Origin of the sequence: Shewanella sp. BC20, from assembly GCF_003129585.1 — a bacterium.
GTDB classification, from domain to species: Bacteria; Pseudomonadota; Gammaproteobacteria; order Enterobacterales; family Shewanellaceae; genus Shewanella; species Shewanella seohaensis.
Genome location: NZ_NHRI01000006.1, coordinates 115,344 through 173,014 on the forward strand (window position 1 = coordinate 115,344; position 57,671 = coordinate 173,014).

Here is a 57,671-nt window from a genome sequence, read left to right on the forward strand (position 1 = left end):
CCGGCGGGTGATCGATCTAGTGATGGAAGTTGAAAGTAATCTGGTGTCTATGCTGACAGTATTTGGTGAGCAACCCGTGATTGAGAGTCAGATTACTCAGAAAAATAATATTGAAGCTGAAGGACCGATAATGAATGCCGAGCTTCGTCAAGACGTCGTTACCGGTCAAGATGAAGTCGATGATCTGCTGTCGAGTCTGGGTTTCTAACTGGGAGTCAATTTGATGGCCTTTGATGTAGATGAAGAGATACTCCAGGACTTTTTAATTGAAGCGGGCGAAATTCTTGAGTTGCTGCAAGAGCAACTGGTCGCGCTTGAAAACAATCCTGATGATACTAACTTGCTAAATGCCATTTTCAGGGGGTTTCATACTGTAAAGGGTGGTGCGGGTTTCCTTAGTCTCACTCCCATGGTGGATGTCTGTCACGAAGCAGAAAACACCTTCGATTTATTACGTACAGGCAAACGCAGTGTCTCCGCCGAGTTAATGGACATCATTCTTCAGGCTGTCGATGCGATTAATACTATGTTTGCTCAAACCCAACAAGGCGAGCAACAAGACCCCGCAGATCCTGCATTATTGGCTAAATTGAAAATGCTCAGCTCCGGTGAGCCGCTTCCTTCGGAATCGGGTCAAAGCAGTGCCGAAGTTGAACCATTGCCTGAGCCAGAACCTGAGCCCGAACCTGTCATAGAAACAGTGGTTGAAGTCGCCGCCGTTGAAGAAATGCCGATTGAGAAATCAGAGCTTTCAGATTCCAGTATCGATGAAATCGATGAAGCGGAGTTTGAAGCATTACTCGATGCGTTGCACGGCGCCGGAAAAGGCCCAGGAATTTCTGCTCCACAAGCCGATGCTGCCCCTGCTGTGCAAAATAAGCCTCAAGCGACATCCGCAAGCGCAAGCGATGATATCACCGATGACGAGTTTGAAGCGCTGCTCGATGAGCTGCACGGTTCTGGCAAGTTTAAAGGTAAAGTGGAAGAGCCTGCCAAGCCAAAAGTTGAAGCAGTTGTCGCTGCACCAAAGCCTGCCGCTCCGGCTGTTGATTCGGACGAAATCACTGAAGATGAGTTTGAGCGTCTCCTCGATGAGTTACACGGTAAAGGCGGTGCACCTGCAAAAGTGACTGCGAAAGCAGAATCTGCTCCAGCTAAAACCGAGCCCGCTAAAGCGCCTCCAAGTGCCGCCGCGCCTTCTACGCCAGCCGCTCCCAAAGCCAGTGTTGCTGCACCAGCAACCCCTCCTGCGGTAAAAGCCAAAACTGATGTGGCGGTTGCTGAAAAAGCCCCTGCTAAAGCAGCGGCAGCAGCGTCTGCTAACGTACCTCAGGGCGAGACAACTGTTCGCGTCGATACCGCGAGACTCGACCAAATCATGAACATGGTCGGTGAGTTAGTGTTAGTGCGTAACCGCTTATTGAGTTTAGGCATTAGTCGTGATGACGAGGAAATGTCTAAGGCGCTAGCGAATTTAGACTTGGTGACAGCGGATTTGCAGGGTGCGGTGATGAAAACGCGCATGCAACCCATCAAGAAAGTTTTTGGTCGTTTCCCTCGGGTTGTACGCGATTTGGCCCGTACTCTGAATAAAGAAATCGATTTAGTCCTCGTGGGCGAAGAGACCGACCTCGATAAAAACTTAGTTGAGGCGCTCGCTGATCCGTTAGTGCACTTAGTGCGAAACTCGGTAGATCACGGTATTGAGATGCCCAATGACCGTGAGGCCAGCGGCAAACCTAGAACAGGCACCATCACTCTGTCTGCAAGCCAAGAGGGTGACCATATCCTGCTAAAAATCGAAGACGATGGCGCGGGCATGGATCCTGAAAAGTTAAAGCAAATTGCCATCAAGCGTGGGGTACTCGATGAGGATACCGCTGCGCGGATGACTGACAGCGAAGCTTATAACCTGATTTTTGCGCCTGGCTTCTCGACTAAGGTGGAGATTTCAGATATTTCCGGCCGTGGTGTTGGGATGGACGTGGTGAAAACCCGTATTACCCAACTTAACGGAACCGTGCATATCGACTCGATGAAAGGCAAGGGCACCATACTTGAGATTAAAGTGCCGCTGACCTTGGCGATTATGCCGACCTTAATGGTGGACGTTGCCAAGCAGGTGTTTGCATTGCCTTTATCCAGTGTGAATGAGATTTTCCATCTCGATCTCACCAAGACCAATATTGTCGATGGACAACTGACTGTGATTGTCCGCAACAAGGCCGTACCGCTTTTCTATCTGGAGCAGTGGTTACATCGCAATAGAACCAGCTTTAAACATGGTGACAAGAAACACGGCCATGTGGTGATTGTACAGTTGGGAATGATGCAAATTGGTTTTGTTGTTGATGCTTTAATTGGACAAGAAGAAGTGGTGATTAAACCCTTGGGAGCATTGTTGCATGGCACGCCGGGTATGGCGGGGGCGACAATCACATCCGACGGTGGCATTGCCCTCATCTTGGATGTCCCAGGATTATTAAAGCATTATGCGAAAAATAAAAGTTAGTTTCCAATAAGGAATGGAATGGCCATTAAAGTATTAGTCGTTGATGACTCAAGTTTTTTTAGACGACGTGTTAGTGAAATAGTCAATCAAGATCCTGAACTGGAAGTGATCGCGACGGCCTCTAACGGGGCCGAAGCGGTGAAGATGGCTGCCGAGCTAAATCCTCAAGTCATTACAATGGATATTGAAATGCCTGTCATGGACGGTATTACTGCCGTGCGTGAGATCATGGCGAAATGTCCAACACCAATTTTGATGTTTTCTTCATTGACCCACGATGGCGCCAAAGCCACGCTAGATGCCCTCGATGCGGGGGCGCTCGATTTCTTACCTAAGCGCTTTGAAGATATTGCGACCAATAAAGACGAAGCGATTCTATTATTGCAACAAAGGGTTAAAGCCTTAGGTCGTCGCCGGATTTTCCGCCCTACGGTGCGTCCAACGGCGCCTACGCCGCCACCTCGTCAGAGTGCGAGTGCCGTATTAGGCGGCGCTGCTACCCATGCGCAACCTGCGCCAGCGCCTGTGCGTTCTTCACCTGCAACCTCGATTCGTCCAAGTGGTAAGCAATATAAATTATTGCTGATTGGCACATCGACTGGCGGGCCTGTCGCCTTGCAGAAGATTTTGACTCAGTTCCCAGCAAATTATCCTCATCCTATTTTGCTTATCCAGCATATGCCTGCGGCTTTCACCCCCGCTTTTGCGAACCGTTTAAACGGTTTGTGTAAGATCGAAGTGAAAGAAGCGGCTAATGGTGATGTATTGCGTCCAGGTTGCGCTTATCTTGCGCCAGGTGGAATGCAAATGATGGTTGAGCGCGCTGGTGTTACTGGCCGTGTCAAAGTCTTGGCGGGTAGCGCTGAGATGAATTACAAACCCTGCGTCGACATTACCTTTGCCTCAGCATCTAAAGCCTATGGCGGGGATGTGCTGGCGGTCGTGCTGACGGGCATGGGAGCTGACGGCCGCGAAGGTGCGCGTATGCTGAAATCGGTGGGCGCGACTATTTGGGCTCAGGATGAGGCCAGCTGCGTGGTTTATGGTATGCCGCAGGCGGTGGCCAGTGCGGGTATCGCCACTCAGTCAATTTCTCTGGATAACATGGCGGAGTCGATTTTAAAAGAGTCTGCGCGTGGCTAAGTCGAAAACACCGATAAGCACAAATATTGTGCTTATCATAGTGTTAATGGCGATCGCTATATTGTGCCTCGGCGCGTTAAGTCTCGACTATCATCGAAAAATCACTGTATTACGCGATGATGTAAAGCGATTGGAGTCGACACAGATTTTGCTCATGGTGCCGGATGAACAGGCACAGGCGATTGCGTCTTGGCTCGCTTCCCATCCGGATCAAACCAAAGCAATGTTAAAGTTGGCTTCACCGGGAGAGCAAAAGGCGGTGACGCTGGGCCCTGAGGCGTTCTCGGCATCCGATGCAAAAATTCCGCCGACGCTTGAGAAACCGGTAGAGGATAAACCGTCGCAGCAGCAAACTGCTGTCGATCCCGTGCCTGAGTCTCTGCGTACAGAAGCTTCATCGGCTGCTGCTACGGAAGCACAACCTCAGTCGAGTAATGTTCCCGTGGTGATTTCAGAAAATGCCGATGGGGTCAAAGTCATTAGTTTGCCTAACGGCGGCATAAGAGTGACCACAAGGGAAGGCGAGTAGTGCTTGTCTTTGCTCAAACGGGCATGATAAATAGCCGAGAATCAACATTAAAGAGGTCAGTTCTTTGAAAGTCTGGACCATTGCGAATCAAAAAGGTGGGGTTGGAAAAACCACTTCAGTAGCCAGTTTAGCGGGCGCGCTCGCTAAACGGGGTAAACGTGTACTGATGATTGATACCGATCCCCATGCATCGCTTGGTTATTACCTTGGTATTGACTCTGAAGAGGTTCCTGGTTCGCTATTTGACGTGTTTGTGGCACATAAGAGTTTGACGACTGACTTAGTCAAATCCCATATAGTGCCCACCTTAGTCGATGGCTTAGATTTACTGCCCGCTACGATGGCGTTAGCCACGCTAGACCGAGCGCTAGGACATCAAGAGGGCATGGGGTTAGTGCTGCGTAATTTATTGGCACTGGTAGCGGATGAATACGATGTGGCGATTGTGGACTGTCCACCCGTGTTAGGAGTATTAATGGTGAACGCGCTGGCGGCCAGTCAACACATAGTGATCCCCGTGCAAACCGAGTTTTTGGCTATTAAAGGGCTCGAGCGCATGGTGAAAACCATGGAAATCATGGGGCGGTCAAAGAAAACCCGTTATAGCTATACCGTCGTACCGACTATGTACGATAAACGTACCAAGGCATCACCTGCTGCCTTGCAGGTGCTGAGTGAACAATATGGCGATAGCCTTTGGCGAGATGTGATCCCAGTAGATACTAAGTTTAGAGACGCCAGTTTGGCACATTTACCCGCTTCCCATTATGCAAGCGGCAGTCGTGGCGTAAAAGCTTATGAGCGATTATTAGATTTTCTTTTAGCTGGGGAGTTTGGCCATGTCAAAATCGGTTGATGAAACTGTTTTTGATTTTTTTGAATTATTGCTACATGAAGAAGACAGCAAAGCTGTGACTTCCCCGAATGCGCCTCAACATGAGGTGGCGACGCCACTGGTTAGCCAAAAAAATGAAGCACAATTACTTGATGACGCCATTTTAGCCGAGCACAGTCAGGCTAAAGTGCACGCGAGCGTGACCATTGCTGCTGAAGTGCAGCCGCAGAAGGCAAAGTCTGTCAGCAATGTGCCTCATCTTGATGAGCCAGCGCCGTTAGTTAATAAGCAGGCTTTGGAGAAACTCCTCGCGCCGGTATTAAAAACGGTGGTGATTGAGGATAAGCCTGCGGAAGTGTTGAGCGAAGTCGCGCCCGAGATGGATAAGGTGCCTGAGGAGATCCAAGAGAGTATCTCTTCGCTACCCGAAAGCGACGCTAGCGTCACCATTGAGCAGCCATCCACAGTCGTAGATGACGAGATAATCATTGAGACAACACCCGAGACTCAGGTGGGGTTTGCCCCTCCAAGTATCACAAAAGACCTGCAAGAAGTACTCGATGATGAGTTTCAAGTACTATTCTTTAAAGTGGCTGGGTTAACCTTAGCTGTGCCTTTAGTGAGTCTTGGTGGGATCGTTAAGGTTGAGCGGATTAATCATATTATCGGTCGCCCTTCTTGGTTTTTAGGGGTGCAAACCCATAGGGAAGAACAGTTAAATCTGGTTGATACCTGTGCATGGGTGATGCCAGAAAAATACACGGATAAACTGGCGCAATCGGTAAATTATCAATATCTTGTATTATTAGAAGGCAGTAATTGGGGATTAGCTTGTGAGTCTCTCGTTAATGCAGTAAAAATTAATAAATCGCAAGTAAACTGGCGCAGCAAAGCCGGGAAACGTCCTTGGTTAGCTGGTGTAGTGAAAGAACAAATGTGTGGCATTTTGCACGTACAAGCCTTAGTTGAAATGCTTGATGCGGGTTTAGGCTGTCAGGACTCCATTGGTTGAGGTAAACATGAAAGATACAAGAAATGTCGCGGCCGTGGCTGCAAGTAAAGATGATGCAGTATTGCAATGGGTTACCTTTAAGTTAGACAACGAAACTTATGGTATCAATGTGATGCAGGTGCAAGAGGTGCTACGTTACACCGAGATTGCCCCTGTGCCTGGCGCACCCCATTACGTATTAGGTATCATTAACCTGCGCGGCAATGTGGTGACTGTTATCGATACTCGCTCACGTTTTGGCCTGCAATCGGCGGAAGTGGATGATTCGACTCGTATCGTGATCATCGAAGCAGAGAAGCAAGTGATCGGTATTTTGGTGGATAGTGTGGCCGAAGTGGTTTATCTGCGCCGCTCTGAAATTGATAATGCGCCGAATGTCGGCACTGAAGAAAGTGCCAAGTTTATCCAAGGCGTGAGCAATCGCGATAATGAGCTACTGATCCTCGTCGACTTAGACAAGTTATTATCCGATGAAGAATGGGCAGAGTTAAATCAGCTCTAAGCTTCCATGATGAGACGACAGATTAGTTAATCTGTCGTCCTTACTTTTCACGATACAAACGGTTTATTTCGCCATCGTTTAACCGTTTTGATCGCCGTTTGGTGAACCCGTTGTATTGTTGATTTCAGTTTATAGTGATGCGTAAGGATGATTAATGGGCGATGAATTTTTAATCGCAGCCTTAGTTTATGTGATTGCGTGTTTAGGGTTAGTCCTTTATCTCCAAAAACAATTGAGTAAGTTGCGCAGTAAAGTTGAAGCGTTAACCGTGCTGGTCAAAGAAGGCGATCGCCAACGCGAGTCCTTTAAACGGGAGTTGCAGGAGCTTCGCAGCGGTACTATCGGTATGGGGCGACGTGTTATTGAGCTTGAGAAGCGCTTACATCAACAATCCGAGCGTATCGAAGAGTCGACGCAGCAGGATCCTCAAGCCAAACTCTATACCCGAGCGATGAAAATGGTCGCGTTAGGGGCTGGCGTGGACGAACTGATTAAAGAGTGTGAGTTACCTAAAGCTGAGGCTGAGCTGTTAATTCGCCTTCATCGAAAATAGGCTGTCAAAGTCGCATCATTCTTATTCTTAGGCTTTCTCTACAATTTTCTTGTGCATGTTATTCCACTGCTCGGGAAATTTGCCATCCAACATGTACACAAAAGCAATCAGTTCTGCGATCAGCAGGTACAGTTCTTTCGGAATTTCCTCACCTAATTCGAGTAATCGCAAAAAATTGCTCAGGTGGGGATCTTGATGAATATAAACGCCTGATGCTTTTGCGAGCGCAATAATTTCATCTGCAACCAATCCTTCCCCTGATGCCACGACTTTAGGGGCATGTTTCCCATCGTAACTTAAGGCGACGGCTTGCTGGGTTTTGGGTTCTTCATTCATCATTCGTTCTCGATTTTAAGCACGTGTTTTCACTAAAAAATGATCGCCCGGGAGCAGTGTCGCCGGCACTTGGGCAATTTGCGTTGAAAGCTCCCCTGGCGTAAAGCCTAGCTGGGATAATTTTTTGCCTAGGGGAGCTAAAAAATTATCGACACGATTGAGCAGTTGTTGGCTATTACCTTTAAATTGAATATCTAACACTTGCTGATGGAAGCGTGCCGAAATCAGCAGCGGCCCCTGTGCAAGATTAAACTTCAATTGCAGATGCCAACCTTTGTGCTTTTGTTGTTCGTCATCATTGGCATCTCGTTCAAATTTTCCTTCGAGCTGTTCATGCCGTTGATTGATCCCATAGGGCAGGGCAAAAAACCATACCAGATTGCCGTTGTTTTCGCCGCTTGCCTGCTGATAAAGATGTAAGCTCGAGGCCAGTTGGCCCATGCTTTCAAGCCCTCCGGCTTTACTCAATTGTCCAAGCTGATTGGTCGATAAACCCGTTTTAGCCTGTAATTGCTCTAGGTAATCTGCCAGCTTCTGGCTGACCGTATTGTTGCCATTATTGGCCCTAAACCCCAACAATAGTTGAAATAGCGAGGTAATCGCATTGGCATTCATAAACACGGCGGGTTGACTAAGCTGTGGCGCGGCAAGGTTTAAGGCTGAAAGCCCAAGCATAGCGTCCTTTAATTCGCTCAGTTCACTTAATTGGCCCAATGTCGGTGGGCTTAAATGGGGCAAATGTTTTAATAACTCCGCCGCGAGATTTGCTCCGCCGCGCGCGAGCATTTGTTCTAATGGTAAGGCGCCGGCTTTGGTAAAGGCTTTCTGTAGCACCTCATTGACACTGATTTGTGCCTCGGTGGACTTATTTGTTTTTTCGCCTAATTGAGCCTCCATCGCCTGTGGTTTGAGACTCAGTGGCAACTCGTTACCGACTAAGCCAGTTTTAGTGGAACTTGTAGGGGGGAGTTCCTGTTGAGCCTTTGCAGCTAAAAGCGAATTTCGATTGCTATCGAGATTGCTCGCACCCGATGCCATTGTTTTAGCTTCTAAAGGCTTTGATTCAAAGGCCTTGGTTTCTAACGTCTTAGCATCCAGTACTTGTGCTTTTTGCTGATTTTGGGAAGTTTCTTGCGATTGCGCCGTGGTATTTAACGTTTGATTTACAGCAGTCAGCTTAGGTTCAGTATTGGCTTGTAGACTGGTTTTAGGATTAGTGGCCGATACACTGATTTTGCTGCTTGGCATATCTGTTGCGGAAGAAGGAGCTAGCATATTGGCAGCTTTATTCTCCGAGGACACAAGTGCTTGAGTACTAGGCTTCGCTGTATTTGATGGCTCGGCCTGTGGTGCAATTCCTTCAAGTTTACGTAAAAATGCAGCAATTATCTGAGCAGGCTCAGTTTTAGTGATGACCACATTGGCAGCTTGTTTATCAATAATGGGAAGTTGAGTTTCATTTATTGGCGCGCCAATGTGGATTTCAAGTTTGCTCAGTATTGGGGTCAGGACTAAAATAGGCCTTCCTTGCGAGAGGCTTATTTTAGCTTGATATTCTCCAGTGCTGAGTCGAGTACCTGGATCCTGTGGCACCACAGTCCCGTTAGCAAATTGAAATTCTTTCGTTGTAACAGTGACATTGGGTAGCGGATATCCCTGCGGCCTTGCCGCCAGGGTATAGAGCTTATCAAGTGAGATGCCATTTTGCTGCGCAAGTTGTGCTATCGCCTCGGGTAATTTTAGGGTCAGTGTCGCCCCTAGCGTCAGTAATTGTGCGTTAGCGACTGTGCTATTGGCACTCGTGCTGGCTGTGGCTTCTGGGGTAATTGGATTCACTAAGAAACTACTCGCCACAATCAAGGCTTGTCTTTGCTGTGCATTAACAAGCTTTAAATTATATTCTGTACCGTTTAGAATAATACTATCGCCTTCGGGGGAGACTTGCACTTCAGCTGGAAGGGGACGTGAGTTTACGCTCACAGCATCGTTTGAAGAGGCTGGAGCGATTAATTGCGCATTAGCGGTATTAATAAGTGGAATTGACTCCATGTGAGGCCCTTGTTGGTGTATCTAACGGCACGCTATTTTGAAAAATTAACAATTGACCAAAATGTTTTGCCAAGTATGCTTATGCGCTTTGTAAAAACAACGACAGTTTCTCTGTCATACTAGAGTATGCCACTCAGGTGAATAATCTTTTATCGTCACTTGTCCTTGGTCACTTTAGCAAAACTCGATATCTAAGCAGTACATTTATTTAAGAGAGCAATATGAAGTTGAAATGGCTAGGGGTACTTTTAGGATTTGCATTACTGCCTAAGGTGTATGGGGCAGAGGCGACTATACCTGAGACTACTCCAAAGGATACGGCTTCAGCAGTAAAGATTACTTACGATGACCCGCGTGATCCCTTTGAGGGGTTTAACCGTGCAATGTGGGATTTCAACTATCTGTATTTAGACCGGTATATTTATCGTCCTGTCGCACATGGATATAACGATTATCTGCCATTGCCCGCAAAAACGGGGATAAACAACTTCGTACAGAATTTGGAAGAACCGAGTAGCCTAGTTAACAACGCCTTACAGGGTAAATGGGGCTGGGCGGCAAATGCAGGTGGCCGTTTTACGGTGAACACCACAATCGGGTTACTCGGGGTATTTGATGTGGCCGATATGATGGGGATGCCACGCAAGCAAGATGAATTTAACGAAGTGCTAGGCTACTACGGCGTGCCAAACGGACCGTATTTTATGGCTCCCTTTGCCGGCCCCTATGTCGTGCGAGAACTCGCGTCGGATTGGGTTGATGGTCTATACTTTCCACTATCTGAGCTAACAGTGTGGCAATCCATTGTTAAATGGGGACTTAAGAGTCTTCATGCGAGAGCATCGGCGATTGACCAAGAAAGGCTTGTTGATAATGCGCTCGATCCTTATACCTTTGTGAAAGATGCGTACTTACAACACATGGACTATAAAGTCTATGATGGCAATGTTCCTCAAAAACAAGAAGATGATGAGTTGCTCGATCAGTACATGCAGGAACTTGAGTAAGCTTATGCGCTGTACTTGGCTGTAAATCCTTTTTTGCAGTCAAGCCCTTGCCGTATTGAATGATTCTTCCGATGTCATGATTGAGTTATTGCTATCGCAATGAATGTTATTCGGGAATCTTTATGGCGTTAAATGATGTTTCTATTCTTTGGGTCGAAGACGATCCGGTCTTTAGGCAAATCGTCGCCACTTTTCTGATTGGGCGCGGTGCCGAAGTTGTGCAGGCCTGCGATGGTGAGCAGGGACTGTCCATTTTTAAGCAACAACGTTTCGATATTATTCTTGCCGATCTCAGCATGCCTAAACTCGGTGGACTCGATATGCTCAAGGAAATGAGTAAATTAGAGCCGCTGGTGCCTTCAATTGTGGTCTCTGGTAATAACGTAATGGCGGATGTCGTTGAAGCCCTGCGTGTTGGTGCCTGTGATTATCTCGTAAAACCCGTCCCCGATTTATTTATCATCGAACAAGCGATAAAGCAGGGGTTGCAACGACACCATTCCGATGATATGACTCAAGCCGAGTTTGATGCTTTATCTAATCAAGAGCTTAAGGATAACTTGGTTCTGTTAGAACAAAGTGTCGAAGCGGCAAAGCAAGTTCAGCAGCAGCTGTTTCCTGCTTCTAACATCAGCTATCCCACGGCCAAAGTGGATTACAGTCTATTTAAGAGTAGCGATATCAGCAGTTACTTTATTGATTCCACTATGGTGGGCAGTGACTACCTCATCATGTATATGGCCCATCTCTATCCCGAAGACAATAGAGCGGCTTTTGCCTGTGTATTGCTGCGCAGTTTTGTTAACCAAAAGCTCAAAAGTTATCGTAGTGGCCAAAGCAAGACGATCATCGAGCCCTTTAATATGTTGAGTTATTTGAACGAGCGTTTAGTTAAATCTGGCCTCGATATCACAGTCGATATTATTTATGTCGCTATCGAATTAACTCGATATCGCGCCGCGATTGCGCAAGCTGGTAAGGGGCTGAGGTGCTACTTGCGTAATGATGAAGGTTTGAGTCCATTAGCGCTTTCTGAGAGCTTGCAATTGGGGATGTTAGACTGGGGGAAACCGAGCATTCAGTTTCGCACTATATTGCCGCAGGAGCAGCTTTGTATTGCGACCAGTGAGCCCGAACACAAGCAACAACTCTTAGAAAACCAATTTAAAGGCCTAGTTTATGATTCACAGGTACCCGCGGGTGGCTTTATGCAATTAAGCCTATAACGGTGGCCCAGTTCACTATGCCACTACAGTGACTTTGTGCGTATCTATTTTAACGAATGTGAAGGTTGGCGATATCGACTGTTAACCTGAAATGTAATTGGAAATTAGCTCGATGGCTTAAGTTAATTATCTAAGCGACAAATAAAAAACGCTGCCATGGCAGCGTTTCTTATTGATTGAACCTAACGCAAATTAACGTTTGATCGCTTCATGCTCACCAGTTATGGCGATTTCATCTTCTAACGCTTCGGCTTCGTTGTGATGCTTGCTTTCTGCACCATGCATCCAATCCACAAGTTTGTCGGCCATGAAGTATAAGATCACACCAGAAAGCGCAGCAGTAATCGCAATACCCGAGAAAATGGCCATTGCATTGGCGAGTTGTTCTTCTTTTTCACCGCCGTGGCCGATGAATGAACCCACTACACCACCAATCTTGTTAGCTGCAGCAACGAACAGGAACCAAGAACCCATCATTAATGAAGCTATACGTAATGGGGCTAGCTTAGTCACCATAGATAAACCAATCGGTGATAGACAAAGCTCACCCATGGTGTGGAAGAAATAAGCACCGACTAACCACCACATGCTTGATTTCGCTGAAGCATCGCCACCCATCTCAACAACGGCACCGATCATGAATAAGAAGCCAACGGCTAATAGCACTAAGCCTAAAGCAAACTTAACAGGCGAGTTCGGTTCATTCTTACCTAAACGAACCCAAATCGAAGCTACAACAGGTGCAAAAATCACGATAAACATCGCGTTTAAGGATTGGAACCAAGTGGTTGGAACTTCCCAAGTACCGATCATTCTGTCGGTAAAGTCATTCGTGAACAGGTTCATCAAGCCGCCAGCTTGTTCAAACCCCGCCCAGAAGATGATGGTAAATAGGCCCATCACCATGATGACTTTAATACGGTCACGCTCAACTTTGGTGAGTGGCTCTTTGCGAACTTCGCCTTTTTCTGCCGCTTTTTGCTTTTCAAGCTTAGCAGCAGGAGTTCTACCGATGTCACCAAGTAGCTTTTGCGCAAACACAAGTTGGATGATTAATGACAGGATCATACCAATACCGGCACAGATAAAGCCGGCTTGGAAGTTGCCATCATAAGCCGCCACCACCGAACCTACGATAATACCCGATAGGAAAGCACCGACGTTGATCCCCATGTAGAAAATGGTGAATGCACCGTCACGGCGATGATCACCTTCTTCGTACAGATCGCCTACCATGGTAGAGATATTCGGCTTGAACAGGCCGTTACCTAAGATCAAGGTACCTAAACCTACATAGAAAACTTCGGTTTCCATACCAGGTACCCAAGCGTGCGGTGTACCAAGAATAAATTGACCTGCGGCCATTAAAGTACCGCCAATCATAATCGCGCGGCGTTGGCCTAAAAAGGTGTCAGCTAACCAGCCACCGATAAGCGGCGTTAAGTAAACTAGGCCAGTGAATGTACCATAGAGCGAAATCGCATCGGCTTGCGTCCAACCTAAACCGTGTCCCCCTTCACTCTGCACTTTGTCAACTAAATACAGCACCAAAATGGCGCGCATTGCGTAATAACTAAAACGTTCCCACAGTTCTGTTGTAAATAGAAGGAACAGGCCCTTGGGATGACCAAGCATCGTCCCTTGTGGTTTTGCTACGCTCATGAAGTTTCCACCTTAAGCTCGTGATTGCCTGTGGCGCCCCTGTTACAGGATGATGTCACCACAGAAAAATGGTTGTTGCTCTTCTCATTTATCCGCTAAGAATTCGTTGATTAACCCAAGCTTTACGGCAAGGGTAACTTGTTGAATTTCTACGGCTTACGTATGAGTTATTGTTACGTTGTTATAATAAAAGTAATATTTTTAGCGTCAAATTGATTAATTTCGCTAAAATCCCATCTTATATACCCTTTAAAAGCAACTAAAGTCAATTTTGGCTTGCTAACTGGTGAGATAATCAGCATCTTTAGTAAATTCTAGCACCGCTTACTCTTTATTAGAAAGTTTGAATGCTGAGTGAAGTTGGTTCGCAACGTCCGAGCACTGCACTAGAAATCTACAAATAAGGATTATTCCTAAAATTAATGAGTTGAACTAATGCTGAAGCCCACGACAAGATCGCCAGCATATACTGACTTACTCACCGAGTATTTCAAAACTTCGCTGTAAGATAACCAAATTAGAGAAATACAACCAAGCATTAAGCAATAGTGGTTTACTTACCTTCTGGATTGATGAAGAAGCCATCTTTAATAGGAATGCTAAAGTCGAGCAGCGCAAAAAAGGCTGTTAACTATAGCTACGGCGAAAATGACTAAACGAGTTATTTCTATACCACCACGAGCACAGCAAGGCATTGCCAGTTCATGTTTGGACTAAGAGATATCTCTCTAATATATCTGCATCACACTTAATCGGTAAGTTTTCGATAAATAAAGCATAAATATTAAAGCTAGGACTCGGGGCTTCATTGAGCTTAGCTATTGATGCATTTGCTAAAGGAAAGTAAAGAAGTACTATACTGATGGCAAGCGTAAAGACTGGAGATAATCGCAACCAGAAATTATTACCACAGAACTCAGTTTATCGAGTTTAATAGCCGCAACTCTAAGGGCAATTTACTTAAGCAAACTGAATCGCCACTATTTAACTCAATACTTATTTATTTCTGCGCAGCTAATATTAGACACAAACTTATCCAATAAAATGGTAACGAATGCATAACGCGTTGAAGCTTTGTTTGAAGGGAGCAATGGTTCGTATGGTTACTAGAGATTCAGATGTTATGAAATAAGGCTTAGAAATTCTCCAAGTTTAAGTTTGACATTAACTTGGACATGATGGCTAAGGTTTGTTGTATCAGTGGAGAACAGTATCGTTAACTAACAACAGTCAACTATTGTCTGTTGCTGAAGTGGCTACAACTTTTATCAGTAATATGTCGTAGAGATACGAGGGATTCATCTAAGACTATGATTTTATGTAGCTTTTTTATATTAAATAACAGGGGTAGTGGCATTTAAAGTAAAAAACAATTCATCTGCATATTTTTTGTGCATGATGTGCAGTGGTTTTGCAGTACAATCTTGCTACTGATATGACTCACTACTTTTGCATGTTAAATTACAGCTTGACGCGTTGACGAGGTTTTGAACAACCCCTTAGAGATGTATTGCTTATGCAATTTTGTGATGCCAACTTACATTCACTTTTAGAATATTATCATGAGTGTTAAGTTGTTGAAAAATAGTTTTTTACAGCGTTATAAAATGTGTTTTTTTGCAAAGCAAAGGGCAGTATGGGGGCCGCAACCTATGGGCGGTAGCGTGCCTGAAATGCAAAAGACAGAAAAGTGCAGCCTTTTAGCTAACGCTGTTAATTATTGTCTGGAACAATCATTAACAGCGTTAGTTGATCTGAACGATGAGGTGCAGGATGCATTGAATAAGGGCGTCTCGCCCGCCACGCGGATCAGTAGCTTGAGTGGTGATTTCCGCAATCGCAGGATTATAAAACCGGATAGGCTCTGGTTAGCTTAAAGTCACAGAGCCTTTTAAACCTAGAAATCTATAAAGAATTGATTATGAAGACCGAAATAACCTCGACTATTAAAGATGCACAGTTTGCCCCGACATTAACTAATGATGAGATTGATCTTCGTGAATTATTCTCGGTTATTTTGCAAGGGAAATGGCTCATTATTGCCATAACCACTATTTTTGCTATTGCCTCTGTCGTCTTTGCTATTTTGCAGCCTAATATTTATAAATCCGAAGCCCTCCTTGCGGCTGTATCAGAGGATCAAAGCGGTGGATTAAGTGCCTTGGCATCACAGTTTGGTGGTTTAGCGAGTCTTGCCGGGGTTAACCTCGGCACTAAAGGTAGTACTGATAAAACTCAGCTTGCTATTGAAGTATTAAAATCCCGCCAATTTACCAGTGAGTTTATCCAAAAGCATAATATTCTCGCCGATTTAATGGCTGCGAAGAAATGGGATAGAGAAGCGCACAAAATTATCTATAACTCCGACTTATACAATGAGCAAACTAATACTTGGGTGCGTGAAGTGAAAGCGCCATTTAAACCAGAACCTTCAATGCAAGAGGCTTATAAAGTCTTTAGCAAAATTATTGCCATCGATAAAGCCAAAGAGACTGGTATGGTGACAATATCGGTAGAGCATTTGTCCCCAACCGTTTCCCAGCAGTGGGTAACTTGGTTAATCCAAGATATTAATAAAGTCATGAAAAATCGAGATGTAGCTGAAGCGAAACGCAGTACTGAGTTTTTAAATCAACAAATAGCCTTAACCAACGTCGCCGATATCAAAACCGTACTTTACAAATTGATTGAAGAACAGGCCAAAACCATAATGTTTGCCGAAGTGCGCGATGAATACATATTTAAAACCATCGACCCCGCATTAGCTCCTGAAGAAAAAGACAAGCCCAAACGCGCTTTAATTTGCGTTTTAGGCAGCATGCTCGGTGGTATGTTAGGTGTAATGTTTGTGCTGATAAGGCATTTTATGAGAAATAGAGCAGAATCTAGATACTAGCTATTGAGAAGCAACGCGCTAGACTCGAGCACGTTTTAGTTGTCTTTTGGGGCAGTTAAGAAAAACAGTAAAACCTAGACTTTGCAAGGGATTGCAAAGATACTGCTGCCTGAAAATAGATTATAAATGTCTCAGCTTGCTTTGGTAGGCTGATACCAAAATACAAAATTACAAGGCTTAACTCCTGCAAAATGAGCTTATGCTATTTAAGTTACGATAGTAGAAACATAAAAGTGTGCTGCTTTATCATATCTAATACTTTAAATAGGGGTTTATTATTGTCTAAAGGGAAATATATTAGTTTTACATGAATGCTAAGCAAAATATCGACAACATTCATTAGCTGTCAATTCAAGTGCTTCAAGTGAAATTGCTCTCTTAATAAATAAATTTTACCAAAGTGATGTATTGGCTGAGTCTGAAATATAGAGATATTAAAGTTAAAATTTATAGTTCTGCTGGTAAACTTGTTAAATATATAGGCAACGGATTTTGTTAAGTTAGATGTATATGTTCGGTTTCAACTATTAAAATGAACGTTAACAAGTTAAATGGTTATGGTAAATGAATGTGAGATGATATTTTGTTAAATGTGAAATTTAAAATTATTATTCCAGTTTTACTTTTTTTTCTTTTGGTATTCTCATTTAGGTTGCCATTTTTCTTTAACTCATCTGTACTGGCGCTGTTATTGTCAATCTTTCTAATAAATAATCGTTCAATTAATATTTTTATTTCTATTTTTAGAGATAAGTTAACAGTTTTAATTTTGCTTTCTTTTATTATCCCTTTTTTTTATGCTTCATGTTCAACTGTTTTACAGGCGCAATATGATTTTTCATTTTTATCTATTTTAGCTTCTAACTTGTTTTATGTGTTTACTTCAATTTGGATTGGTGTTGCTTCATTTTCCTATATGATGAATAATCAACATTATTGTATTGATGATATTAAAGGAGATGGAGTTTTTGAATCAATTTATATTATTAATTATGCGTTTTTACTTCAATCTCTAATTATATTTTTGGCGTTTTTAAATCCTTCTCTAGCAAAAGTTGTGCAAGGGTTCCAAATTCCAAGTCAAGTAGAGATTTCAAGTTCTTATTATGGTGGTGGTGTTAGGGGGTTAGCATTATCTGGTGGTCAGTTTTTTAATTTGTCTGCAGCATACGCACTAGTATGTTTTTTCTGGGTGATATCTATCTTGAGGGCTAAGAACTCGTTGGGTCAACTTATAACTTTATTACTTTTTTCTATCTTTTTTATACCATCTATAACAACAGGTAGAACTGTTTTTGTAGGTTTTGCTTTTTCATTTTTATTTCTTTTTCTGTTAGTTGAATTTAAGTATAAAGTTAAAATATTTATTAATATTGCCTTGTTGTTTTTAATAATGATATTATTTTCATATGTGTTTTTTAGTATGTGTGAAAGTTGTAATGTATCTAAATTAGATAGTCTCTTCCGATTTGCATTTGAGTTTTTATATAATTTTATAGAAACTGGTAGTTTTACGACATCGTCAACAGAAAAGTTAAAGTTAATGTATTTTTTACCTGATGTCTCTACTATCCTTTTTGGTGATGGGAGATATAGTTCTGAAACAGGCCGATATTATATGGCAACGGATTCAGGATATATGCGCAATATTTTATTATTTGGAGCCCCCATTTCCTTTTTGTTTTTTTTGTATCAACTTGGGCTTTTATATAGGATTTTTTCATTATTTTCAAAATCATTCGCCACTTTGCCTAACGTGGTTAAGGGCTTTAGTCCACCAAGATTTAAATTTGTAACTACGACAGTTATTATGTTGTTTATGTTGACTTTACACTACAAAGGTGAAGCAGTCGCTTACTTGGTGACTTTGAATGCAGTTTTTTTATTTTTATATGGCTTTGTGATGAGCAGTGCTAAATTAAAGGTTTTAAGTAAAAAGTATGATAGAAATTAAAGAGAAAACTTTGTGTGTTGTCATGCCTTTTTATATTGGTACAGATTATAAAACTCTGATGCGTGCGATTAGATCTATTGCTGAACAATTTGACGAGAGATACGAGTTACTGTTAGTTTGTGATGGGATAAAACCAGAATACTATTATGATTTACAAACGATAATTAAGAATACATATTCAAATCTTTCGTTTGAAATTCTGCATTACCATAAAAATATGGGGCCTGGTTATGCTAGAGATTTTGCTATAAAAAGAACAAACTGTAAATACATTGCTATCATGGACTCTGATGATATAGCAAGACCTTATCGACTAAAAAAACAGCTTGATTTTTTGTTAAGTAATCTTGATGTTAGTGTGCATGGTGGATATATACAAGAATTTAATGTTTACGATTCATCGTTTAGATTGCGTACCGTCCCTATTTATGATTCTGAGATTAAATCTGTGATGAAAATTAAATCGCCTATAAATAATGTCACAGCAATGTTTAATCGTGAGCATTATTTGAATTGCGGTGGTTTCCCTTTCATTCGTAGTTCTGAGGATTATTGTCTTTGGGGACGTTTTGCTCTTCATGGCTATAAATTTCATAATGTACCAGAGATATTGGTGGATGTAGAGTTTGATCCTAAAGTGCTATCTAGACGTTGCGGTTGGTTACATTTCATGAATGATTGCTTTACTCAAAGAACTCTACTTCATGGCAACTTAATTTCATTTAAAAGATACTTAATTAATATTTTAAAATACTTTATTTTCAGATTTTTACCAGGATCAATTAAACTGTTTCTCTATCGTCATTTTTTAAGGGTTCAATAGTGATAAAGATTTTTGTTTCAACAATGGATGGAGTTTTGAATACTCATCTTCCTCCTCAAGATGTTGATGGGATTTCCGTTTATTATATTAATCAAGGTACCCCCTTGGAAGGTGTTTTCAACGTATTTAATATTTCTTCCGTTGGCCTTTCTAATAGTAGGAACTTCGCATTGAGTTTGTGTCAGCATGGCGATCTTGTTATTCTTACTGATAATGATGTTGGTTTTAATATTGAAACACTGAATAAAATTGAAAATTATTTCGAAAATAATATTGACTTTTCCGTTCTTACATTTAAATCTTTACTTGCTGATGGAACTCCTTTTAAAAAATATAACGAATGTGAGTTTAATCATGATTTTTTTTCTATAATGAAAGTGTCATCTATCGAGATGGCTATCCGTGTAGGTCCTGATATTCCAAAATTTGATTCATCTTTCGGGTTAGGTGCTAAATATCCTCTTGGTGAAGAAAATATATTTCTTTCCGATGTGCTGCGTAGAGGTCTCAAAGCTAAATATTTGCCAATAAATTTTTCTGTTCATTTTGATAATAAGCACACAGGTTTGGCTTTCGATTATGAGTCATCCATACAAAGGTTTAAAGTTTTTATAAGAGTTTATGGTTGTTTTTTGGGACGATTATTTTTTTTCTTGTTTATTATCAAGAGTTTCAAAAAATTCAGAAGTGGTTTTTTTAAAAGTTTATTTTTACCGTTAAAACTCTTTGATTGTTTTTGATACCTTTCTATTTCATTTAGTTTGGTTTATTTTTGGGGCTTTAGTGTGTAACTTCATACAGCTTAGGTATTATTGGGTGTTTAATTTTATCTATCACCTTTTATCTTTTATATAGTATTATTGAATGGGTAAAGGTTGATTTAACATCAAGTAATTTTACTTGATTTTTTTTCGTATCTTTTATCTCTATCTGTTATTTCGTTGCTAATACCGGAATTAACAGAGAGATGTTGCGAATATTAGAATACAAAGCAACTGTCCGGTATTTATCTATTGTTAGTTTTGATTTTAAATTAATTTTGATGGGTTTAAAGTTTGTTAACTTGAGCTGTTATTAAACGCTTAGGATAACTTATAATTTTTTTCGTATTCTGGTTTAAATTGTTTTATTTAAGATAATCGCTTCAGTAATGCCCAAGTATTGTGATAATAAATTTTTTATGGTGATTCGGTTTTGATTATGCTCCATAATTGGCTTAGTTTTCATAGCAGAATACTGCCATATGTCCTCGGATTATTTTAAGACTTACTTTCGGTTTTTACTTGCCAATGCTCGACATTGTTTATGTTGTAAAACTACTTGTAATGTTGATAGCTTACAGCTTTTTCTCGAGATAAAATAAATGGATGCTTACCATTAATTGTAGCAAGATACTCTTCTAATAACTCGGTGTAAGGCTACATTCTATCGTTACAGCAATACTGAAATTACTAGCTATCAATTCTCGATACGACTTGGCAGTAGTGTCATGAGCATGCAACCCATTATAAATATCTTTCGGTAAGATAGTTAAACCGGATTCACTAAAATCTTTGATATCTTCCTAATCCTGTTATGCTGGTATTGGGACACATTTTTAGGAATAATATATTAATAAATAGGTGTTTAGACTTTGTCTGACTGACGACGTTCTTTTAAGATACTTAAGGACTATTGGAATGCTCCGAAGTTCATAGGGCTCTACAATAATTAGCATAAGTACTCAGTCAATATGACTAGTCTAGCTTCTTGAGCTAATGTCACTCTAATAAATCAAATTATGTTCGTTTTCTTGCCCTAACTGCTGTTGAATACTTTGTTTAAATCATATAATTATCAGGCGCTTAGCGCGTTAGCTTATTAGCAACTTTGTTGCATAAATGATCAATCTATCTAATATGAGATAAGACTCTGTCATGCAACAAAAGAAGCGTTATTAGGTTGGCAAATCTAAACATCGTTTCACTAACTTGAAGTAGTTTAACAAGGCGCTACTCTACCGGTGTGGGCACTAAAGACTAGCGTCTTTATAGTTTTTTTCGTAAAAGGTAACCTGGTATGGCATTCTATAAATCTTAAACTTGCGCTCGAAAAATGATCTTGGTTAAGCATTGATAGTCTTAGAGAAAATATAAAGTTTTTATAAAGTATGAAATCTAGCATTAGTTCAACTAATTATTTCACATTATTAATGTAGTTATAAAAGTAAGGCCTAATTTTAATCAAGTTTAGGAGTGTATTTATGGGCAGTCGTTCAAAATAGATTATACTTTGTATTTATTCATGCTTTTAGGTAGGCGACTGCCTTGAGCAAAGATGCTTTTACTGTTAAATGTAAAGTTTAAATGAGAGTTTTATTTATAAAATGGATTTCATTTACGGAAGTTTGTTTATCGTGAATAGAGGTATATATGTGTAAGTTAGTTTCGGTATATATAACAACTCATAACCGAAAAGAATTATTAATGCGAGCAATAAATTCTGTTCAGTCACAAGACTATAAAAATATTGAGTTAATTATTGTTGATGATGCTTCTTCTGATGGAACAAAAGAAATGATTTCGGAGTATGTTAACAATCATAAAAATGTTAAATACTTTAGAACAGAGCAGTCGAAAGGGGCCTGCTATAATAGAAATGTAGCAATCGAAAATGCTGATGGCTACTATATTACTGGCTTAGATGATGATGATTATTTTGAACCAGAGCGCGTTAGTCAGCTGGTTTCTCATTTTGATGAAAACAAATATTCATGTGTAACATCTGCAATTGTAGCTTTTGATCATAATGGTTTTAAAAAAGCATTCCATCGCCGAGAAAAAATAATTACTCTCAATGCTTTGCTACATTTAAATCATATTGGTAATCAAGTTCTAACAACAAAAAAACGTTTGATTGAAGTTGGAGGATTTGATGTAGATTTTTTAGCCTGTCAGGATTACGACTTATGGGTCAGATTAGTAAGTAAATTTGGTCCATGTAAAAGGCTTGCTTATCAGTCGTACAATGTGTATGTAGGTGATTCTCATCTCAGAATTACTACTTCCCCCAATAAGGAAATTGGCCATAAGCAGTTTCTAGAAAAACATAAACATTTAATGTCCAGATCTGCAATTAGAGCATTTAATTACGCAACAAAAATGCAGTTGGGTAAAGAAATAAGCTTTTTTGATTTATCAATTCCAATAATTCATATTCAGGTTTATCGTTTTTTACGTAAGCTTATAGGTGTTAAATAACGGTGAAATTAATGTGTCTAATATAAATGATAAAACTTTAAAGACTTATTTAAATAGCATTTATTATTTGCAAATGTCAATAATAGTACGCGTTAATGTGGATATATTTGAGCTAGCCTTACTTTGTCAAGCCCTATTTGCTGAAGGGGTAAGTTCTACGATGTTCTTCCTGACTAGGCATAGTCGGCTACGAAGGCGTTGAGATCACGCTTGTGTACTGTAGCTGGAGGGCGAGCGCGACAAATGTTGAGAATTCTGTGCTAAGGCGGTCTTTGTGTTGGCGAGGCTTTGCCTAGAGTTCACGCATGAGTGCTTTAGCTTAGCCTGATTGCTCATACAAATAGATTTAGCGATAAAAACAATTTTTTCCATGCTATCAGTCCGCCAGCTAGATTTGAGCTCACAGGAAAGTATGTTACATCAAGTGATTAGCATTACTGTTCACGTGACAACTAGGGGCTGGTGAACGGTTAATAGTTTGGTTTTATTTTTTCTACATACTTAGGCTTATCCATTCTTGCTTTTACTGCTATAATCCTGCGCTGTTTTGTAAGGTGTTACTGGCTTCATTTTTTTATAATCATATGTTCTGCTTGAGGAAGAGAGTGATGGAATACCTCATACCGCTTTTGAGTGTCTTTTTTTTAACTTGTATTGCAATAAAAGTGTTAAATCCGATCGCGCAACGTGTTGGTTTAGTTGACCTGCCTAATGAGCGTAAGTTGCATGAGGGTGCAATCCCTTTGATTGGTGGTGTTTCTATTTATTGTAGTGTTCTGCTAGTCTCAAGCATCGTAGTACCTGAGAGTCAAACCTTTAATTTGTATCTAATTTCTTCTGCACTTATCTTGTTTTTAGGTGTCTTAGATGACAAATATGACTTATCTGTCCGAGTTCGTATCGCTGCGCAAGTTATCACGGCCTCTATTTTGATATTTGGCGCTGGATTTTATTTAACGACATTGGGTCACATTCTATATTTTTTCGAACTTAAGTTGGGCTATGTAGGCATTTTTGTTACGACAATCGCTGTGATTGGTGCAATTAATGCATTTAACATGGTAGACGGAATTGATGGTCTGGCTGGAATGCTCAGTTTGGTCACATTTTCTTCTTTAACTTTGCTATTTTACTTTGCAGGTAGTAGTTGGTTTTTACTTCCACTGTTGTTTATTGGCGCTATTTTAGGTTGTTTGTTATTTAACCTTAGATGGCCATTTCCTTCTTTAGATAAGATATTCATGGGTGACGCAGGTAGTATGCTGATCGGTCTAACAGTCGTTTGGCTACTAGTGATTGGCACTAATCCCGACCCCAGCATACCAGCTAAGCAAGTGCTTTCCCCAGTGACTGCCTTGTATTTAATTGCTATTCCATTGATGGATATGGTGGCAATCATGTATAGAAGGGTCAAAAAGGGTATGTCTCCCTTTAAACCTGACCGTGATCATTTACACCATATTTTTGAACGTGCAGGCTACAATCGTAAACAAACCTTAATTAGAATTTCACTTGCATCGCTAGTCCTTGCTGTAATTGGAATTGGCGGTGAGATGACGCAAGTACCTGAATGGATAATGTTCGTCGCATTTCTATCTATTTTTGCTGTTTATAATTGGGCTCTTTCTAATATTTGGCAAATTTTGACCTGGCTAAGAAGGGGATGATGCTGTTTGCAGTAGTTATGTTAGTGTGCTGCTTTCTTTTATTGGTTATTCGAATTAAATAGGTAGGATGTGTTTTACATTTAGAACATCAATATATTACATTTTAGCGCGTTGATTTTTTTGAGCTTTTCTTATTTTAGGGATGCTGAGTTGCTTTGGGATAGGGGAGAAAACGCTTCCATCGTGCTTGTCAACTTTGCTAGTATTACTGGTTGTGAATATAAATTACTGCTGGTGAGATTTATCGATGAAGGCTTGGTACCTTTTATACTGTAAACCTCGTAATGAAGCGAGGGCCCAACAGAATTTAGCGCTTCAAAATCTAGAGACATATCTACCTATGATCTGTGCCAAAAAATCGCAGTGTGGTCATACGCGTATTTCTCGTGCGCCTTTATTCCCTAATTACTTATTTATCAATTTCGACCCATGCCAGACAAGTGTTCAGAGGATTAACTCAACCCGTGGCGTTAGTCGAATTGTCAATTGTAACGAGAAAATGCACCCTATAGACGAACGTATTATTCACGCGATACGAATGAAAGAGATAAACAGTTCGCCATCCATTTTAGATGATGAAGTTAAGTTAAAAAATGGTGAAAAAATACGTTTTAAAGATGGGCCATTTATTGATTTAGAAGGTATTTTTCAGGAACAATGCCCTAATAAGCGCTGTAAGGTTTTATTCAGTATTATGGGGCAGAGCAATATGTTATCTGTGCCTGTAAGCTCTGTTGAGCGGGTATAAGTTACAAATATATTCTTTTGGTCTAAATCAAGTGCAGCTTAAATTCCTATTCATGTGGACGCACCTAAAATTTGGAAGATTAGTATAAAATGCTTCACATTCGACTTGTTAAATAGCAATCTGTAGCTTTTATCAGTACAACCTTAGCTTGATTAAGTTTCAAATTTTTGTTTTCTTGACAGTCGTTTTTATGGTTGTGCTTTAATGGGCCGGAATAATTTTTAAAAGCAAAGGCTTAAATGATGATATATTGTCCTTAACTACTTATTGGTTGGTTGAGTATTGAACAACTTAATGTTTCTATGTTGCAAGCGCTTCTGACATTTCGTGAGTTGGTTAGACGTGATAACTTATGGGTAACAATGTTGGAGTGTTTTGGTGATATTGACTCGCGCTTTTTGCTCAATCGATTTTACAATCTTGTACGTTGATTTTTACTATGCAGATGCTTCATCCCATATCTAGTGGTCTTATATAGTATTTCTGCGTGATGCTCTGTTTTTCTTCTCAATACAATCGGAGATATCTGGTGTTACTACAAATTAAAAAATTCATCATAGTAGGCTTAAGTGCTGCGATATTGATGTGTATGCAGGTGCAAGCGCAAGCTTTAACGCCTTCTCCGCAAATGATTGAGCAATTTAAACAGTTGCCTAAATCTGAACAACAACGTTTAGCTAAGCAATACGGCATTGACCTTAATTTACTCTCAGGTAGCCAAACCCAATCACAGATAGTTAATCCTCAACTTGTTTCACCTCGTGAAGTACGGCCAGAACTTCTGAATTCCACAGATGAAAAGAGTGAAAGATCAGAGTTAGATTTCTCTATCGATTCTTCAAACCTCACATTGCGACGTTTTGGTTACGAAATGTTTGCCGGAGAACCCAGTACTTTTGCTCCTGTCTCTGATGTTCCCGTTCCTGGAGAGTATCTTGTTGGCCCTGGTGATAACATTAAAGTGCAGCTTTATGGAAAAGAAAATAAAGAGTATGACTTAGTGATTAACCGTGAGGGCGTTATTCAATTTCCTGAATTAGGACCGATCCCAGTTAGTGGCTTAACTTTTTCAGGACTTAGAGAAGCGCTTTCGCAGCGTATTAAGCAGCAAATGATAGGAATCGAATCAAACATCACCATGGGAGAGTTGCGCTCTATTCGTATTTTTGTTGCTGGTGATGCTTATAAACCAGGCTCATATACTGTTTCGAGTTTATCCACGGTAACCCAAGCTCTTTTTGTTGCTGGCGGTGTCAACGAAATTGGTTCGCTTCGCAATGTCCAATTAAAACGTAATGGCAAGCTTGTTGGAACTTTAGACTTATACGATCTCCTTTTAAAAGGGGATGCATCTGGGGACCTTCGTCTACAATCTGGGGATGTTGTTTTTATTCCTGCAATTGGTGGACTTGTAAGTGTCTCGGGTGAAGTTAGGCGTCCAGCAATATATGAACTCAAGAATAATGAAACCATGGCAGATGTCATTACTATGGCAGCAGGGTTGAATCCCGGAGCTTATCCTAAGAGCAGTTCAGTAGAACGTTATAATGGTAAATCACTAAAAACTATCATTAATGTTGACCTGACTAGTGATCAGGGCAAAATGACTCAGGCTAAAGCTGGTGATTTTATTCGAGTAAAAAGTGCTTCCGAGCAATTTGAAAGTGCTATTACCGTGGTTGGTGCTGTCGTACGTCCTGGCAAATATCAATGGTTTGCTGGCCAAAGGATTAGTGACATTTTTCATTCAATTTGGGGAGACTTAGCTATTAGCGCCGATTTGGACTATGGCCTAATTGTCCGTGAAATTAATCAATACGGTGATATTGAAGTACATCAGTTTTCTCCCGGTAAAGCGATCAATAATCAAGATGATGTAGAAAATATCACGTTAAAGTCTCGTGATAAGATTATTATTTTTAACTTTTCTGATGATATACAAAATCGCTTCGAATTAAATCAATTGGTCAAGCAACGTGTTGAGAAGATTAAATCTTTGAACGTAAACTCACCAATTGTTTCCGATTTATTTAAGGCTGGTTTTGTTCAACTTGATAATAGTAAATTATCCCAACGTACAGAGTTGGCCGGTGTCGTTGTTACTGATAATACAGAGTCTGAAGATGTTACCGTGGTCAAAGGGGTGGTCAACAAGATGTTGGCTAACTTATTTGATGATACAGAATTACTTAAACTAAGTAGCCAGATGGCTCGTCAAGAGCTGCTCTATCCAGTTATGGTTAAGCTCAATAGTCAGGGTAGAGCCGGAGCTGGAATTCAAGTTGTTGGGATTGATGGTCAAGTCCGGTTACCTGGGCTTTATCCACTCACCGTTGGTGCCAGAGTGAGGGATTTAATTTTTGCTGCTGGCGGCTTAAAAGAAGGTGCCTACATATCGAGAGCTGAATTGACATCTACTGTAGTTGATGGTGAGGGATCCAAGACAGAGCATAAAAACGTCGATCTCGCATTAGCGTTACAAAACAATCCAGATGCAAATCAAGTGTTATCTGGTCGTGATATATTGACTGTAATGACTACTCCTGACTGGCAGGAAACAAAAGTAGTGGAAGTCAGGGGGGAGGTGAAATTTCCTGGACGATATAATATACGTCGCGGTGAGACTCTAAGTGATTTAATTACGCGTGTTGGAGGTTTTACTGAATATGCAGCTTTGTCTTCCTCCGTATTTGTTCGGGAGTCAGTACGTCAACAAGAGCAGATTGAAATTAAAAAGCTTGCTGATCAATTACGTCGCGATATCGCAACACGAGGTATTTCTAAAGATGGTGCGGTTGTTAACTATGCGGACGCGCAGTTAATGTTAGCCGATCTTGAAAACATCAAAGCAGTAGGTCGATTAGTTGTTGACTTATCAGCTATCTCATTAGGGATAAAACAGGCTGACTTACAGTTAGAAGATGCTGATGTTCTATATGTACCATCAACTAAGCAGACCATCGCAGTTATGGGTGAGGTTCAACATCCCGCGACACATCGATTCAAAGAAGGGTTAACCATAGACCAGTATCTGGCTATGTCTGGCGGAACAAGAGAACGTGCTGATGAAGGCAGGATTTATATCATTCAAGCAAACGGTGCCGTATTAATTCCGTCTCGCTCAAGCTGGTTTAGTTCAGGTGAGCAGTTAAATCCTGGCGATACTGTTATTGTGCCATTAGATACCGAGTATAAAAATAACCTGACCCTTTGGAGTCAAGTAACAAGTATTATCTATAATACAGCTGTTGCTCTTGCAGCAATCACTAATATTTAATTGTTTTATATGCAGTCTATTAACTTTTCATGAATATCACATGTTATTAGACTGCAACTTTACTTGAATAAGTAATCTATAATATTAGAAAATTTAATTTATTTTACACCAGTAATCTTAGTTGTTCTTGTTGATTTTATTCATTTAACGTTCATTGTTTGAGTTGATTGTTATATGTAACTTGATTGCCAGATTTTCAATACAATCAAAGTTGGGATTTTTGACATTCCCGAAGGGAATGAGTGATTATATATAACCTCAGCTTTTCAGGCATAATAGAGTCTGAGCAGGGGTAAAGCAGTAAAAATATATGCTTAATATTAGGCTTAAACTTACTTAATTAATTAAGAATAACTGAATATGAGATGTAAAAGCAAATCAGTTGTTTTAAGCTCTGTATTTACCATGCCTATTCCTGTCAGGTTCAAAATTTCTTTAACTAAGCACTTTCAAAATGTCAACGTAGAATTATTTGCATAGATTCTAATTTTCTAAAGATGCGTATATATTCTGTTTTAGATGTTTAAAGTATTTTTCTAAAGAAGGTTTTAATATACTGGTAACGTTATATTTGCTAGTTTTTCCGAGTACACTAACGAGTATTTTACTAGCTAGATCTTAATCAATAGAACTTCGTAATCTGACAATAATTAACTATGATTATTAAAGTGTTCAAGTAGGGGGTAATATTATAATGGGAAAAGATAATATACAGTCATTACAAGTGTTAAGGGGCTTCGCTGCTCTTGCTGTCGTTATTCATCATTCTATACGAGCAGTTACAATTAATAATGGTGAGTTAGTTTTTTCACCTGCCTGGTTTATTAATAATCATACTATTATGGATGTTGGAGCTGCTGGGGTAGATATATTTTTTATCCTTAGTGGTTTTTTAATGCTATATATTTCAAATAAGTATACTAAGGAATCTTTTTCTTTCGTGACTTTCCTAAAGCATCGGTTTATTCGTGTTTGGCCACTTTATGCTATTGTTACTATGCTTTTGTGTTTAATTTTATTAATACAGTTCATTCATCTTGGACGATTTTCATTTGATTTGCAGTTACATAGGCTTGCAAGTTTGTTTTTTATTCCATCTTTTAATGAGTCAGGAATCTTACAGCCTATCCTAGGTGTAGGATGGACATTGAATTATGAGGTGTTTTTTTACATTGTATTCGCTATTTCATTGAAAATATCTGTAAAAAATACTCTTCCCTATGTGGGCATGATTCTATTATTTTTTTTCGTTGTCGGAACTGCGTTGCCCCAAAAAACTGTAGCCCATGCTTTTTTGTCTAATACTATCATATTTGAGTTTTTATTTGGTGTGCTAATTTGTTATGCTTATATGAGCGGTTATTTGTTGCTTAAAAATAGCTTGCCCGTTTTAATTCTAGGGTTGCTTATTATTGTAGTTTCATCAATGTATAATGTATCTGAAAATCTTAGGTTTATAACAACAGGTGTGGGTGCGGCTCTTATTTTTATTGGGATGTTAACACTCAAGCAGACTATAAAGTTTCCACCGTATTTAGTGATTTTAGGTGATGCCTCTTATTCAATATACCTTGTTCATATATTGGTGATTTATGAGGTGTTTTTTCGTGTTTTATATAAAGCTCCTTCTGCATTGTTGAGTAATATCAATGCAGAAATAATGGCGTTATTAATGATCGTTTGTTCGCTTTTTATTGGGGTGTTGTTCTATTATTTTGTTGAAAAGCCAATCCTTAATTTTTTTAGACGTTAAAATAGTTAGTGTTCACACCCTGTTTAAAAGTCTCTTATAGTTTTAAGTTGGTTATCCCTTTACAGTTTATTATTTAGAGTCCGCTTTGATAGCCGTGTGTCATACTAGTGATGTGAAGGTATGCATAGGCACAGCGGTTTATGTTTTAGCTATCTATAAAAAATTGAGTTTATAGTGATTTTTTGCATGCCCTCACTGCTTTGTTTCCTAAATTGGCTCTGTGAATAAAGCCTCTCATAATTATTTAAAGATCAAACTATATAGTGAGTTTAGGCATACCTAGCCCTGCTAGCTTGTTCGATGGCATTATCATCGAGTAGGTTTCTCCTACCTGACCGTTATCATTTCACAGGCTTAATCTGCCACCGAGTAGTGGTTGGTAATGGCTTACTCGCTAAATATGCGATGGCTTCTTTCTCGGCTTGCTCTGCATTGGCCTTCCACTGGGCAATCTCGCCTTCATCAATCAAGCAGGTCAGTGAGCCACGATTGATTAAAGCTTGATTGTATTACTTCCAGTTGACTGTTCTTTTGTGATGTCTGGCAAGGTTGAGGGGGTAGTTGATAGGTTATGCCGCTCAGTTCAGCGGCAGCCGCTTTAGTTCAACCGATTTAGGAAATAAAGCCTGCCCTCACCTCTTTGGCAGGGCTGCACGGCTATTTTAAGAAAACTTTTCAGTTTGCTGGAGTTGTCAAATTTATAGATAAGAGTGTTGCCAATACAGTTATGCTTATTGATACAAGTAAAGGATTTGCTATTGTTTTTATAAATATTCTTCGAATCTCAAGATTAAGGGTATTGCTAAAATAGAAACTCGATAATATTGTTAATATAACTTGAATTAATGATAAAGTTATTGCTACTGTTAGTACGTTATTACTCATTGCTGAAAATAGTATAGCCAATGTCATAACGAAACCTGCTATCAGGTTCCAACCTAGCTCTATATCACTTCTACCTCTCGATTGTGCGAGAGCTGCAAAGACACCCCCTAATGGTCTTATCATCCCAAATAAACCTAACACAGCGAGTAAGGGGGCACTTTGTATATAACGAGCACCATATAAAATGATTATGATTGGATAGGCGAGTAAACTGATAATCCCATATATTAAACAGTTAGACCAGCTTAGAATTTTGGTTGTTCTTATATGTAGCAAGCTTGTTTCGCTATCATCCTGTTGACTACTTGCAAAACGAGGCAATATTAATCGAGATACCAATGGAGCTATAAAGTATATAGGCTTCATTATTAGTTCTTTTGCTATAGAATAGAATCCTAATATTTCTAGGCCGAGTAGTTTTCCTAAAATAATTTGGTCAGCTTGAGTTCTCAGTTGATTAATCACCTGAGAACCTACTTGGTATATGCCAAATTTACATGCAGGAGCAATTATCGACCAAGAAGGCGTCGTTGAGAATTTGAAATTATTGTCTTTAATGTTGGTTACGATAATTAGCTTTATAATAGTATTAATAATTGAACCATATATGACAGCAATTATACTCTTTTCATAGAGGAATAAATATAAGATAACAAAAACAAAGCTTGATATACGTGCTATAATCTCAATTTTTGCAAGTGAAACCTGTTTGAAATTTCTAATCATATCAGCTTGATATAGTGAGCAGATACCAATAAGGGTAAAGTTTATTGCCGATATATAAAGCAGTTGAGTTAATTTTGGTTGTGTATAAAACTGACTTATATATGGTGCAATCAATAACAATGCAGTCGTTAAAGATATGCCTATAAACGCGCTGACACATAGAAGTGCGGTATTTTCGCTTGCAGTGGTTTGTTGGCGATGAATAAGATAATTACTGAGTCCCATATCTTGAAATACAAGTACAAGAGTAATTGCAATATTTGCTATCGCAAGTAATCCTATATCTTCTACTGAAACTAATCTTGCAAGAGTCATCATCTGCAGTATTTGCAACACAGCCGCTATAATGCTAGATATAAGTGTCCAACTCGCTTGTTTTTTTAATTGGCTCACTTCTATTTTTTCCTTAGCAAGTCTGCCAGTTGGTCGTAAATATGTTTTTGATTGTAATTTTCTAAAATGGTTTTTAATGCATTTTCTTTTATTTTTTCTAAATTATATTTTCCACTGACTATTTCGGTTAATACTTTTGCTATTGAGGTGAAATCTCGTTCCGGAACTAAGAAACCACTCTGTTCGTTATCAATTAGTTCTGGAATACCGCTATGCAATGTTGATAAACAAATTACACCCTTAGCCATTGCCTCCATCAAAGCAACGGGGATTCCTTCCATATCACCCGATTGCGCAGTAACACTAGGGAGAATGAAAATGTCAGTATTTTCTAAATATTTATTGATGGTGTCAGGCTCTTGGTAACCAAGTAATTTTATTGACTTATCTAATCCAAGCTTATTTATTAGTTGCTGATGCTGTTCAAATAATGGACCAGTTCCAATTATATTATACTGAAAATTAATTCCTACATTCTGAAGGATCTTCATTGCTTGAATTGAAAACTCCAATCCTTTTTTTTCTGAGTGGCGGGCTACTGTAAGTAACTGTAAAGGTTCGTTTAAATCCACATTCGGATTAAAAGTAAAGCAATCGGTGTCAATGCCCATACGGTTAACTACAATTTTTTCGGAAGGACAACCAATTGTTAAAAGTTTTTCCTGCCATAAGTTACTGATTGGTAATGCAATAATGTCTTTATTAAATAACTTTTGGTATTCAGATATATATTTATTTAGTACATTGTTTTGGCTAATATCATATCCATGAAAAATAGAATATAGTTTACCTGATAAACACCCAATTTCTACTAAATTATCTGCGAAAACTGCATTTGGACCGAAGTGGGCAATGATGACATCTGCTTCATATTGTCGATTTTCATTTATGACAAACGCATAATTAATAAAGCTAAAATCTTTCTTTTTTAAATGCTGTATAACTAATCTTCTGAAAGCTGCGTTTTTTAGTGCCAACAGAGTGTTGGCTAAGTTATTTAAATGTCTAAGGAAATGTTTTTTTTGGATTTTTCTTAGGCAAGTTGTTCGGGATAATAAATTGTATCTTTTAATTATTTCAATATCTTTTATCTCACCGATTTTTAATGCGATAATTTGCACATTAAAACCACGCTCTATCAATCCATTTATTTGGTTGATGATAAATGTTTCTGAATAGCATGGAAATTCATTCAAAAAATATATCACTTTCATAAGATTGCCTGCAAAGCTCTTTCTACAAAATCAGATGCCTTTTGGCGTTCTAACGCCACTTTATCTGCAGTGTGCGCCCTCAATTCATCTAGATTTTTTAACTCTTTGAATAACTCGATTTCAAAATCGCCATTCATAAATGAGACTAAAGGAATAGCAAATCTGTCTAGACCGAGACCTTCCATTATACCTTTAGACTTATGCTCATAGTTTAACGCAAACGCAGGCGTACCAAAATTCATTGAAATGATTGCGCTATGCAATCTAGTTCCTATGGTCAGAATGCATTGTGATAAGAGGCTGCCAAGTTGGACATCATTGTACTCATCCATTGCGACATGAAAATGCTTTTGGGAGTCCGAATCACAGTGTGATTTAACCCTTAGTGCAACCATTCTGTCATCTTTAGGGTAGCGATCAATACCTGTGCATGTCGATAAAGCAAAGATGGTATATCCATTCACGATAAGTTGTTGACAGATATTAGCCATTTTTCGTTCATAGGCGGATTGTTCTATACCAAGTGTACGATCAAATGGAGCTAGTTCCCTTACTGTAATGGCAATAATTTTCCGTTCTACATCAAATGGTAGGGGAGTTATCTCTACATTTGGATCAACTAACCATGCAGTGTCGGTACCCATAACTACAGTAGGAATACTTTTTATAAATTGTTGTCTTACTAAATCCATGCTGACAGCTTCTCGTAAGCCGAAGAATGAAGCTTTCGAAAATACATATTCTGATATGTCTGCAAAATGTCCATTACCAAATGGACCCACACTATGTCCGATTAACAAAAGAGGTTTTGAAGCGATCAAACTACAGAGAGCGTTATCAAATTGAGATACACCATAAGCGTCAACATAAAATGAGCCTCCAACTTGGATAACTGCATCGTATTGATTTAAGTCCTGAATATATTTTTCATAAACATTAGGAATAGGTAATGCTTTAGCGAGTCGTTTATGTTTTAACTTTAATAGCAGAATCCTGGAAACAAGTTTATCTGTACAGCGCTTCGTTATTTTATTTTTCCAACTTTTGGTTGTTCTTGTACGGAATTTCGCCAATGGGTCGCCAATAACATTTTGGCTTAAAAGATAACTTGAACTTTCAGGAAAGCGGCTATTTATAACAAAATCTACTTCTGGCGCTATTCTCGACATGCAATTAATCAACCCTCGTAAAATAGCAGCATCGCCTCTGTTACCACAAGTGTGGTTACCGGCTATTAGTACTCGTTTCTTATGCATTTTACACTCTCACTAGGTTGTTTTATCGCGAAAGGAAGGCATTCTACGATGATGGTTGCGTGTGCTCAAGCTATAACATTAGAATGTCGAGTAAATTGACACTAAGCACGGAGAATGTGTGTTTCTTATGTCTTACAGGCCTAGCGCTATCCAAATTCTCTCAAGAGTAAGACCTCCAGATTAGTTAAAATAATTTAATCTATTAAATTTGCATCCTGCTGATTATAAATGTGTTGTGTTTTGTATTCCGTTGAGTGGACTCAGTTGTTGCGGGGATGTATGCAGCTAATGAAATCCTTGTGTTGCCTCTAATTGCTTGATGTGACTAACCTAAGTAAACTCCCTTACGTAACTTGATTTCAGTCGAAGTTTTCCGTCATAATAGCCGCCCGAATTACAACAATTTAAGCCAGTTCTAAAGCTAAAAGCATCATACCTTTTTCTGCATTTCATCCTTTACTGTTAGGCTTGATATTGTACAGTTACCATGATGTTGGAATGGTCATGTTTTGTTCGGATTTTCACAGCTTTATAATAAATTTTATTTGGATTGTTTATAAAATCAGCATTAATTATCAGGTAATTTTAAGTCATGAGAAGAAAAAGTAATTTTAATCAAGGGTTTACGTTAATTGAGTTGCTCATTGTTATGGTTATTCTTGGTCTTTTAGCATCCCTTGTTGCGCCACAGATGTTCTCAAAAGTGGAATCTTCTCGTAGAGGTACAGCATCTGCGCAGATGCAAATGCTGGCAACTTCCTTGGATGCATACCGATTAGATATTGGGAAATATCCTGACAGTCTCAGTGAGCTGACTCAAAGTACGAACAAAAAATGGGATGGTCCATATTTACCTCGTGATGTCCCTTCCGACCCATGGGGAAACCCGTACATCTATCGTTTCCCTGGAAATAATGGTCAGTTTGATTTACTCAGCCTAGGCGCCGATGGACGTGAAGGTGGGGAAGGCGAGAATGCCGATATCGAATATAAGTAAGGCTAGTCATACAAGCACCGATGCACCCAAAATGAGTTTAGATGTGACTAGTGGGATCGTTCATTTTTTAAAAGAAAATAAAATTGTTTCTCATGAACAGCTACAAAGAGCGCTAGATTACCAGCAAGAGTTAGGGGGGCGAATTGAAAAGATCCTTATTAACTTAGGGGTGCTTCAACGCGACGAATTAACTTTTTTATATGCTGATTATCTATCTCTTCCTCTTTTTTCCTCAGATGTTGAGCTGTCTCTGACGCCTGATTTCATATTGTCATTTGATATTAGTAAAGGTGTTGAGTTTGGTATTTTACCCTTCTCTCAAAATGAATCAGATGGCTTATTATCCGTTGCCGTTTTAGACCCTCTAAATATTCAAATCTATGAGTTATGGGTTGATTCAGAATTTAATTTAGACGTTCATCTTGCTACTCAATCTCAGTTTGATGAATTGCGAGTTAAATTGTTGGCTGAGCGTAACTCAGAGCAAAAATTAACGACTATCAAGGGCGGTAATGAACTAGAGCGTTTGCGGGAGCTTGCGTTTGGTGCCCCTACAGTTAACTTGGTAAATAGCCTTATCGTAAAGGGAATTAAACTGCGCGCATCCGATATGCATATTGAGCCTTTTAAGGGGCAATACCGTGTCCGATACCGAGTTGATGGTATTTTGCACCTTAGTGAAAATATTCCAATCGATCTTCAATTAGGTGTGATATCTCGTATAAAAATACTTGCAGGGATGGATATCGCTGAAAGACGTAAGCCTCAGGATGGTAAAATTGAAACTAGCGTCGGTGGAAAAGAGTTAGATATTCGTGTTTCCTCATTACCTCTTGGTGAGGGGGAAAGTATGGTTATGCGTTTCCTATTAAAAGAGTCTGTTAATTTTGGTCTTGGTTCTATCGGTTATGAGCCTGATTTAATTGCTCTAATTGAGAAAGACTTGGCTAGAACAACAGGCGTAATTCTGATGACAGGACCGACTGGTTCAGGCAAAACGACTAGCCTGTATTCTTTTTTAGCTAAGTTAAACCAACCTGCGGTCAAGATTATCACTCTTGAAGACCCAATCGAATATCAACTTGATGGCATCAATCAAGTGCAAGTCAACACGGAAATTGGTTACGATTTTGCAAAAGGTTTGCGAAGCATTGTCCGTCAAGACCCTGATATTATTATGATTGGTGAAATACGCGACCATGAAACAGCAAGAATTGCAATGCAATCTTCGCTTACGGGCCACTTAGTGTTTAGTACTGTGCACACTAATGATGCGCCAACTACTTTTACTAGGCTATTAGATCTAGGGGTTGAAGAGTTTTTATTGAATGCCTCTGTCATATCAATTATGGCACAGCGCCTAGTGAGAACCCTATGCCCTCACTGTAAAGTTGTCGACCCTAATGCCCAACAGTTACTTGAACTTGAGGATGTTAAAAGTATCGCAAATCGCTGTGATGTCTCTCATCCCAGCATTTTTACCCATAAAGGCTGCGACAGTTGCGGTGGCAGTGGCTTTAAAGGCCGGATGGCAATTCTTGAATACCTGCCTAATAGCATTCCTGTTCAATCCATGGCCAAAGACCATACTTTTCTTGAGAAAATCCGTGAATTCAGGATTGAAAATAATCTAAGAACATTAAAAGAAGATGGTTTGCTTAAAGTCCTCAATGGTGTAACAACCTATGAGGAAGTAATGCGGGTGGCCGGTTAATGCAAACATGGGAATTCGAAGCGTTAGATAAATCTGGCGCGAAAGTGAGGGGGCGAATTCGAGCTGAGTCAGAATTTGCGGCTCTCATCGCGGTCAAGGAGAAGTCACTCCATCCCTTATCCGTTACTGAGAAAAAAGTCGAAAGTGGCTTATTTAATCGCATTAGTAACAGTGAGTTGGAACAGCTTGTTATGGAATTATCGTTATTGCTGCGTAACGGTGTCCAACTAGATAGAGCCTTTGAGATGATGTCTGACTCGAATGCTAATAGTACTGCTGCAGCTATGCTGGCTGAAATCACTGAATCGGTTAGGGGAGGCGATGCTCTTCATGTTGCCTTTGCTAAATATCCTAGATATTTCAATAATTTATTTTGTCAGATGGTGCGAATTGGTGAAGAGTCTGGCAAGCTTGCTATCACCTTGGAGCGACTTGGCAAAAACTTAAAATTCCAAAATGAGTTACAAGGTAAAGTTAATCAAGCCATGATCTATCCAGGTTTTATTTTCATGGTTTGTATCATGGCACTCTTTGCGATTTTCAATTTTATCGTGCCTAGTATGGAAGGGCTGTTTCAAAATATGAAACATGTGCCTAGCTATACACAGTTTCTTATCGATACCAGTGCTTGGATGCGAAAAAATCAATTCATTCTTGGGGCTTTTATCGGTGCCTTTGGGGTGTTTGTTCTGGTTTCATATCGTAAACCTTGGTTTAAAAATGCAGCTTTAGGCGTCATGCGTAAGCTGCCGTTACTGCGAACCGGTTTGTTATTCAGTGAGCGGATCCGTTACATCTCCGCGATGCACTTGATGTTACAAAGTGGGCTACCCTTGGCACAAGCTCTAACGTTCTCCGTGCCTGTTGTTACTGACGTTAAGTTACAAAAACAGCTTACACGGGTCAAAGACCAAGTTTCACAGGGTGGGATGCTGTCTGAAGGATTAGCCTCGACTGATATTTTAGAACCCGTAATGTTGTCATTGATTAGAGTGGGTGAAGAGAGTGGTAATTTAGAAGGCGTATTTGGTGAGATTACTGAACGTTCACGCTGGCGTTTTGAACAATGGGCGATCAAGCTGACCAGTATGTTAGAGCCTATTTTGATTTTGGTCATGGGCGGTATGGTTGGCTCAGTTGTAGTTACTATGTTACTCAGTATTGTGTCGACATCCGATGTACCACTTTAAAGATAATCGCGGGTTTACTCTGATTGAATTGCTTGTAGTGATGGTGCTGCTCTCGTTGAGTATGAGTATCATACTGCCATTAACTGTCGAAAACGTAGAAAAGTCTCGTATATCAGGTGAAATTCAACTGGTTGATCTGTTCCTCCGAGAAGTAAAACGCGACAGTTTTTTTCTGCAACAACCCTTACAGATCATATTTGTCGGTAAGCAAATCACAGTTAAAGGTACGGATTATGCTAAAACGCTAAATACCGAATACATTGGATTTGAAAACGTAAAAGTACAATTTGAACCTACAGGTGCGCTCCCTTCCGAGAAAGTGGTCGCAGTAGCGGATACCAGACGATGGGAATTAAGTTTTGAAGAGACAGAAACAGTCTGGAATGACCCTGATTGAAGTATTGATAGCTTCAATCATCTTGTTTATGGTTCTCGGCCTTGTTGGGGTTGTATACCAGCAAAATTATGATACCCAACGGCGAACCCAACAATACCTAAAAGAAGCGCGAGCGGTACAATCCTTGATGGCTGCAATACGTTTTGCGTTACAGCAAGGAGAGGTTGAGGGAAAACTTAAGATGATCGGCATGTCGTATCAGTGGAAAGCCAGCTTAATTGAAGCGAAACCCGAAATTAACTCAATTAGTCCAGAGACAGGCTTACCTGAGAATGGTATTGGGAAATTAAATCTCTTTAATATTGTAGTAACCAATGACGAAACCAAGCATGATTTCGAATTTAAGCAGGCGATATGGTTAAGCAACACGGAATGACACTCCTTGAAATGTTAATCGCTATGTTGATCATGTCGTCTGTCATGATGTTATCGAGTAGCGCTTATTCCTATTACATTGCAAGTTTTCACAATAAACAACGTCAGGTTGAGCAATCCATAGACTCCTTGTTCAAAGAATCTCGTTGGCAGGAGCAACTGGCATCGGCTTTTTATTATTTGAATAAGACGCAAGATGGGCGCTTTTCGCCTTACTTCAAGGGTGATAAAAACAGCATGTTTTGGTTAAGTCGAACGAGTCTTAGCCAACCAGAGCAAGGGCAGACCGCTCAATCTTGGTTAGGTATTTTGGATGGTCAATTCACCTATTGCGAGCAATCACTTGCCGTTGAACTGGTTCTCGAGAACGAGTTTGATGCTGAAAAGCTCTGTGCTAACTACAAATTAACGCTCTATCCGGCAGAGGAAATGAGAGTTTCCTATTTTGGCTTCAAATCTCAAATGGATAAATATAATGCGATGTCAGAGTTTTTGCCTTTAGCCTCGCGTCCAACGCCTAGTTGGTTTGAAACCTACACAGGCAAGGATATGGGATTATTGCCTGACTGGATAAAAATTCAGATTTTTGAAGAACGTAATAGTAAAGATGCTTTGGAATATTGGAGCAACATTATTGATAATGATCCGGTTAAGCTAAGGTATTTCACGGGAGCACTTGATGGCTAAGCAGCAAGGCATGGCATTGTTGCTCGTACTCATGATAACTACGGTCATTTCTGTCGTAATCACAGTGCAACAATATACCATACGTTCGACACTGAACCTTGCACAACAAGCAAAGGATTTTGTTGCTGCAAGAGGTAAGCTGGAGTCTACAAAGGAAGAACTCATCTATAAACTTTCAACCACTCTCTTGTGGATGTATGGACCAACATCACAATTAAGTTTGCAATCAGGTTTTCCGGAAGCGACAAATTTTTACGGAAAACCGTTTGAATATGATGGCGTCACCGTTACACTGACGGACCTTTCTGGCCTTACTGGAGTTATACCCTTCAATGAAGCTCCATGGCGAGCATTGCTAACCTATGGTGGGGCTACAAACATTGATAGTATTATTGCGGCGCTGAAGGACTGGTATGATGAAGATGATTTTTTGCATCTAAACGGGGCTGAAAAACGAGAATATGCAAAGCCAGGTTTGCCACGTAACTATCTGCCGCAAACCAAGGAGGAACTGGCTTTAGTTAAAGGAATGACTCCAGAAGTTTGGGCAAAGATATCACCATATCTTGCATATATATCTGGAGACCAACTTAACAGCAATTTTGTACCCGAAGCAACGCTCGATGTGATGATGGGGGAATACCGGGCTGGTTTAGCGCGGGATGCGCGAAATAATGAGCAGGATGTTAATAATGCTATTGAACGCGAAACGAGTGAAGAAAGCACCTTTTATCCATCACGAAGACTTAAGGTTGACATGAATGCTCGCGTAAATAACGTTGCTTATCATATTTCGTTTGTACTGATAAGAGATAATGGTGCTGAGCGGATGACACAAATAGCTGAGAGACAAATTGAGTATTCTAAGGTTGTATCAAATTGAATTGGTTTAATTTTTTGTTCGGACAAATGAGATGGCTCAAGTCTAGCGATAAAAACAAAACAAAAAAGAGCCTATGCCAAACAGTGGTACTTGATCGGGGAAGCTATCAAGAAGAACTGCGCAACTATAACTGTAGCCTTATGGATTTATTTAAACTGATCCGTAATGAATCAAAGCTGTTATCTGGCGGCGCTAATAAGGTTTTATGGTTTGTTCGTTCAACTGGCTCACAAGGCTACAGAGTCAGTTACGCGGTTATTAAGGCAGAGATTTGTCAAACCCTCCCCGATGGCATTAGCTTATTGGTCCCTGAAACTTGGTTAATTTATGCCAAGTTAATGCCTGAGCAATTGTACTTAGTAAAAGGTCAAAAACCCTATTGGGCTTTTTTACACAAACAAGGCAATCTGCATATTACTACCGTTAGTGGACTAATGGTCGATGCACGTAATTTCTTAGATGCCTTAGGCGTCATTAGTCAACAAGACCCGATACTGCTGGAGAGGGATCAGCTCTTAGCTTCTGACGCCGTTGCGCTAACACCTCAAATGTTGCCTGGATTGTTTTATTATCAAGCAAATAGCAGAGTGCCTACCCTTAATTGGAAAAGAATATCCGTTATCAGCGTTGTGGCTGTGGCGAGTTACGTTGCAATTATGTCGTCTTGGGTGTCATGGCGTGAATATCAATTACAACAGAATGTGACTGAGTTGAGGGCTGAGGCGAATGCCGTTTTTCAGCGTCAAGAACAACTCGAAGCTCAGTTAGGACTTATTCAGTCATATAAAGAATTCTTAGATAAGTATCCATCGCAAACAGACATCATCCACACCTTAGTGAAAGACCTTGGCGATGCAGCTACCTTGGAGAATATTCAGATCCGTGGAGCCTTAGTGACTATGGCTGGACAAGCTACCTCAGCAACAGAGGTTTTAGCGCGTTTTAGTGCCTCACCAAACTGGACCGAAGTGCGTTTTGACCGACAGGTTCAACGTAGGAAAGATATCGATGACTTTGCTATCAGTATGGTGTTTCGTGCAAGAAGCGGCAGTGAGGAGGTTAAATGATCTCTGCTCGCAATAAATACAGTTTATTAGTCATATTGTTATTAGTGGTTCTTAAGTTTGCCTTTGTGCCTTGGTTGCAATGGGTAAATGAAAAAACGGACAATATTGCGCGTTTATCCGCAAATATTGAGCGTTTTTCGCAGACAACGAACCGTAGTAAACAACTCGAAGTATTAGCGGATAAAATTGAGCAAAGCTACCAAGCACTTAGCAGCAGTTGGATGACAACTAAGGACGCAATGGCATCAGTCGAAATATTGCGTAAATTACAATCGCAAGCCAAGACGCTGGGCGTTGAACTTAAAAATACAAACGTTCAACCACGTACCGATTCTGCCGTCCCCGGTTATCCTGTGAGTTTATTTATGTCAGGGACACCAGAAGTATTAATGAGCTATTTGGAAGCACTCGAATCGGGAACACCTATGATACGAATAGTGCAAACAACGGTTCGTAAGCAAAATTTTAAGGAAAAAGTGCTGACAGCAAATGTTGAGTTGGTGGTTATTGCTAGCTTACCCCAGGCGGAGACGGGAGTGAACGAATGAAGTCAATGACATTCGAGTTAGGAACGCTTCGCCGTGGTGATTTGTTTGTTTTATTAATTGTGTTCAGTAGTCTTTTTTTGCATGGAATTTCGTTAGTCATCAGCTCGCAAAATGAAAAAAAGTCGCATAACGAACATGAGTCGACTCTGGTTCCTGTTATAGAAGTGATAAACCGTAATAGCAGCCTCGAAAACAAACGTGCGTTCAGCAGCTCGTTTGCAATTACTCCGACTATGCAGGCTGAATCGGGGGTTGCTGTAGAAGCGAAGGTTGAGTCTCTGCTGGATTATTCTCCTAAGCTCGTCGCAGTTTACTGGGTTGGCGATACGCTCAAAGCAAAGGTGATGACAGTAAAAGATAAACAGACCGAGTTCCATAACCTTAACATTGGTGATGAACTGTTTGGTTTTAAGTTAGCGCAGCTTACTTTGCGTAAAGCGTTGTTTGACGGGCCCGAGCAAGCAACACTTGAATTAAAAATGTTTACCGATAATGACGCATCAAAATGATTGATGTTTGGGAAAGAATTTGAATGAAAACAATACACACTATAACAAAATGCTCGGTTGCGCTCGGAATTCTGAGCTGCTTATGGTCATGTGCGTCTGTCGAAAACTTGGCTGATCCCGCAGCTAAAAATGAACCATTCATGGTTGATGGTTCATTTTTACGTACTACAGAGACTAAAGAAAAAAAGCAGCAAGAGCGTGAGGACTATCAGAAACCTCAACTAGCTTTTTCTGAACAGATCATCAACTCCATGGATGAGCTCAAAACGGGCTCACCATTATTAACGCAAACGCCGACATTTACTTCCCATGAGCCATTGAAGGTTGCTCTCAATGAGATGGAAATCCCTCAATTGATTCATTATGTATTCGGTGAGGTGCTATCCATCAGCTACGTGATGTCATCAGACGTTGAACGTATGCGTGATAAGACCGCCTTAAATTTACAAGAAGAAGTCACCCCTGATGAGCTTTACGAGATCACCCGTAAAATTTTAGCTCAACATAAAATTCAGGTGTATTCAAAAAGTAATATTGTCTACTTAGACAAGGCGACGAGTGGGGTGGCTAACCGCTCGGTAGGGATCGGTGGAGAGGCGAGTGACCTACCGCCAACGGGCGATGATATAGTACAGTTAGTTCCTTATACCTATAACTCATCAAGAGCAGTCATCAGTATTTTACAAAAGCTGAGTAATGCTAAAGCTTACCCTGATACGGCAAACCGACTATTAGTCGTCGAAGGCAGTCGAGCCGACGTTGAACGTGCATTACAAGTGATCACTATGCTGGATGTGCCTCATGCACGCGGGCGCGATATTCGGTTGTTGAATTTGGTCTATCTTACGCCGAGTGAACTTATCGAACAATTGGGCGAGTTGATGCAAGCCGAAGGCTTGGTCATGGGCGAAGATATCGCCATGGTACCGCTCAATCGACTCAATGCTGTCGTGGTTTATTCGGGTTCATCAGTGCTTGGCAAGCGTGTATCTATGTGGGCACAAAAAATTGACGTATCAACGGGCGGAGAGTCCGAGCGTTTCTACGTGTATCGCCCACAATTTGCCAAGGCTACCGACTTAATTAAGAGTATTGATATTTTGTTCCCTCGCGCCCCTGCGACACCGGCTGCAACGGCAAAAGCTGCCGATGGCTCAACTGCTCCAGCGGCTGTCGCCCCTGCAAATATGCAAGGCAGTATCAAAGTCACTGCCGATGAAGCGCAAAATGCCATCGTAATCCATGCCACGCCTAATAAGTACCACGAGATTATGAATTTGCTTGAGCAGCTTGACCGTTTACCAGGCCAAATTGCCCTGCAAGTTGTTGTGGCCGAAGTCAGCCTAGGTGATAACGTCAGCCGTGGTATCGACTGGTTCTACAATGAACAAGGTATTAAAGGTGGCAATATGGGAACCATTGATTTTAATGCGAGTGCCAGCAGCCTAGTCATGGATGCTGTCCGTGGTGATTGGAAAGTTGCTTTAAATATCCTAGCCAGTAAAACCGATTTTAAAGTGCTGTCTCGTCCTTATTTAGTCGTCAGAGATGGCGAAAGCGCAAGCATTAACTCAGGCGACCAAATTCCAGTACAAACAGAATCTACCAGTAGTGACACTAACCCGGACGTAACTCGCACATCGGTGCAATACCGCTCTACAGGTATTACTGTTTCAGTTACTCCAACCATCAATGCCGATGGCTTAGTGAGCTTAGAACTATCGACCGAAACATCAAATGTGCCCGACGGTTCAAAAGAGTCGCTCACGCCGCCTATTACTAGCCGCAGTATCCAGACCAGTGTCTTTGCCGCCGATGGTCAGACAGTTATCTTAGGGGGCTTGATCAGTGATAGCACTACGGTCACTGATAGCCAAGTGCCCATTTTAGGCGATATTCCGTTACTGGGTAGTTTATTCCAAAAGAAAGGTAATTCTAAGAGTCGTACTGAGTTGATGATCCTTATCACACCGAGAATTATTAGAGATACCACGGACTTAGATGATTTCGGCAAAAAACTGTCAGAATTGTATAGTTTTCCGACAAAACTTAACTAATTTTACTTTATCGCCAAAAGTTGTTAACGCCCTCTCCTTGGAGAGGGCGTTTTTTTATGTTGGCGACAAAGTATCCAGTGAGTCCTGTTTGTGATTTTGTTAAGACAGTCTAAAAATCCACTAAAACTTGATGCTGATGGCATTCTTTATTTTTTGAGCAATAAAGCTTTCAAATCTAACTTGTTAGATGCTAACCTTGAGCCAAACAGGATGCCGTAAAAATACTTTTATCAACTGTTGGTAAAGTAGTTATCGGTAAAAAATAACGAAAAGTATGAAAAACATGCAACTGGCTCGCTATTCGTTATAATCCTGTTGACTGTGTTTACACAATCTGATTATCATGACCCTCGTAAAATAGTAAGCGGTGACACCTTTTTGCGGCTAGTGGACGCATGCAAACACCGGTCGCCGTAGATGTGTTGCAATCGTATTTTACATTTTAGAGGGCACTGTTAATTACCATTAATCAGTGTTCTCTGGGACACGTGGACCAAATGAGCGGCTTTTAAAAAATTTACCGCTCATTAAAATTTTTTACGGAGAAAATGAATGAAAAACTTAAAGAAAGCGCTAGTGGCATCAGCAGTTCTTGCTGGTCTAGCGGGCAATGCATACGCTGGTACCGAAGCGTGTTTCGAAGTGTATAAAGTAGCTGATGGCGCTGGTGTCATCGCTCACGACGCAATCTATGCTAACGCATCTTGTATTGCTGAAGCTGACCGTACTGGTGCTGCTACTGGTCAATTACAAGCGACTACCGAAGGTAAAATCGCTTACGAACTGACTAAGTCATTAGAAGTTCCATTCAACGCGATCAATGCAGCTCAAGATCTGCAAATCGTTTATATTCCTACAACTGACATCCCACCAGGTACTCTGATTGAGATGGAATTGACTGGCGCTGTGTTCTCAAACAACGCTAACCAAATCCACCTGGTTAAAGGTGAAGTTGACACTGGTCCAGCTGTTGACAAATGGACTGCAGTAGGTTCTTCAGACGGTACTGTTGATGGAACTAACAAAGTTAAGTTCATCACTAAAGCTGGTATCACCATTGGTGCTGGTACTCGTTTAGTACTTTCTCAAACTGCAACTGTTGCTGCAGCAGCTGATGTTGCTCCAGTTCAAGTGAAGATCACTAACGACGGTTGTACTGATTCTACCTCTACTAAGCAAGTTACCATCGCGGCAACTACTGCTAAGACAGACGGTGGCACAGGCTACGATATCCAAGGTGCAGTATCTAAAGCTCAGTTAGTTTTAGACATCTCTCCACAGTTCGTAACTTTCTTCAACCACGCGACTTCAGAAGCTGAAGTAAACGCTGAAAGCGCTGACAGTGCAAACAACGCTATCGTTGCTCGTACTGAATTCGTATACGATCAAGATGCTTCTAAGCAACTAGTTGCTAAGCAAACTCAAGTAGTTTACAAAGGTCAATTCTACAACCGTGGTACTGCTTTAGATAAAGCAATCACTTTAGGTGCTGATGACCATTTAGAAACTAAGTTCGTTGCAAGCGCTGACCCACGTTCAAACGTGCAAATGGCTCTTTGGAACGCTCGCGTAGCTGCTACTGGTGTTCTGGCTACTCAAGAAGAAGTTGAAACTGGTACTCAATTCGGTGTATTCGGTTTAACTGCTGCTACTGCAACTGTATATGACACTGAAGCTGTTGACGTGTTTGCTCCAGAAGCAACTGGTGGCGATGCAGAAACCAACCCATACACTGGTACTCTTGACGCAACTAAGAAGTACTTAGATGGTGCTGCTTACAACGAATTATTCTACGTTGTAACTAACACTGACCCAGCTGAAATCATGAACTTCAACTACAAAGTCAACACTGACTACACCTTGAGCTTCAATGATGCTAACTACCTGGATCACTGTGCAGCGTCTAAAAACACTCACGACATCGGTGTAAACGGTGCCGTTCTGAAAGTTCCTTATGCAACTAACGCTGCTGGTAACTTCGTACGTGTAACCAACGAGCACACTGAAGAAGCTGAAGTGACTGTAGACATCTTCGGTGAGTCAGTAAACGGTACTGCTGAAAAACGCGAAGCTATCGCTGTTACTTTAGGTAAAGTACCTGCTAAGTCTTCTGTTGTTTACTTCGTTCCTGATTTAATCAACAAAGCTGTTGCTGACCAAGGTTACAAAGGTCAAGACGGTGGTTATGCACAAGGCCAATTAGGTTCTAACGCAGTATCTGCAGCATCACGTCACACTCTGACTTTCACTGTAACTGCACCACGTGAAACTGTTCACGGTGTATCTGTACAGAAAGTTATCAACGGTAGCGACCGTGTAATGCCAGTTCTTGATCTGAACACTTGGCAACAATAATTTATAACTTAAGGGTTTTCCCTCGGTTATAAATTGCTAAGAAAAACCTCCGCTTTTGCGGAGGTTTTTGTTTTATAAGGATTTACTATGTTAAAAATCAAAAGCGTTAAAAAGCTTGCTTTGGCTTCAGTCGTATTGTCAACCTTGGCAGGTTGCCACTCTTTTGATCGCTCTGTTGAAGCGAGATTAGCGAAATTAGAAGCGCAGCAGCAGCAAGACCAACAGTTATTATACGAAGTGACTCGTCGTGTGGGCCTAGGTGAGTTAGTCAGACCAGAATCTTTAAGCTTTGACAATGCCGCTATCGAAGGTAAAGTCGATGCGCCTGTGGTGTTGATGGAGTTTACTGATCTTCATTGCCCTTATTGCAAAGAGTTCAACACCAACATTTGGCCTGAACTTGAAAAGCAATATGTGGACACTGGTAAGTTGGTGCTAGTCGCACATGATTTCCCATTGGTTTCTCTGCATCCAAGAGCCGGCTTTGCTGCTTTAGCGCTGCGCTGCGCCTCTGAGCAAGCGGATTATGCCAAAGTGAAACAATCGTTATTCGAGATGAATGCCGCCCAAGAAGAGCAATTTACACAGCTTGAAAAAGACTATAACTTGGATAGCGACAAGTTTAGAAGCTGTATGAAAGACCCTGTTATGCAAGCTAAGGTTAATGCTTCGGTAAAAATTGGCCGCGATATGGGAATTAAGTCGACGCCAACGTTTTTATTAGGCCGTAATGAAAACGGCAAACTAGTCGATTTTGAAGTGATTACAGGTGCAAAAGATAGCGCCTTCTTCATTGAAAAGATTGAGGCAATCCTCGCCAAATAGCGGTGAGTATTCACAAAAGCAGGGCTTAAGCCCTGCTTTTGCTTTTCATCAGTTGTTGATTCCTTTACCATTGGCGACTCTTTACTGTTAGAGTCGAAGCTATTAGCGATGTTTCTGTTGCTAGAATGGTTTGGCGTTGGATGTTTGTAAATGATAAAAATTGCTGTAGCAGGTAGTGGTTATGTTGGTTTGTCTAACGCGGTTTTATTAGCGCAACATAACAAAGTCATTGCGATTGATATTGTGCAAGAGAAGGTTGATTTAATTAATCAAAGGGTATCACCGATATCTGACGACGAAATTGAACGTTTCTTGGCGAATGAGGAGCTTGATTTAGTCGCCACCACAGACAAGTACCTTGCTTATCAAGATGCAGATTTCGTCATTATTGCCACACCTACCGATTATGACCCTAAAACCAATTACTTTAACGTTGCCTCGGTTGAAGCCGTTATTCTTGATGTCTTGGCGATTAATCCCAAAGCCGTAATGGTGATTAAGTCAACCGTACCGGTTGGGTTTACTGCCAAAGTTAAACAAAAGTATCAGTGTGACAATATCCTTTTCTCCCCTGAATTTTTACGTGAGGGTAGAGCGCTTTACGATAACTTGTATCCTTCGCGGATTATTGTTGGTGAGCGGAGTGACCGCGCGAAAGCCTTTGCTGATTTATTAGTACAAGGCGCGTTTAGGCAGGAAATACCTGTCTTATTTACAGAATCTACGGAAGCGGAAGCCGTTAAACTGTTTTCTAACACTTATCTTGCTATGCGTGTCGCTTACTTTAATGAGCTTGATACCTATGCGGAAACCCATCAGCTTGATACTCGGCAGATTATTGAAGGCGTATGTTTAGACCCTCGGATTGGCAATCACTACAATAACCCATCATTCGGTTATGGTGGTTATTGTTTACCTAAAGATACTAAGCAGTTACGGGCGAACTATGCGGATGTGCCAAACAGCATTATTGGCGCCATTGTTGAGTCAAACACAACCCGTAAAGATTTTATTGCTGATTCCATTTTGAGTCGTAAGCCTAAAACCGTTGGGATTTTTCGTTTAATTATGAAATCAGGCTCGGATAATTTTCGTGCCTCGAGTATCCAAGGCATTATGAAGCGCATTAAGGCGAAGGGCATCGAGGTCATAGTCTATGAACCAGTGCTAAAAGAGCCTGAGTTTTTTCATTCTCGAGTGGTGACTGACCTTACTGAGTTTAAAGCATTATCCGATATTATTGTGTCTAATCGAATGACTAAAGAACTCGTCGATGTGGCTGATAAAGTCTATACCCGTGATTTATTTGGTAGTGATTAGCACCCATAAGCCATTCATATTGTAATTAACTGGCTTTTTCTTTTTAAAAGCCTGATTTGCTGTTTTGGGCGATAATACAGTTATTAACTTGTATACTTCATTTCTGTTTTCTCTGTTAGCCTTTGCTATGTGGTAAAAATAATGCGTATTTTGGTCACGGGGGGCGCTGGGTTTATCGGTTCGGCTTTAGTGCGTCTGCTTATTCAAGCGACAAACTGTCATGTGCTCAATATTGATAAATTAACCTATGCTAGCCACCCCGATGCCTTAATTGGTATTAGCGATCATCCTCGCTACCAATTTGCGAAGGCTGATATCTGTGATGGCGCGAGATTAGATATCCTATTCGAGCAATTTAAGCCCAACATAGTGATGCATCTCGCCGCTGAAACCCATGTTGATCGTTCTATTGAAGGCCCTGCAGCATTTATCCAAAACAATATTTTGGGGACTTTCACTCTGTTAGAGGCGGCTCGTCGCTATTGGACACAACTGGATAGTTCGCAAAAAGTACAGTTTCGCTTCCATCATGTTTCAACCGATGAGGTTTTTGGATCGCTCGCAGATACTGGTTTGTTTAGCGAAACTTCAGCTTATGACCCAAGCTCTCCTTATTCAGCGAGTAAAGCTTCGGCGGATCACTTAGTTCGAGCTTGGCATCGAACCTATGGTTTACCGATAGTGATCACTAACTGCTCGAATAACTATGGTCCGTTTCAATACCCTGAGAAGCTGATCCCGTTGATGGTCAATCATGCCTTACAAGGCAAATCGTTGCCCATTTATGGGAATGGCCAACAAGTGCGAGATTGGTTGTATGTGGATGACCATGTAAAAGCGCTCTATTTAGTGGCTACGCGAGGTCAACTTGGACAAACCTACAATATTGGTGGTTGCTGTGAGCGAACTAATCTCGCTGTAGTTAAGCAAATTTGCTTATTACTTGAGGAGTTATTACCTACTCATCCGCAATCACTTGCGATGAAAGGGGACGGTTTTGCAGCTTTAATTGAACATGTTGTTGACCGCCCAGGACACGATATTCGCTATGCGATTGATGCTAGTAAAATTCAACATGAATTGGGCTGGCAACCGCTAGAGTCGTTTGAATCAGGTCTTAGAAGGGCGGTAGAGTGGATGATTTCACAGCAAGCGCAATAGCTTTCAGGAATGGCAAATACTGGCACAATCACTTGTTTTGATTTCACTTTACAGTTATTTCTTAATCTCTAACATATTGAATATGATGTTAACTTTGTTCGGTGGATGTGTCGTTAACGCTACTTTATCGATTCAGGTTTCAGGCATTAGTTTTTATTTAGTTTCAGCTATCTATGGCTGAGTTACTTCAATATACACGCGTATCAGCTGTGTTGCTTGGCGGCTTATCAATGTTAGGCATTTCACTGTGATATTTTTCTCGCCTGCTAATTGCAACAGATCATAACTTTGCAGCGTTATCTTCTCTCCTTGATAAATACAGCTGATTGGCGCGAGCGGCAGCACAAATTGGATAGGCAGGGTATTCGTGGATTGGTGAGCACTGTTCTCGTTGGCTTCAATCTGGATTGTGCCATTAAACTCTATGCGCTCAATTCTTGCTGTGTAGTTTCCGCGCCTCGTCATCACATTAAAGTCTAGGATCTGGTTATCTAATAGCTTGCTTTCGATTTGAGTTTCCCCGCTAAAGCAAAATGGCTGCTTATTCGGACGAAGGATGATTTCCTCTGATTGTCCTAAATCATTCCCCTTGATGTGTAGTTTTACCCCTTCACCTTCCAATATACATAGCTGTCTATCGATGCCTTGGAAGAGTGAGAAGGGGCCATCGCTCGAAATGGTGGCGATGCTGATCCTAAAATCAAAGTTGCTGAGATCTGCCCCCTTTGGCCATATCAAAAGTTGTTTAGTGCTGCCACCACCGTTTTTCCATAAACTCGATTCGCATTCTTCATAACGGATGATCCGGATATTGGGATTCAATTTAAGCTTCTCTTTTGATAATGGATTGTTTCAGTACAGATGATACCTACTTCGGCGCATAATGCCGTGGCGCATCGCTGCATACTGCGTTCAGAGCTAAATCTCTTTCTTCTTCAAAATGTAATGGTCTGCTAGTTCGCCACTTATCCGATTACCTTCCATATCTAACATAAACAGTTGGTTTTCTCCTACCAAGTATTTAGTGCCATCGGATAAGGTGATTTTTGAGCCATTGCTATCCCAGTCAAATTTTCCTGCAACTTTAAAGATGGATTCATCTTTACCCAAATAAATACTTTTCAATTCAAAGCTATTATCCGCTTGGAGCGTGAGTGTGGTTTGGATCCCTTCGCAACTTGCACAGGGGACAACGCCTTCATATACACCGGGCCAATCGAGCGCATTCTGGCTGGTATCGCCAAGTGGTAGGTTTTTTTGTGTATCTTGATATGGCGTAGCGACAGGCTCATTAGCCACTGTCTGAGCTGGTTCACTGCATGCGGTACTCATTAAAGCGAGAAGGGCGAGTGATATCTGTGAAAGTTTCATATTCACCTTAACCGTTTGATTAATTGACTGTCGTGTGATGATAACCGCCATCATTACGGGTTCCAACCTTATTTATGTCTGGTGTTTCTTTCAGTATCTTAATGTTAAAGGGGGGCTTTATGTGTTTGAACTTCATTACAAGTTCAGCAAAAAAGTGCTAAGTGTTGGATGATTTTTATCGGTGTGTTTAGGCACAGCTGCAGTAGGCATTGATCTGCAAAACCAATTGTAACTAGCGAGTGCATCTCAACTAGTGTGTTTGCAGATTGAATCTATACTAAAGAGAATCACTTAAGCTTAGGTCACCAAGTTTATTGCCTCATTTTTAAGTCAGGCGGTACCACGCGGGGTAAATCTGCATTATGACACGTATGTTAGACAGGATTTTATTCGATGTTAGCCGTTCATCCATTATTGATGGTGGCGATCTTATTGAGGCCTCACAACTTATCGTGTCATCTGTGTGCCAAGGGTTAAAAATCACCCGTGCTGGTATTTGGTTATGGAGTGAAGATCACCAAAGTATGCATTGCTTTTACCTGCTCGATAATATGCACAGGCAAGAGGCGTTGATATTAACTCGGCAGGATTATCCACATTATTTCAGTCTATTAGATAATGAGCGCGCTATTGTCGCGAATCATGCGCAAACCGATGGGGCGACCCATGAGTTTGTTAGTGCCTACTTAGTCCCTAATCGTATTAGTTCTCTGTTAGATAGTCCCATACGTCATCGCGGAAAAATGGTCGGCATTATCTGCTCTGAGCATCAAGGTGTTCCTCGAGAATGGACGCGAGATGAAAGAGCCTTTGCTTCTGCTTTGGCCGATTTATTCGGCCGAGCGATGAGCGCAAAGGAAATTTTGGATTATCAGCATCAACTAAAAGCCATCAATGCGGATTTGGAGGTTCAGGTTGAACAGCGAACCCAAGAACTTGAAACCGCATTATCGGATTTACGCTCAATACAACACCATTTAGTTGAAAACGAGAAAATGGCGGCTTTAGGAAGTTTGGTTGCAGGGGTTGCGCACGAGGTCAATACGCCTCTAGGGATTGCCGTGACATCCGTAACCCATTGTTTAGATGAAGTGGCATTGCTGAAAACGGCTTTCGAGCAAAACGAGTTGGATGAGGATAAATTTTTATCCTTTATCAATACTATGCAGGATGGTTTAGGGTTGATTGAGCGTAATCTTTCGCGAGCAGCGGAGTTAGTCCATAACTTTAAGCGCACCGCCGCAGACCAATCGGTGCTAGAACGTGAGCGGTTTAATTTAAAGACCTATATTTTCCAAATTTTCAGCTCATTAAGGCCGTTAATGCGTAAGAAGAATATTGCCTTGAACGTGGAGCTTGATGACGACATATTTATCGAATCTTACCCTGGTGCCATCGCACAGATATTCACTAATTTAGTGGCTAATAGCTTTCGTCATGGATTTCCTGAGAGTTTTACGGGGGATAAAAGCATCACTATTCGAGTACAAAAACAAGATTCGAATATTTGTATGCAGTATCAAGATAATGGGGTAGGGATGAGCAATGAGGTTAAACTTAAAGCCTTCGAGCCTTTTTTCACTACCGCACGTAAAGACGGTGGAACAGGCCTTGGTATGTCGATTATTTATAATTTGGTGACGCAAAAACTACATGGCACCATTTTGCTGACCTCATCCCCAGATCAAGGTGTGAAGGTCGAAATACAGATCCCTGAGAAATAAGCTTAGATATTACAACTCAGTCTTGTTGAAGACCTCGCGCCATTCAGCTTTATCGGCATTTATATGCTACAATCCTCCCTTCACTTTGACCTACTTATCCTTGATATATCAATGAGAAAAGGCATTTTATTGGCGGGCGGGACCGGTTCTCGCCTATATCCGATGACGCAGGTTGTATGTAAGCAGTTATTGCCTATTTACGATAAGCCAATGATTTATTATCCACTTGTGACCCTAATGCAGGCTGGCATAAAAGAGATTCTGATTATTTGCACTCGCGCTGATTTGCCTCTTTTTCAGGCATTGCTTGGTGATGGTCACCGTTGGGGCATTCAGCTTGAATATGCGGTACAGCCTTCTCCAAAGGGATTAGCCGAAGCACTTATTATCGGAGAGGCTTTTTTGGCGGGAGAGGCCTGTGCGTTGATTCTGGGCGATAACTTATTTTATGGGCAGCAACTGAGCACAAACTTGCATCGAGCTTCTCTACTCGAAGTGGGGGCGACCGTTTTTGGCTATCATGTGGCTAATCCGAATGCTTACGGCGTTGTCGAGTTTGATAAGAGTGGAAGGGCGATTTCAATCGAAGAGAAACCCCGAGTTGCGCGTTCTTCCTATGCTATTCCTGGATTGTATTTCTTTGATAACAGGGCTAGTGAATGGGCTAAAAAAGTGATGCCTTCGGCGCGGGGTGAGTTGGAGATCGTTGATCTAATCAATCAATATCTTCTGTTGGGGGAATTACAGGTAGAAATAATGGGGCGGGGTACTGCTTGGCTCGATACGGGTACGCCGGATGCGATGGCTGAAGCAACACAATTTATTGCTGCTATTGAAAAACGCCAAGGGTTGAAAGTGAACTGTCCTGAAGAGGTTGCTTTTCATTCTGGTTGGATAGATGCTGCGCAGCTTACCGCTTTAGCACAACCTTTGCTTAAGAGTGGTTATGGTGAGTATCTCTTGGGATTATTAAATAAGCAGGTGTTTAATGAAGTGCATTGAAACCGAGCTTGCTGAAGTATTGGTGTTCGAACCTCAAGTATTTGGTGATGAACGCGGTTTTTTTATGGAAACTTTTAGACAATCGTTTTTTTCCGAGTGTTTGAAAAATAGTGGGTTAAAGGCGCTGGAGTTAGTCCAAGATAACTTTAGCCGATCACAACAGCACGTATTACGTGGCTTGCATTACCAATGCAAGCATCCGCAGGGGAAATTAGTCCGGGTGTGTGCAGGCAGTATTTTTGATGTTGCAGTGGATATTCGCCCGCAATCTAAAACCTATGGTAAATGGGTAGGGCGTGTACTTTCTGCTGATAACCATTTGCAAATGTGGATCCCGCCTGGCTTTGCGCATGGTTTTTATGTGCTGAGTGAATATGCCGATGTGATTTATCGCTGCACTGATTATTATGCGCCAGATGATGAATATGTGCTGGCCTGGAATAGTGCAGAGTTTGCGATTGACTGGCCGTTACGCAACGAACTACCAATACTTTCTGATAGGGATGCAAAAGCCGCCGTGAGTACCTAGCTTTAGGTACTCACGACATTTTGCATTATTTGACAGACTCACTTGTGATGCTTGCACGTGTGAACCAAGGATCTCTCGCATCCATTACATCATATAGGCTGTACTTGCGTCCTAATGTTTGACCACCATCGCGTGTCAGTGGCATCCAACTTATTGTCGCGCGGCTATGGGTTGATTTTATGGTCATCAAATCAAACGGAACTGAGATATAAAAGCCTTTGGTAAAGCTGCCTTCACCGTATTCCTCGGATGAGAGGTTGGTCTTTGTGGCAAAGGCACCAACAATCACACCACTGTCGAATTGTTTGGAGAAATCAACCGTAACGCCTTTATCTTCAGTGAGATATTGACCTGCACTGATCCTTAATAGGGTATTAGGGAACCAACTTGGTTGATAATAAGCTGATACATGACCTGTAAATGTGCCTGTTTGTACACGGTATGGGCGGTTAGTCAAAGGGTCAAATTGATGCTCATCTTCGAAGAAGCCAAACATGCTATCTGGATCGCGCTGTTTGACATAATTCATATCGATACCGAAGGCCCATTGACTATTAAGTGGGCGATATAGTACCTCTGTGCCCACACCGCCATACATCATTTCCAAATAACCAGCATAAGCTTGGTAGGAGATGTTATCGGTTAAACTATCCATCCAAGTTAGTTGCAGGTTATTTACTCTGATAGGATTATCATGAACATATTGACGAACAAGTGTACGAACGCGTTTTAAATCGGTACCATCTGGAGGTACATCGTATAAAAATTCATCGTAGTTATCGTAAAGATTAAGATAAATGGAGCTTGAAAACTCAAAGTTGTCAGTAAAGCGGTAACTTGCGCCGCCAGTCACTCCAATGCTAAACATATAAAAACCTTCTGAGCCGCCAAAGGATTGCGCCATGGTCGGTGAAAGATCAAAGCTTAGCTGATTGAGCCAGTCTCTATCTTCATTAGTCACCTTTTGTCCTTGTGGCAACTGAGGGATTCCGATAACACTTGCATCGGCGGTTTTGGCATAAAGATAACTACGAGTAGCAACTTGAGCGAACTTTTGAGCATCTATGCGGGTTTCAGTTATCGGTTGGCTGTATCTTGTCTCGATTAGACGATATTCTTTTATGCGTGATACATCGGTGTTGTTTGCAAGAATTGTTGCCGCTCTTTGATGTGCTTCATTTCTATCGCGGAATTTATTTTGCTCACCTACTACGGTAATGCTCTCATTATCGATATAAATTTTTGCATTAGCGTAACCTGCGATGGTTTGTAAGTCTTGAGCGACTTTGTTCCAGTCGACTGTATTCTCAAAGCGTTCAGTAGCGGCCACCATAGTGCTTTGTTTTTCAGACGAGACTACATTATCAACCTTCGATTTGAGTGTCGCTTCTGTCTGTTGAGGGTAACCTTTCTGTGCAATGCTCAATGACGGTGCGGCAACAGGTTTATATTTTGGAGATTTAGGATCACGTTTAATCTGCGATAAAGTATTAAAATTAGTTTGCAGACTAAAGCCGAGGGTCCATGTATTACCTCGTTCATAACTTAAATGCAGATCGCCCCAATCACCGAAGCGATAAAGCATCCCATAGTTAAATTTGCTGTCCTGTGGCATAGCTATGCCACCCCGAACGACAGGAAAATCTGATTGGTAATCGTTACCATCATATTCGACTTTCAAGCGTAAAGGTTCCCAAGGGGTTTGATATTCAACACCACCAAAGAGTGCAGCGCAGCCTTTAAACCAGCGTTGATAATCAACTGTGCCACCTTTACCGCCATAAGAAGTGTCTCTATCACAGTTGTAATTAAGATCCTTTTTATCTGAAGTAAGATTGCCACTGTTGCCGATATAGCCCCAACCTATGCCTAGGGTAAAGTCGAGTGGACCGATACGCTTTGTCGCAGCAATAAATTCACCATCAAATAAGCCTGTACCACCAAAGTCGCGAATTCCGATTGAGGTTTCAGGTAACCAATCACTTTCTTCAAATACACGAAGCTTAAAATCTATGCCCTTATCAGTGTATTTAGTGTTCCCACTAAAATTTGGATCATCGCTATAAAGTAAATCTTGTACTTGGGTATAACGAATTGTGGTTTCAAACCAAGGGAAGAGCTGCACTGAGGCACTAAAATGTTGATACTCATCGTTATAGCTTGTGGCGAAGTTAAATTCACCCTCGGGAGCCATACGGCCCGAAGGCATTTGCATTAAACCCACACCGCCAAAGTCTGACTGTGAAGGCAACAATGTTGGGTAAGAAAACTCATCGGCGCTAACATGTAATAATGGTAGCAGTGCTAAAGATAGCGCTGATAAACGCCCGAACGCATGTAAAGTGGGAGTCGACTTTTTCATTACAGAGCCCGATTTTTAAGTAATTCAATAATGTTGTTGTTTAATGTGGAATAGTCATCAAAAAGGCCTGAAAATTCAATAAAGAGTATTGCACCAGGAGCAATATCTTGAGCTTGATGATTCCAATAGGCGATAGGCTGTTTTATTGCATTACCATCGGGTTGAATTATCCACACAGAGCTAGTTTCGGCATTATTTAGTAAACCTGCTTGCGCTATGTATTCTTTACTGCTTATACGCGATTGCCACTCAAGCTCTCCTTGTTGTGAAACAGAACCAACAATGGTAACCGTGGTTGGGCGTGGCGGGAGAATGAGTAAAAAATCTCCATTAATTAGTGGGTTATAGGCATTATTAAGACGGATTAAATCAATATCTATTGGTTGATTTATTCGTTGCCC

48 protein-coding genes (2 of these 48 cut by a window edge) are annotated in these 57,671 nt (G+C 40.9%); 38 read left to right on the top strand and 10 right to left on the bottom strand.

Going from position 1 to position 57,671, the window contains the following annotated elements:
* From CBX96_RS08535 to CBX96_RS08570, 8 genes are all read left to right on the top strand, one after another.
* Positions 1 to 208, top strand: the end of a protein-coding gene (locus tag CBX96_RS08535) for a protein phosphatase CheZ (RefSeq protein WP_109286382.1). 530 nt of this gene lie to the left of the window's left edge; only the last 208 of its 738 coding nucleotides appear in the window; its start codon lies off the left edge, out of view; its stop codon occupies positions 206 to 208.
* Between the two features lie 15 nt (positions 209 to 223).
* Complete coding sequence (locus CBX96_RS08540) at positions 224 to 2,512, top strand: chemotaxis protein CheA (protein WP_109286383.1); 2,289 nt, start codon at positions 224 to 226, stop codon at positions 2,510 to 2,512.
* An 18-nt stretch (positions 2,513 to 2,530) separates the two neighbouring features.
* Entirely contained in the window at positions 2,531 to 3,655 is a 1,125-nt protein-coding gene (locus CBX96_RS08545) for a chemotaxis response regulator protein-glutamate methylesterase (protein WP_109286384.1), read from the top strand.
* 13 nt (positions 3,656 to 3,668) lie between these two features.
* Positions 3,669 to 4,184, top strand: a complete 516-nt coding sequence (locus CBX96_RS08550; protein WP_181382175.1) for a membrane anchored protein in chemotaxis locus — start codon at positions 3,669 to 3,671, stop codon at positions 4,182 to 4,184.
* 64 nt (positions 4,185 to 4,248) lie between these two features.
* A complete protein-coding gene (locus tag CBX96_RS08555; protein ID WP_086903718.1) occupies positions 4,249 to 5,040 on the top strand; it encodes a ParA family protein in 792 nt (263 codons plus the stop codon).
* On the top strand, positions 5,024 to 6,031 hold the full coding sequence (locus CBX96_RS08560) for a chemotaxis protein CheW (protein WP_109286385.1): 1,008 nt from the start codon (positions 5,024 to 5,026) through the stop codon (positions 6,029 to 6,031). Before CBX96_RS08555 ends, CBX96_RS08560 begins: the two co-directional genes overlap by 17 nt.
* 7 nt (positions 6,032 to 6,038) lie before the next feature.
* Positions 6,039 to 6,533, top strand: coding sequence for a chemotaxis protein CheW (locus CBX96_RS08565; protein ID WP_011073088.1), 495 nt, complete (start codon positions 6,039 to 6,041; stop codon positions 6,531 to 6,533).
* A 154-nt stretch (positions 6,534 to 6,687) separates the two neighbouring features.
* On the top strand, positions 6,688 to 7,086 hold the full coding sequence (locus CBX96_RS08570) for a DUF2802 domain-containing protein (protein ID WP_011622093.1): 399 nt from the start codon (positions 6,688 to 6,690) through the stop codon (positions 7,084 to 7,086).
* Positions 7,087 to 7,113: 27 nt separating this feature from the next.
* On the opposite strand, the gene CBX96_RS08575 is transcribed toward CBX96_RS08570, so the two are convergent.
* Entirely contained in the window at positions 7,114 to 7,425 is a 312-nt protein-coding gene (locus CBX96_RS08575) for an EscU/YscU/HrcU family type III secretion system export apparatus switch protein (RefSeq protein ID WP_374918424.1), read from the bottom strand.
* 12 nt (positions 7,426 to 7,437) lie between these two features.
* A complete protein-coding gene (locus tag CBX96_RS08580; RefSeq protein WP_109286386.1) occupies positions 7,438 to 9,471 on the bottom strand; it encodes a flagellar hook-length control protein FliK in 2,034 nt (677 codons plus the stop codon).
* A 221-nt stretch (positions 9,472 to 9,692) separates the two neighbouring features.
* Here CBX96_RS08580 and CBX96_RS08585 point away from each other — a divergent pair, with 221 nt between their 5' ends.
* Positions 9,693 to 10,478, top strand: coding sequence for a VacJ family lipoprotein (locus CBX96_RS08585; protein WP_109286387.1), 786 nt, complete (start codon positions 9,693 to 9,695; stop codon positions 10,476 to 10,478).
* 122 nt (positions 10,479 to 10,600) lie between these two features.
* Positions 10,601 to 11,704 (top strand): response regulator, encoded by a 1,104-nt coding sequence (locus tag CBX96_RS08590; RefSeq protein ID WP_109286388.1) that lies wholly within the window; start codon positions 10,601 to 10,603, stop codon positions 11,702 to 11,704.
* Positions 11,705 to 11,896: 192 nt separating this feature from the next.
* Here CBX96_RS08590 and CBX96_RS08595 read toward each other — a convergent pair whose 3' ends face one another.
* Positions 11,897 to 13,366 (bottom strand): peptide MFS transporter, encoded by a 1,470-nt coding sequence (locus tag CBX96_RS08595; RefSeq protein ID WP_109286389.1) that lies wholly within the window; start codon positions 13,364 to 13,366, stop codon positions 11,897 to 11,899.
* 1,562 nt (positions 13,367 to 14,928) lie between these two features.
* Between CBX96_RS08595 and CBX96_RS08600 the strand changes: the two genes are divergently transcribed.
* The 10 genes from CBX96_RS08600 (at position 14,929) to CBX96_RS08645 (ending at position 29,723) form a co-directional block, all read left to right on the top strand.
* Positions 14,929 to 15,243, top strand: coding sequence for a hypothetical protein (locus tag CBX96_RS08600; protein ID WP_109286390.1), 315 nt, complete (start codon positions 14,929 to 14,931; stop codon positions 15,241 to 15,243).
* A 44-nt stretch (positions 15,244 to 15,287) separates the two neighbouring features.
* A complete protein-coding gene (locus CBX96_RS08605; RefSeq protein WP_109286391.1) occupies positions 15,288 to 16,262 on the top strand; it encodes a Wzz/FepE/Etk N-terminal domain-containing protein in 975 nt (324 codons plus the stop codon).
* Between the two features lie 583 nt (positions 16,263 to 16,845).
* Positions 16,846 to 18,216: a hypothetical protein gene (locus CBX96_RS08610; protein WP_146194332.1), complete on the top strand. Its 1,371-nt coding sequence runs from the start codon at positions 16,846 to 16,848 to the stop codon at positions 18,214 to 18,216.
* Positions 18,203 to 19,039: a glycosyltransferase gene (locus CBX96_RS08615; protein WP_109286393.1), complete on the top strand. Its 837-nt coding sequence runs from the start codon at positions 18,203 to 18,205 to the stop codon at positions 19,037 to 19,039. The genes CBX96_RS08610 and CBX96_RS08615 overlap by 14 nt, the downstream gene beginning before the upstream one ends.
* A complete protein-coding gene (locus tag CBX96_RS08620) occupies positions 19,039 to 19,779 on the top strand; it encodes a hypothetical protein (protein ID WP_109286394.1) in 741 nt (246 codons plus the stop codon). The genes CBX96_RS08615 and CBX96_RS08620 overlap by 1 nt, the downstream gene beginning before the upstream one ends.
* A 1,671-nt stretch (positions 19,780 to 21,450) precedes the next feature.
* Positions 21,451 to 22,278, top strand: coding sequence for a glycosyltransferase (locus tag CBX96_RS08625; RefSeq protein WP_109286395.1), 828 nt, complete (start codon positions 21,451 to 21,453; stop codon positions 22,276 to 22,278).
* A 608-nt stretch (positions 22,279 to 22,886) separates the two neighbouring features.
* On the top strand, positions 22,887 to 23,945 hold the full coding sequence (wecA, locus tag CBX96_RS08630; protein ID WP_109286396.1) for a UDP-N-acetylglucosamine--undecaprenyl-phosphate N-acetylglucosaminephosphotransferase: 1,059 nt from the start codon (positions 22,887 to 22,889) through the stop codon (positions 23,943 to 23,945).
* Positions 23,946 to 24,192: 247 nt separating this feature from the next.
* On the top strand, positions 24,193 to 24,693 hold the full coding sequence (gene rfaH / locus CBX96_RS08635) for a transcription/translation regulatory transformer protein RfaH (RefSeq protein ID WP_109286397.1): 501 nt from the start codon (positions 24,193 to 24,195) through the stop codon (positions 24,691 to 24,693).
* Between the two features lie 529 nt (positions 24,694 to 25,222).
* The gene (locus CBX96_RS08640) at positions 25,223 to 27,970 is read left to right on the top strand and encodes an SLBB domain-containing protein (protein ID WP_181382170.1); all 2,748 of its coding nucleotides are present in this window, start codon (positions 25,223 to 25,225) and stop codon (positions 27,968 to 27,970) included.
* Between the two features lie 694 nt (positions 27,971 to 28,664).
* Positions 28,665 to 29,723, top strand: a complete 1,059-nt coding sequence (locus CBX96_RS08645; protein WP_109286399.1) for an acyltransferase — start codon at positions 28,665 to 28,667, stop codon at positions 29,721 to 29,723.
* Positions 29,724 to 30,398: 675 nt separating this feature from the next.
* Here CBX96_RS08645 and CBX96_RS08655 read toward each other — a convergent pair.
* From CBX96_RS08655 to wcaK, 3 genes are read right to left on the bottom strand one after another with little or no spacing between them, the layout of a single operon-like run.
* Positions 30,399 to 31,727: an oligosaccharide flippase family protein gene (locus CBX96_RS08655; protein WP_181382171.1), complete on the bottom strand. Its 1,329-nt coding sequence runs from the start codon at positions 31,725 to 31,727 to the stop codon at positions 30,399 to 30,401.
* A gap of 2 nt (positions 31,728 to 31,729) precedes the next feature.
* Positions 31,730 to 32,941, bottom strand: a complete 1,212-nt coding sequence (locus CBX96_RS08660) for a glycosyltransferase (protein ID WP_109286401.1) — start codon at positions 32,939 to 32,941, stop codon at positions 31,730 to 31,732.
* On the bottom strand, positions 32,938 to 34,197 hold the full coding sequence (gene wcaK, locus CBX96_RS08665; RefSeq protein ID WP_109286402.1) for a colanic acid biosynthesis pyruvyl transferase WcaK: 1,260 nt from the start codon (positions 34,195 to 34,197) through the stop codon (positions 32,938 to 32,940). The genes CBX96_RS08660 and wcaK overlap by 4 nt, the downstream gene beginning before the upstream one ends.
* A 592-nt stretch (positions 34,198 to 34,789) precedes the next feature.
* On the opposite strand from wcaK, the gene gspG reads away from it, so the two are divergent.
* From gspG to rfbB, 15 genes are all read left to right on the top strand, one after another.
* Positions 34,790 to 35,194 (top strand): type II secretion system major pseudopilin GspG, encoded by a 405-nt coding sequence (gene gspG / locus CBX96_RS08670; protein WP_109286403.1) that lies wholly within the window; start codon positions 34,790 to 34,792, stop codon positions 35,192 to 35,194.
* Positions 35,172 to 36,908 (top strand): GspE/PulE family protein, encoded by a 1,737-nt coding sequence (locus tag CBX96_RS08675; RefSeq protein ID WP_258294353.1) that lies wholly within the window; start codon positions 35,172 to 35,174, stop codon positions 36,906 to 36,908. The genes gspG and CBX96_RS08675 overlap by 23 nt, the downstream gene beginning before the upstream one ends.
* Positions 36,908 to 38,098, top strand: coding sequence for a type II secretion system F family protein (locus CBX96_RS08680; protein ID WP_109286405.1), 1,191 nt, complete (start codon positions 36,908 to 36,910; stop codon positions 38,096 to 38,098). Before CBX96_RS08675 ends, CBX96_RS08680 begins: the two co-directional genes overlap by 1 nt.
* On the top strand, positions 38,085 to 38,495 hold the full coding sequence (locus tag CBX96_RS08685; RefSeq protein WP_109286406.1) for a prepilin-type N-terminal cleavage/methylation domain-containing protein: 411 nt from the start codon (positions 38,085 to 38,087) through the stop codon (positions 38,493 to 38,495). Before CBX96_RS08680 ends, CBX96_RS08685 begins: the two co-directional genes overlap by 14 nt.
* Positions 38,482 to 38,871 (top strand): type II secretion system protein J, encoded by a 390-nt coding sequence (locus tag CBX96_RS08690; RefSeq protein WP_109286407.1) that lies wholly within the window; start codon positions 38,482 to 38,484, stop codon positions 38,869 to 38,871. Before CBX96_RS08685 ends, CBX96_RS08690 begins: the two co-directional genes overlap by 14 nt.
* A complete protein-coding gene (locus CBX96_RS08695) occupies positions 38,850 to 39,557 on the top strand; it encodes a prepilin-type N-terminal cleavage/methylation domain-containing protein (RefSeq protein ID WP_109286408.1) in 708 nt (235 codons plus the stop codon). The genes CBX96_RS08690 and CBX96_RS08695 overlap by 22 nt, the downstream gene beginning before the upstream one ends.
* Positions 39,550 to 40,440 (top strand): general secretion pathway protein GspK, encoded by an 891-nt coding sequence (locus CBX96_RS08700; RefSeq protein WP_109286409.1) that lies wholly within the window; start codon positions 39,550 to 39,552, stop codon positions 40,438 to 40,440. The genes CBX96_RS08695 and CBX96_RS08700 overlap by 8 nt, the downstream gene beginning before the upstream one ends.
* Complete coding sequence (locus tag CBX96_RS08705; protein ID WP_109286410.1) at positions 40,437 to 41,507, top strand: hypothetical protein; 1,071 nt, start codon at positions 40,437 to 40,439, stop codon at positions 41,505 to 41,507. The genes CBX96_RS08700 and CBX96_RS08705 overlap by 4 nt, the downstream gene beginning before the upstream one ends.
* Positions 41,504 to 42,055 carry a GspMb/PilO family protein gene (locus tag CBX96_RS08710; protein ID WP_109286411.1) on the top strand — a complete coding sequence of 184 codons (552 nt, stop codon included), beginning with the start codon at positions 41,504 to 41,506 and terminating at the stop codon, positions 42,053 to 42,055. The genes CBX96_RS08705 and CBX96_RS08710 overlap by 4 nt, the downstream gene beginning before the upstream one ends.
* A complete protein-coding gene (locus tag CBX96_RS08715) occupies positions 42,052 to 42,564 on the top strand; it encodes a hypothetical protein (protein WP_109286412.1) in 513 nt (170 codons plus the stop codon). Before CBX96_RS08710 ends, CBX96_RS08715 begins: the two co-directional genes overlap by 4 nt.
* A 140-nt stretch (positions 42,565 to 42,704) precedes the next feature.
* Positions 42,705 to 44,621, top strand: coding sequence for a secretin N-terminal domain-containing protein (locus CBX96_RS08720; RefSeq protein ID WP_181382172.1), 1,917 nt, complete (start codon positions 42,705 to 42,707; stop codon positions 44,619 to 44,621).
* Positions 44,622 to 45,173: 552 nt separating this feature from the next.
* Positions 45,174 to 46,976, top strand: coding sequence for a hypothetical protein (locus CBX96_RS08725; RefSeq protein ID WP_109286414.1), 1,803 nt, complete (start codon positions 45,174 to 45,176; stop codon positions 46,974 to 46,976).
* 87 nt (positions 46,977 to 47,063) lie between these two features.
* Positions 47,064 to 47,801 (top strand): thioredoxin domain-containing protein, encoded by a 738-nt coding sequence (locus CBX96_RS08730; RefSeq protein ID WP_109286415.1) that lies wholly within the window; start codon positions 47,064 to 47,066, stop codon positions 47,799 to 47,801.
* A gap of 153 nt (positions 47,802 to 47,954) precedes the next feature.
* Positions 47,955 to 49,121 (top strand): nucleotide sugar dehydrogenase, encoded by a 1,167-nt coding sequence (locus CBX96_RS08735; RefSeq protein WP_109286443.1) that lies wholly within the window; start codon positions 47,955 to 47,957, stop codon positions 49,119 to 49,121.
* A gap of 141 nt (positions 49,122 to 49,262) precedes the next feature.
* Complete coding sequence (rfbB, locus tag CBX96_RS08740) at positions 49,263 to 50,282, top strand: dTDP-glucose 4,6-dehydratase (protein WP_109286416.1); 1,020 nt, start codon at positions 49,263 to 49,265, stop codon at positions 50,280 to 50,282.
* Positions 50,283 to 50,453: 171 nt separating this feature from the next.
* Here the strand turns inward: rfbB and CBX96_RS08745 are convergent, their stop codons facing one another.
* Positions 50,454 to 51,104, bottom strand: a complete 651-nt coding sequence (locus CBX96_RS08745; protein WP_109286417.1) for a HutD family protein — start codon at positions 51,102 to 51,104, stop codon at positions 50,454 to 50,456.
* A 96-nt stretch (positions 51,105 to 51,200) separates the two neighbouring features.
* Entirely contained in the window at positions 51,201 to 51,653 is a 453-nt protein-coding gene (locus CBX96_RS08750; RefSeq protein ID WP_181382176.1) for a copper resistance protein NlpE, read from the bottom strand.
* A gap of 362 nt (positions 51,654 to 52,015) precedes the next feature.
* Between CBX96_RS08750 and CBX96_RS08755 the strand changes: the two genes are divergently transcribed.
* The 3 genes from CBX96_RS08755 to rfbC all read left to right on the top strand — a co-directional run bounded on the left by CBX96_RS08755 (position 52,016) and on the right by rfbC (position 54,908).
* Positions 52,016 to 53,377 carry a sensor histidine kinase gene (locus CBX96_RS08755; RefSeq protein ID WP_109286418.1) on the top strand — a complete coding sequence of 454 codons (1,362 nt, stop codon included), beginning with the start codon at positions 52,016 to 52,018 and terminating at the stop codon, positions 53,375 to 53,377.
* Positions 53,378 to 53,488: 111 nt separating this feature from the next.
* Positions 53,489 to 54,379, top strand: coding sequence for a glucose-1-phosphate thymidylyltransferase RfbA (rfbA, locus tag CBX96_RS08760; protein ID WP_109286445.1), 891 nt, complete (start codon positions 53,489 to 53,491; stop codon positions 54,377 to 54,379).
* The gene (gene rfbC / locus CBX96_RS08765) at positions 54,366 to 54,908 is read left to right on the top strand and encodes a dTDP-4-dehydrorhamnose 3,5-epimerase (protein ID WP_109286419.1); all 543 of its coding nucleotides are present in this window, start codon (positions 54,366 to 54,368) and stop codon (positions 54,906 to 54,908) included. Before rfbA ends, rfbC begins: the two co-directional genes overlap by 14 nt.
* A gap of 25 nt (positions 54,909 to 54,933) precedes the next feature.
* Here rfbC and CBX96_RS08770 read toward each other — a convergent pair whose 3' ends face one another.
* Positions 54,934 to 57,270 (bottom strand): YjbH domain-containing protein, encoded by a 2,337-nt coding sequence (locus CBX96_RS08770; protein ID WP_109286420.1) that lies wholly within the window; start codon positions 57,268 to 57,270, stop codon positions 54,934 to 54,936.
* A protein-coding gene (locus CBX96_RS08775; protein WP_109286421.1) for a capsule biosynthesis GfcC family protein crosses the window boundary here: on the bottom strand, positions 57,270 to 57,671 show its 3' portion. 378 nt of this gene lie beyond the right edge of the window; the window shows 402 of its 780 coding nt (coding positions 379-780); its start codon lies beyond the right edge, outside the window — the gene reads right to left on this strand; the stop codon is at positions 57,270 to 57,272. Before CBX96_RS08775 ends, CBX96_RS08770 begins: the two co-directional genes overlap by 1 nt.

Excerpts from the sequence above, each read along its gene's own strand:
- CBX96_RS08540 (WP_109286383.1), top strand. The coding sequence starts at position 224 with ATGGCCTTTGATGTAGATGAAGAGATACTCCAGGACTTTTTAATTGAA.
- CBX96_RS08545 (WP_109286384.1), top strand. The coding sequence starts at position 2,531 with ATGGCCATTAAAGTATTAGTCGTTGATGACTCAAGTTTTTTTAGACGA.
- CBX96_RS08560 (WP_109286385.1), top strand. The coding sequence starts at position 5,024 with ATGTCAAAATCGGTTGATGAAACTGTTTTTGATTTTTTTGAATTATTG.
- CBX96_RS08565 (WP_011073088.1), top strand. The coding sequence starts at position 6,039 with ATGAAAGATACAAGAAATGTCGCGGCCGTGGCTGCAAGTAAAGATGAT.
- CBX96_RS08570 (WP_011622093.1), top strand. The coding sequence starts at position 6,688 with ATGGGCGATGAATTTTTAATCGCAGCCTTAGTTTATGTGATTGCGTGT.
- CBX96_RS08575 (WP_374918424.1), bottom strand. The coding sequence starts at position 7,425 with ATGATGAATGAAGAACCCAAAACCCAGCAAGCCGTCGCCTTAAGTTAC.
- CBX96_RS08580 (WP_109286386.1), bottom strand. The coding sequence starts at position 9,471 with ATGGAGTCAATTCCACTTATTAATACCGCTAATGCGCAATTAATCGCT.
- CBX96_RS08585 (WP_109286387.1), top strand. The coding sequence starts at position 9,693 with ATGAAGTTGAAATGGCTAGGGGTACTTTTAGGATTTGCATTACTGCCT.
- CBX96_RS08590 (WP_109286388.1), top strand. The coding sequence starts at position 10,601 with ATGGCGTTAAATGATGTTTCTATTCTTTGGGTCGAAGACGATCCGGTC.
- CBX96_RS08595 (WP_109286389.1), bottom strand. The coding sequence starts at position 13,366 with ATGAGCGTAGCAAAACCACAAGGGACGATGCTTGGTCATCCCAAGGGC.
- CBX96_RS08600 (WP_109286390.1), top strand. The coding sequence starts at position 14,929 with ATGAGTGTTAAGTTGTTGAAAAATAGTTTTTTACAGCGTTATAAAATG.
- CBX96_RS08605 (WP_109286391.1), top strand. The coding sequence starts at position 15,288 with ATGAAGACCGAAATAACCTCGACTATTAAAGATGCACAGTTTGCCCCG.
- CBX96_RS08615 (WP_109286393.1), top strand. The coding sequence starts at position 18,203 with ATGATAGAAATTAAAGAGAAAACTTTGTGTGTTGTCATGCCTTTTTAT.
- CBX96_RS08625 (WP_109286395.1), top strand. The coding sequence starts at position 21,451 with ATGTGTAAGTTAGTTTCGGTATATATAACAACTCATAACCGAAAAGAA.
- wecA (WP_109286396.1), top strand. The coding sequence starts at position 22,887 with ATGGAATACCTCATACCGCTTTTGAGTGTCTTTTTTTTAACTTGTATT.
- rfaH (WP_109286397.1), top strand. The coding sequence starts at position 24,193 with ATGAAGGCTTGGTACCTTTTATACTGTAAACCTCGTAATGAAGCGAGG.
- CBX96_RS08645 (WP_109286399.1), top strand. The coding sequence starts at position 28,665 with ATGGGAAAAGATAATATACAGTCATTACAAGTGTTAAGGGGCTTCGCT.
- CBX96_RS08660 (WP_109286401.1), bottom strand. The coding sequence starts at position 32,941 with ATGAAAGTGATATATTTTTTGAATGAATTTCCATGCTATTCAGAAACA.
- wcaK (WP_109286402.1), bottom strand. The coding sequence starts at position 34,197 with ATGCATAAGAAACGAGTACTAATAGCCGGTAACCACACTTGTGGTAAC.
- gspG (WP_109286403.1), top strand. The coding sequence starts at position 34,790 with ATGAGAAGAAAAAGTAATTTTAATCAAGGGTTTACGTTAATTGAGTTG.
- CBX96_RS08675 (WP_258294353.1), top strand. The coding sequence starts at position 35,172 with ATGCCGATATCGAATATAAGTAAGGCTAGTCATACAAGCACCGATGCA.
- CBX96_RS08680 (WP_109286405.1), top strand. The coding sequence starts at position 36,908 with ATGCAAACATGGGAATTCGAAGCGTTAGATAAATCTGGCGCGAAAGTG.
- CBX96_RS08685 (WP_109286406.1), top strand. The coding sequence starts at position 38,085 with ATGTACCACTTTAAAGATAATCGCGGGTTTACTCTGATTGAATTGCTT.
- CBX96_RS08690 (WP_109286407.1), top strand. The coding sequence starts at position 38,482 with ATGACCCTGATTGAAGTATTGATAGCTTCAATCATCTTGTTTATGGTT.
- CBX96_RS08695 (WP_109286408.1), top strand. The coding sequence starts at position 38,850 with ATGGTTAAGCAACACGGAATGACACTCCTTGAAATGTTAATCGCTATG.
- CBX96_RS08700 (WP_109286409.1), top strand. The coding sequence starts at position 39,550 with ATGGCTAAGCAGCAAGGCATGGCATTGTTGCTCGTACTCATGATAACT.
- CBX96_RS08710 (WP_109286411.1), top strand. The coding sequence starts at position 41,504 with ATGATCTCTGCTCGCAATAAATACAGTTTATTAGTCATATTGTTATTA.
- CBX96_RS08715 (WP_109286412.1), top strand. The coding sequence starts at position 42,052 with ATGAAGTCAATGACATTCGAGTTAGGAACGCTTCGCCGTGGTGATTTG.
- CBX96_RS08720 (WP_181382172.1), top strand. The coding sequence starts at position 42,705 with ATGGTTGATGGTTCATTTTTACGTACTACAGAGACTAAAGAAAAAAAG.
- CBX96_RS08725 (WP_109286414.1), top strand. The coding sequence starts at position 45,174 with ATGAAAAACTTAAAGAAAGCGCTAGTGGCATCAGCAGTTCTTGCTGGT.
- CBX96_RS08730 (WP_109286415.1), top strand. The coding sequence starts at position 47,064 with ATGTTAAAAATCAAAAGCGTTAAAAAGCTTGCTTTGGCTTCAGTCGTA.
- rfbB (WP_109286416.1), top strand. The coding sequence starts at position 49,263 with ATGCGTATTTTGGTCACGGGGGGCGCTGGGTTTATCGGTTCGGCTTTA.
- CBX96_RS08750 (WP_181382176.1), bottom strand. The coding sequence starts at position 51,653 with ATGAAACTTTCACAGATATCACTCGCCCTTCTCGCTTTAATGAGTACC.
- CBX96_RS08755 (WP_109286418.1), top strand. The coding sequence starts at position 52,016 with ATGACACGTATGTTAGACAGGATTTTATTCGATGTTAGCCGTTCATCC.
- rfbA (WP_109286445.1), top strand. The coding sequence starts at position 53,489 with ATGAGAAAAGGCATTTTATTGGCGGGCGGGACCGGTTCTCGCCTATAT.
- rfbC (WP_109286419.1), top strand. The coding sequence starts at position 54,366 with ATGAAGTGCATTGAAACCGAGCTTGCTGAAGTATTGGTGTTCGAACCT.
- CBX96_RS08770 (WP_109286420.1), bottom strand. The coding sequence starts at position 57,270 with ATGAAAAAGTCGACTCCCACTTTACATGCGTTCGGGCGTTTATCAGCG.